General features: G+C 65.3%; 42 protein-coding genes (1 of these 42 running past the window's edge). 21 read left to right on the top strand and 21 right to left on the bottom strand.

Annotated features, from left to right (window positions below):
• From CBW50_RS21365 to CBW50_RS21335, 7 genes are all read right to left on the bottom strand, one after another.
• A protein-coding gene (locus CBW50_RS21365) for a universal stress protein (protein WP_086147410.1) crosses the window boundary here: on the bottom strand, positions 1 to 112 show its start. The gene continues 731 nt to the left of window position 1, outside the view; 112 of the gene's 843 nt are visible here — the first part of the coding sequence; the start codon lies at positions 110 to 112; its stop codon lies off the left edge, out of view.
• A 31-nt stretch (positions 113 to 143) separates the two neighbouring features.
• Positions 144 to 1,937, bottom strand: coding sequence for an alpha/beta hydrolase (locus CBW50_RS21360; RefSeq protein WP_086147409.1), 1,794 nt, complete (start codon positions 1,935 to 1,937; stop codon positions 144 to 146).
• A gap of 61 nt (positions 1,938 to 1,998) precedes the next feature.
• A complete protein-coding gene (locus CBW50_RS21355) occupies positions 1,999 to 5,547 on the bottom strand; it encodes a response regulator (RefSeq protein ID WP_086147408.1) in 3,549 nt (1,182 codons plus the stop codon).
• Complete coding sequence (locus CBW50_RS21350) at positions 5,544 to 6,689, bottom strand: FIST signal transduction protein (RefSeq protein ID WP_086147407.1); 1,146 nt, start codon at positions 6,687 to 6,689, stop codon at positions 5,544 to 5,546. Before CBW50_RS21350 ends, CBW50_RS21355 begins: the two co-directional genes overlap by 4 nt.
• Positions 6,690 to 6,703: 14 nt before the next feature.
• Positions 6,704 to 7,762: an HD domain-containing phosphohydrolase gene (locus CBW50_RS21345; protein WP_086147406.1), complete on the bottom strand. Its 1,059-nt coding sequence runs from the start codon at positions 7,760 to 7,762 to the stop codon at positions 6,704 to 6,706.
• A gap of 50 nt (positions 7,763 to 7,812) precedes the next feature.
• Entirely contained in the window at positions 7,813 to 8,316 is a 504-nt protein-coding gene (locus CBW50_RS21340; RefSeq protein WP_086147405.1) for a chemotaxis protein CheW, read from the bottom strand.
• Between the two features lie 57 nt (positions 8,317 to 8,373).
• A complete protein-coding gene (locus CBW50_RS21335; protein ID WP_086147404.1) occupies positions 8,374 to 9,276 on the bottom strand; it encodes a sensor domain-containing diguanylate cyclase in 903 nt (300 codons plus the stop codon).
• A gap of 456 nt (positions 9,277 to 9,732) precedes the next feature.
• On the opposite strand from CBW50_RS21335, the gene CBW50_RS21330 reads away from it, so the two are divergent.
• Entirely contained in the window at positions 9,733 to 11,391 is a 1,659-nt protein-coding gene (locus CBW50_RS21330) for a PAS domain-containing methyl-accepting chemotaxis protein (RefSeq protein WP_086147403.1), read from the top strand.
• A gap of 175 nt (positions 11,392 to 11,566) precedes the next feature.
• Here the strand turns inward: CBW50_RS21330 and CBW50_RS21325 are convergent, their stop codons facing one another.
• From CBW50_RS21325 to CBW50_RS21295, 7 genes are all read right to left on the bottom strand, one after another.
• On the bottom strand, positions 11,567 to 12,964 hold the full coding sequence (locus CBW50_RS21325) for an amino acid permease (RefSeq protein WP_086147402.1): 1,398 nt from the start codon (positions 12,962 to 12,964) through the stop codon (positions 11,567 to 11,569).
• A gap of 202 nt (positions 12,965 to 13,166) precedes the next feature.
• Positions 13,167 to 14,954, bottom strand: a complete 1,788-nt coding sequence (locus CBW50_RS21320) for an MFS transporter (RefSeq protein ID WP_086147401.1) — start codon at positions 14,952 to 14,954, stop codon at positions 13,167 to 13,169.
• A gap of 38 nt (positions 14,955 to 14,992) precedes the next feature.
• Positions 14,993 to 16,087: an amidohydrolase family protein gene (locus CBW50_RS21315; protein ID WP_086147400.1), complete on the bottom strand. Its 1,095-nt coding sequence runs from the start codon at positions 16,085 to 16,087 to the stop codon at positions 14,993 to 14,995.
• Positions 16,088 to 16,090: 3 nt separating this feature from the next.
• Positions 16,091 to 16,858, bottom strand: coding sequence for a DeoR family transcriptional regulator (locus tag CBW50_RS21310; protein WP_070223655.1), 768 nt, complete (start codon positions 16,856 to 16,858; stop codon positions 16,091 to 16,093).
• A gap of 34 nt (positions 16,859 to 16,892) precedes the next feature.
• A complete protein-coding gene (locus CBW50_RS21305; RefSeq protein WP_216356390.1) occupies positions 16,893 to 18,236 on the bottom strand; it encodes a D-tagatose-bisphosphate aldolase, class II, non-catalytic subunit in 1,344 nt (447 codons plus the stop codon).
• Positions 18,236 to 19,189 (bottom strand): ROK family protein, encoded by a 954-nt coding sequence (locus tag CBW50_RS21300; protein WP_216356389.1) that lies wholly within the window; start codon positions 19,187 to 19,189, stop codon positions 18,236 to 18,238. Before CBW50_RS21300 ends, CBW50_RS21305 begins: the two co-directional genes overlap by 1 nt.
• Positions 19,176 to 20,324: an SIS domain-containing protein gene (locus tag CBW50_RS21295; protein WP_086147399.1), complete on the bottom strand. Its 1,149-nt coding sequence runs from the start codon at positions 20,322 to 20,324 to the stop codon at positions 19,176 to 19,178. The genes CBW50_RS21300 and CBW50_RS21295 overlap by 14 nt, the downstream gene beginning before the upstream one ends.
• 348 nt (positions 20,325 to 20,672) lie before the next feature.
• Between CBW50_RS21295 and CBW50_RS21290 the strand changes: the two genes are divergently transcribed.
• The 5 genes from CBW50_RS21290 (at position 20,673) to CBW50_RS21270 (ending at position 33,500) form a co-directional block, all read left to right on the top strand.
• On the top strand, positions 20,673 to 24,023 hold the full coding sequence (locus CBW50_RS21290; protein WP_226935617.1) for a TIM-barrel domain-containing protein: 3,351 nt from the start codon (positions 20,673 to 20,675) through the stop codon (positions 24,021 to 24,023).
• Positions 24,024 to 24,121: 98 nt separating this feature from the next.
• Positions 24,122 to 27,067 carry a TonB-dependent siderophore receptor gene (locus CBW50_RS21285; RefSeq protein ID WP_086147422.1) on the top strand — a complete coding sequence of 982 codons (2,946 nt, stop codon included), beginning with the start codon at positions 24,122 to 24,124 and terminating at the stop codon, positions 27,065 to 27,067.
• Positions 27,068 to 27,557: 490 nt separating this feature from the next.
• Positions 27,558 to 30,605, top strand: a complete 3,048-nt coding sequence (locus CBW50_RS21280; protein ID WP_086147398.1) for a TonB-dependent receptor — start codon at positions 27,558 to 27,560, stop codon at positions 30,603 to 30,605.
• Between the two features lie 66 nt (positions 30,606 to 30,671).
• Positions 30,672 to 32,063, top strand: a complete 1,392-nt coding sequence (locus tag CBW50_RS21275) for a Gfo/Idh/MocA family protein (protein ID WP_216356388.1) — start codon at positions 30,672 to 30,674, stop codon at positions 32,061 to 32,063.
• A gap of 129 nt (positions 32,064 to 32,192) precedes the next feature.
• On the top strand, positions 32,193 to 33,500 hold the full coding sequence (locus CBW50_RS21270) for a DUF3472 domain-containing protein (RefSeq protein WP_226935619.1): 1,308 nt from the start codon (positions 32,193 to 32,195) through the stop codon (positions 33,498 to 33,500).
• Between the two features lie 10 nt (positions 33,501 to 33,510).
• Here the strand turns inward: CBW50_RS21270 and CBW50_RS21265 are convergent, their stop codons facing one another.
• Positions 33,511 to 34,023, bottom strand: coding sequence for a hypothetical protein (locus tag CBW50_RS21265; RefSeq protein WP_086147396.1), 513 nt, complete (start codon positions 34,021 to 34,023; stop codon positions 33,511 to 33,513).
• A 250-nt stretch (positions 34,024 to 34,273) separates the two neighbouring features.
• Between CBW50_RS21265 and CBW50_RS21260 the strand changes: the two genes are divergently transcribed.
• The 3 genes from CBW50_RS21260 to CBW50_RS21250 all read left to right on the top strand — a co-directional run bounded on the left by CBW50_RS21260 (position 34,274) and on the right by CBW50_RS21250 (position 38,307).
• A complete protein-coding gene (locus tag CBW50_RS21260; protein WP_086147395.1) occupies positions 34,274 to 34,786 on the top strand; it encodes a sigma-70 family RNA polymerase sigma factor in 513 nt (170 codons plus the stop codon).
• Entirely contained in the window at positions 34,786 to 35,760 is a 975-nt protein-coding gene (locus CBW50_RS21255) for a FecR domain-containing protein (protein WP_086147394.1), read from the top strand. The genes CBW50_RS21260 and CBW50_RS21255 overlap by 1 nt, the downstream gene beginning before the upstream one ends.
• An 84-nt stretch (positions 35,761 to 35,844) precedes the next feature.
• The gene (locus tag CBW50_RS21250) at positions 35,845 to 38,307 is read left to right on the top strand and encodes a TonB-dependent receptor (protein WP_086147393.1); all 2,463 of its coding nucleotides are present in this window, start codon (positions 35,845 to 35,847) and stop codon (positions 38,305 to 38,307) included.
• Between the two features lie 15 nt (positions 38,308 to 38,322).
• Here the strand turns inward: CBW50_RS21250 and CBW50_RS21245 are convergent, their stop codons facing one another.
• A complete protein-coding gene (locus CBW50_RS21245) occupies positions 38,323 to 38,700 on the bottom strand; it encodes a SirB2 family protein (protein WP_086147392.1) in 378 nt (125 codons plus the stop codon).
• Between the two features lie 87 nt (positions 38,701 to 38,787).
• Complete coding sequence (locus tag CBW50_RS21240; RefSeq protein ID WP_086147391.1) at positions 38,788 to 39,234, bottom strand: N-acetyltransferase; 447 nt, start codon at positions 39,232 to 39,234, stop codon at positions 38,788 to 38,790.
• A 282-nt stretch (positions 39,235 to 39,516) separates the two neighbouring features.
• Here CBW50_RS21240 and CBW50_RS21235 point away from each other — a divergent pair, with 282 nt between their 5' ends.
• The 3 genes from CBW50_RS21235 to CBW50_RS21225 all read left to right on the top strand — a co-directional run bounded on the left by CBW50_RS21235 (position 39,517) and on the right by CBW50_RS21225 (position 42,915).
• On the top strand, positions 39,517 to 40,761 hold the full coding sequence (locus CBW50_RS21235; RefSeq protein ID WP_086147390.1) for a nitrate/nitrite transporter: 1,245 nt from the start codon (positions 39,517 to 39,519) through the stop codon (positions 40,759 to 40,761).
• Complete coding sequence (locus CBW50_RS21230; protein ID WP_086147389.1) at positions 40,758 to 42,155, top strand: NarK family nitrate/nitrite MFS transporter; 1,398 nt, start codon at positions 40,758 to 40,760, stop codon at positions 42,153 to 42,155. Before CBW50_RS21235 ends, CBW50_RS21230 begins: the two co-directional genes overlap by 4 nt.
• Positions 42,156 to 42,216: 61 nt before the next feature.
• On the top strand, positions 42,217 to 42,915 hold the full coding sequence (locus CBW50_RS21225; RefSeq protein WP_086147388.1) for a carbonic anhydrase: 699 nt from the start codon (positions 42,217 to 42,219) through the stop codon (positions 42,913 to 42,915).
• Here the strand turns inward: CBW50_RS21225 and CBW50_RS21220 are convergent.
• Positions 42,898 to 43,269 carry a ribonucleotide reductase subunit alpha gene (locus tag CBW50_RS21220; RefSeq protein WP_086147387.1) on the bottom strand — a complete coding sequence of 124 codons (372 nt, stop codon included), beginning with the start codon at positions 43,267 to 43,269 and terminating at the stop codon, positions 42,898 to 42,900. The genes CBW50_RS21225 and CBW50_RS21220 overlap by 18 nt on opposite strands.
• A gap of 252 nt (positions 43,270 to 43,521) precedes the next feature.
• On the opposite strand from CBW50_RS21220, the gene CBW50_RS21215 reads away from it, so the two are divergent.
• From CBW50_RS21215 to CBW50_RS21175, 9 genes are all read left to right on the top strand, one after another.
• Positions 43,522 to 47,220 carry a nitrate reductase subunit alpha gene (locus CBW50_RS21215; protein ID WP_086147386.1) on the top strand — a complete coding sequence of 1,233 codons (3,699 nt, stop codon included), beginning with the start codon at positions 43,522 to 43,524 and terminating at the stop codon, positions 47,218 to 47,220.
• Between the two features lies 1 nt (position 47,221).
• Entirely contained in the window at positions 47,222 to 48,772 is a 1,551-nt protein-coding gene (gene narH, locus CBW50_RS21210) for a nitrate reductase subunit beta (RefSeq protein ID WP_086147385.1), read from the top strand.
• 9 nt (positions 48,773 to 48,781) lie between these two features.
• Positions 48,782 to 49,450: a nitrate reductase molybdenum cofactor assembly chaperone gene (narJ, locus tag CBW50_RS21205; protein WP_226935621.1), complete on the top strand. Its 669-nt coding sequence runs from the start codon at positions 48,782 to 48,784 to the stop codon at positions 49,448 to 49,450.
• 34 nt (positions 49,451 to 49,484) lie between these two features.
• Positions 49,485 to 50,171, top strand: a complete 687-nt coding sequence (gene narI, locus CBW50_RS21200; protein WP_086147383.1) for a respiratory nitrate reductase subunit gamma — start codon at positions 49,485 to 49,487, stop codon at positions 50,169 to 50,171.
• 139 nt (positions 50,172 to 50,310) lie between these two features.
• A complete protein-coding gene (locus tag CBW50_RS21195) occupies positions 50,311 to 51,072 on the top strand; it encodes a peptidylprolyl isomerase (protein WP_086147382.1) in 762 nt (253 codons plus the stop codon).
• Positions 51,073 to 51,160: 88 nt separating this feature from the next.
• Entirely contained in the window at positions 51,161 to 52,147 is a 987-nt protein-coding gene (gene moaA, locus CBW50_RS21190; protein ID WP_086147381.1) for a GTP 3',8-cyclase MoaA, read from the top strand.
• A 162-nt stretch (positions 52,148 to 52,309) separates the two neighbouring features.
• Positions 52,310 to 54,211 carry a type IV pili methyl-accepting chemotaxis transducer N-terminal domain-containing protein gene (locus CBW50_RS21185; protein ID WP_086147380.1) on the top strand — a complete coding sequence of 634 codons (1,902 nt, stop codon included), beginning with the start codon at positions 52,310 to 52,312 and terminating at the stop codon, positions 54,209 to 54,211.
• A 22-nt stretch (positions 54,212 to 54,233) separates the two neighbouring features.
• Complete coding sequence (locus CBW50_RS21180) at positions 54,234 to 54,896, top strand: response regulator (protein ID WP_086147379.1); 663 nt, start codon at positions 54,234 to 54,236, stop codon at positions 54,894 to 54,896.
• A gap of 125 nt (positions 54,897 to 55,021) precedes the next feature.
• The gene (locus tag CBW50_RS21175; protein ID WP_086147378.1) at positions 55,022 to 56,233 is read left to right on the top strand and encodes an NnrS family protein; all 1,212 of its coding nucleotides are present in this window, start codon (positions 55,022 to 55,024) and stop codon (positions 56,231 to 56,233) included.
• Positions 56,234 to 56,240: 7 nt separating this feature from the next.
• Here the strand turns inward: CBW50_RS21175 and CBW50_RS30235 are convergent, their stop codons facing one another.
• The 3 genes from CBW50_RS30235 to CBW50_RS29470 all read right to left on the bottom strand — a co-directional run.
• Positions 56,241 to 56,366 (bottom strand): hypothetical protein, encoded by a 126-nt coding sequence (locus CBW50_RS30235; RefSeq protein WP_264296471.1) that lies wholly within the window; start codon positions 56,364 to 56,366, stop codon positions 56,241 to 56,243.
• 79 nt (positions 56,367 to 56,445) lie between these two features.
• Positions 56,446 to 57,438, bottom strand: coding sequence for an HD domain-containing phosphohydrolase (locus CBW50_RS21170; protein WP_086147377.1), 993 nt, complete (start codon positions 57,436 to 57,438; stop codon positions 56,446 to 56,448).
• On the bottom strand, positions 57,435 to 57,671 hold a 237-nt coding region (locus tag CBW50_RS29470; RefSeq protein WP_172404845.1), incomplete at its 5' end, for a hypothetical protein. The genes CBW50_RS21170 and CBW50_RS29470, both read right to left, overlap by 4 nt.

Genomic DNA, 57,671 nt, shown 5'->3' with positions numbered 1-57,671 from the left:
CCGAGCCGATCAGGTGCGCGCCTTCGGCGACGGCCAGGCGCACGGCCAGGCGGACGCGCTGCGCGCAGTGGCGTGAATTGTCTACATGGACCAGCAGGGTAGTGTAGGGCATGGCGTTTTCCTCGGTTGTCGGGTCTCGGTTGTCAAGGTTGCAGCACGTAGCTGCCGGGAGCGTCGCCCAGGTCGGGGCCCATGGCCGGCGGCGCCACCTGCGCGCCGGAGCGCTGCGCCAGCCACGCCTGCCAGGCGGGCCACCAGGAACCCTGCTGGCGCGGCACGTCGTGCTGCCAGCTGTCGGCGTCGATGTAGGGCTCGTCGTGGCGGTGCGTGGCCAGCTGGTAGCTGCGGCGCGGCTGGCCCGGCGGCGAGACGACGCCCGCGTTGTGGCCGCCCGAGGTGAGCAGGAAGGTGACGTCCGTGTCGGTAAGCAGCTGCAGCTTGTAGACGGAGCGCCACGGCGCCACGTGGTCCGTCAGGGTGCCCACGGCGAAGATGGGCGCATGGATGTCCGGCAGGGCGATGTGGCGGCCCGCCGTGCGGTAGCGGCCCTCGGCCAGGTCGTTGTGCAGGAACAGCTGGCGCAGGTATTCCGAGTGCATGCGGCAGGGCATGCGCGTGGCGTCCGCATTCCAGGCCATCAGGTCGCTGTCCTGTTCATCGAGTCCCAGCAGGTAATGGCGCAGGCGGCGCGACCAGATCAGGTCGTTCGAGCGCAGCAGCTGGAAGGCACCGGCCATCTGCCGCGTATCGAGGTAGCCCTGCTTCCACATGGCCGCCTCCAGGAAGCTCACCTGGCTGTCGTCGATGAACAGCGACAGCTCGCCCGGTTCCTTGAAGTCCACCTGCGAGGCCAGCATGGTGATGCTGGCCAGGCGCGCGTCGCCGTCGCGCGCCATCGTGGCGGCGGCAATCGCCAGCAGGGTGCCGCCCAGGCAGTAGCCGGCCGCGTGTACCTGGGGCGCGCCGGTGATGCGGGCGACGGCGTCGAGCGCGTCCATCACGCCCAGCTGGCGGTAGTCTTCCAGCGACAGCTCGCGGTCCGCCTCCAGCGGATTTTTCCAGGAAATCATGAAGACCGTGTGGCCCTGTGCGACCAGGTAGCGCACCAGCGAATTATGCGGCGACAGGTCGAGGATGTAGTACTTCATGATCCAGGCCGGCACGAACAGCAGCGGCGTCGCATGCACGCTTGCCGTGGCCGGCGCGTACTGCAGCAGTTCGATCAGGTCGTTGCGGTAGACCACCTTGCCCGGCGTGACGGCCACGTCGGCGCCGACCCGGAATGCTGCCTCGCCGGGCGCGGCGGGACCCATGGCGGCGCGGCGCCAGTCCTCGGCCAGGTGCCGCATGCCGCGCGCCAGGTTGGCGCCGCCGCTGTGCAGTGTTGCTTCCTGCACCACGGGATTGGTCAGCATGAAGTTCGACGGCGCCAGCATGTCGAGCCACTGGCGCACCGTAAAGGTGACGACGTCCTCGTGATGCGGCGAGACGCCGCGCACGCCCGTGGTGGCGCGGTGCCACCATTGCTGCTGCAGCAAGAAGCCCTGGTAGATGAGGTTGTACGGCCAGCGCTGCCAGGCCGGGTCCTCGAAGCGCCGGTCCTGCGGCAGCGGCGCGATGCACGGCTGCTCGAACGTGGTGCCGGGCTGCGCCGACTGCAGCGCGTACTGCTGCCAGCGCGCGAGCTTCTTCCACGCTTCCTGCAGCAATGTTTGCTGCTTCGACGGCGCCAGCGCCAGGTGGCTGAGCCAGTCGGCATAGGCATTGCCCAGCGCGGCGGGGGAGATGCCGCCCGTGAACTTGCCCAGCCAGGCGTTCAGGAACAGGTCCAGGGTGGCGCCTGAGGGCGCGTTTTCCGGGTAGCACGGCGCGGGCACGCCTTGCCAGGCGCTGCCCAGGCGTTCGTTGTCTTGTGTAGCGTGCTGCGTGATGCTCATAGGGGCTCCGGCTATTTTTTTACAGGATAGCAAGAGCTTGTTCAAAAAATTATGATCTACATCAAGTTTGCCCGGATGCGTGCAGCAGGCGCGGCGTCTCCTTGATGGCCGCTCCCGCTTCCTCCGCAAACAGCCGCAGCTGGGCTTCCAGCGCATCGACGCTTGCCAGCAGCGCCGCCGGCCCGGCGGACGCCGCTTCGCCTTCGATGGCCGTGGCGATGGCGATGGCGGGGACGGCATGGAAGTTGCCCAGCAAGCCGGCCAGGGTATGCGCCTGGCGGCTGACGGTGGCCCGGTCGTCCGCCTGCAGGGCCGCGCGCAGGGTCGCCAGCTGCGCCGGCAAGCCGGCCAGGAAGGACGCGCCGATGATGGCGATCACGTCGGCGTCGGCATTGGCCAGCGCGGCGCCATAGTGAAAGTCGGGTGCGCTGTGCGTCGCCGGCGGCGCCGCGTCAGGCGGCATGGCGGGGCGCGGCGCATGTTTTCTTATTTGCAACACGTGCTGCCGGATCAGGCTCTGGAAGGCGGCCGTGCGGAACGGTTTGGACAGATAGTCATCCATGCCGCCGGCGATGCAGCGTTCGCGGTCGCCTTCGAAGGCGCTGGCCGTCATGGCGATGATGATGCTTTTCGGCACGCCCTGCGCTTCGCGCTGGCGGATTTGCGCCGTCGCTTCGAAACCGCCCATTTCCGGCATTTGCAGATCCATCAGGATCAGGTCGAAGCGGCCGGCCGCATGGCGTTCGAGCGCTTCGCGGCCATGCGCCGCATGCGCGACCCTGTGCCCCGCATTCGTCAGCAGCACGGTGGCCAGTTCGCGGTTCATGGCATTGTCTTCGACCAGCAGGATGTCCAGGCCGGGCATGCTGTCCCGGTCGCAGTGGCGCGTGGCCGCGGGCGCGGCGCCGGGCGTGCCGCGGCACGTGCCCAGCACGCTCAGGGTGATGCTCAGCAGTTCCTCGGCGCTGGCGGGCTTGAGCAGGTAGCCCTGGATGCCCAGTTCGCGGCAGCGCGCCGCGTCGCCCAGGCTGCCGCTCGATGACAGCATGACGATGGGCACCTGGCTCCAGTGGGGCAGGGCGGCCAGGGCCGTGGCCGTGTCGAAGCCGTTCATGCCGGGCATGGCGCAGTCCATGATGATGCAGTCCGTCGGCAGGCTGGCGCGGCAGCTGTCCAGCGCCGCCTCGCCGGACTCGCAGGCGGCGACCGTGGCGCCGCAGTGCTCGAAGATCCTGCGCAGGATGGCCAGGCTGCTGGGATTGTCGTCGACCAGCGTGATGCTGCGTCCCGCCAGCGAGGCGCCGGGCGGCGGCGGAGGCAGGCGGTTGCCGCTGACGGGCAGGGCCAGGTCCACGCTGAAGGTGCTTCCCTTGCCCAGTTCGCTCGACAGGCGGATCTCGCCTTTCATCATCGTCACCAGGCGCCGCGTGATCGACAGGCCCAGTCCCGTGCCGCCGAAGCGCCGCGTGGTCGAGCCGTCTTCCTGCTGGAAGGCGTCAAAGACGGCCTCCTGCATGTCGGCGGCGATGCCGATGCCGGTATCGCGCACGCCCAGCTGCAGTTGCGCCATGCCGTCGCCGCTGGCGCGCAGCCGGGCGCTGACGATCACTTCGCCATGCGGCGTGAACTTGATGGCGTTGCCCGTCAGGTTGGTCAGCACCTGGCGCAGGCGGCCAGGGTCGCCCAGCACGGTCTGCGGCAGCGCGGGATCGAGGTCGAGCACCAGCTCCAGGCCGCTGGCCTGCGCGCGCATGGCGTGGGCGCGCATGGTTTCCTGCATCAGCTGGCGCAGGTCGAAGGGGATGCTTTCCAGCGTCAGCATGCCCGCCTCGATCTTCGAGAAGTCGAGGATGTCGTTGATGATGCACAGCAGCGCGTCGGCCGATGCCTTGACGATTTCCAGGTACTTGCGCTGGTGGGCATCGAGCTGGGAGTCGAGCACCAGGTCCGTCATGCCGAGGATGCCGTTCATCGGCGTGCGGATCTCGTGGCTCATGTTGGCCAGGAACTCGCTCTTCGAGCGGCTGGCCGATTCGGCCACTTCCTTGGCCAGCAGCAGCGCGCGTTCGGCCGCCTTTTGGCTGGAAATGTCGACCAGGGTGCCCACCAGGCCGCTCAAGCCGCCGTCCGACTTCAGCAGGGCCGCCTTGCTGAACAGCACATCGACCTGGCGCGCGCCGACGGTCAGCCGGTCTTCATACGTCTGCTTGCCCTTGTCGAGCATCAGGCGCACATCCTGCCGCGCCACCTGCTGCGCCTCCTGCTGCGGCAGCAGGTCGGCCGCCGTCCGCCCCAGGATGTCCGGCTGGGCGCGCTGGAAGAAGGCGCAGAAGGCGCGGTTGGCGCGCAGGTAGCGGCCCTGCACGTCCTTCAGGTACAGGGGAATCGGGATGGTCTCGATCAGCGCGTCGACGAAATTGAGGTTGTGGCGCAGCTCGCGCGCCGCCAGGCGGCGCTCCGTGATGTCGGTCAGGCTGCCCGTGATGCCGGCCAGCCGCCCGTGGCCGTCGTGTTCGGCGCGCGCGCACACGTCGATCCAGCGCACGTTGCCGTCGCGGGTGACATAGCGCGCTTCATGGCGCATGCTGTCCACCTGGCCCGATTGCAGCTGGGCCAGGCCGGCGGCGGCGCGGTCGCGGTCGCGTGCGTCGATAAAGTGCAGCACGTTGCGGCCCAGGCTGTCGGCGATGGCAAAACCGGTGATGGTATGCCAGGCCGGATTGAGGAAGGTCCAGGCGCCCTGCAGGTCCGTGCGGAACACCACTTCATTGAGGCTGTTGACGACATTGCGGTATTCGCGCTCGCTTTTCGCGATGGTCTCGGCCATGCGCTTGCTTTCGCTGATTTCCGTGCGGATGGCGATGTACTGATAGGGCTTGCCGGCCGCGTCGAGGAAGGGCACGATGGTGGCGTCCACCCAGTATTGTCCGCCGTTCTTGGCGTGGTTGCAGATTTCGCCGTGCCATACCTGGCCCGTGGTGATGGTTTGCCACATCTGCGCGAAAAAGGCGTCCGGGTGCGCGTGAGAATTGATCAGGCGGTGCGTCTGGCCGATCAGCTCTTCGCGCGCGTAGCCGCTGATGGCGCAGAACTTGTCGTTGACGTAGATGATGACGCCGGCCGTGTCGGTGATGCTGACGATGGCGTGTTGATCCATCGCAAAGCGCTGGTTCAGCAGCTCGATGCGGCGCAGTTCCTGCTGCGCCACCAGGTCGGCCAGCAGCACCGACAGGCCCTCGACATCGCCTTCCTGTGGCAGGTGCAGGCCGGAATCGTTGGTGTCGAGCAGGCGCGCGGCCGCCACGCGCAGCGATTGCAGGACGCGGTTGCGGCTGGCCAGTTCCGTGCGCAGCAGGTCATTGGTCAGGCTCAGTTCCGTGGAACTGAGCTCCAGGCTGCGCGTTCGCAAGTCCAGGTCGCGCTCGGACTGGTCGTAGGCGCTGTCGATGCGCTGCAGCAGGGCCGGCAGGCCGGCCAGGAAGCCAGCCAGTTCGGGCGGCGTGCCGGGCAGCGCGCCCGCCGCCTGCGCCTGCGCCAGCAGGGCGTCGCGGGCGCCCTCCGAGTCGATGTTGCAGACCCGGCTCAATTGGCGTGCGAGGGTGCGGTTCATGTTTCGCTCAGCACGGTCACGGTCATCGTCTGGTTATGCAGCTGGCACGCGCCCTGCGGCTGGGCGATGCCGATTTCGCCATTCGAGTAGAACCCGGCGATGCAGGTCGCGCCGCCGCCGAGCAGGTCGGCCACGGCCTCGACTTCTTCATCGACCCGGTCGCCCATGACCAGCTTGCGCCCCACGCAGCTGACCAGCAGGGCCAGCTGCTCACCCACGGCGTCGGGCTGCGGCGCGACGCCGCGGGCGGCCGTTTCCGCGCCGTCGATCAGTTTATTGGTGCTCGAATGCATCAATTTCAGATAGCCGTCGGCGAGGATGTCGCCGGCCAGGGTCAGCGAGCCCTGTTCCTCGTCGACGGCCAGGATGGTGCGGAAGACATTGCTTTTCTCATGCGCGGCCGACAGCATTTCAAAGGGGAACAGCAGGCCCGAGCCGGGCAGGTCGCGCGCATAGTCGCCCAGGTACAGCTTGTAGATGTCGAGCGCGCGCGCGCCGTCGAGGCCATACAGCACGTTGCCGACGCAGCGCGTCACCTTGCGCGCAGGGCCGAACGCTTCCCAGCCCGCATGGCTGCCGTAGCCGAGGCGGATGCGCTTGCCGTACAGGCCGACGGCAACGACGGTATTGTCGGCCGCGCCGCGCGGACCCAGGGTCCACGTCTGGCGGAAGGCGCCGCCATCGGCCGCCAGCCCGCCGGACACCGTCACGCCGGGCGGCAGGTTCGCCTGCAGGCCGGCGATCAGGGCGCTGCCGTTGATGGCCACGCCCGTGCCCAGCATGAAGACGGCCGCCAGGCCCTCCTGCGGCAGCGCCTGCGCCAGGCGCTCGCCCGTATCGTGCGAATCGGCCATGTCGCAGATGATGGCGTCGGCGATGGCCACCGTCGTATGGGCAAAGCGGATGGCGGTGATGACGCAGCTGTCGTCGTAGACGCGCTTGCCGGCGATTTCGCCGGCGGTGGAGCAGCCGGCGATGACGGCCCCCGGCAGGCGGCGCCGCAGCGCCGCGCTCAGTTCGGGCGCGGCAAAGTAGGCGCAGGCGCCGAAGACCAGCACCAGGTGCGGCTGCATCAGCGCCAGCGGCGCCAGGGCCGCGTCGAAGTCGGCATGATTGTTCAGGATCAGTTGTTGCAGGCGCATGGCAGGCTCCTCGCTTAGAGTGGGTGGGCGTGGGGATGGACGGGGTCGGGCAGGCTGTCGCGGATGGCCAGCACCTCGTCCCAGGCGCCCAGGAAGGCGTCGATGCAGCGCGGGCAGAAATGGCTGCCCTTGTTCTGCTGCAGGAACAGGCGCGCCTGCTCCAAAGGCCAGGCCGGCTTGTACGGGCGCTCCGAACTGAGGGCGTCGAAGACGTCGGCCACGGCCACGATGCGCGCCGATAAAGGTATCTGCTCGCCCGCCAGGCCGCGCGGATAGCCGCTGCCGTCGTATTTTTCATGGTGGCCGCTGGCGATTTCCTCGGCCAGGCGGATCAGCGGCGAATCGCTGCCGGCGAGGATCTGGCCGCCGATTTCCGCATGCTGGCGCATGATGGCCATTTCATCGGGGTCCAGCCGGCCCGGCTTGAGCAGGATGTGGTCGGGCGTGGCCAGCTTGCCCACGTCGTGCATGGGCGCCGCCTTGAGCAGCAGCTCCTGCCATTCCGGCGTCAGTCCCAGGTTGCTGGCGATCAGCGCCGAGTAGCGGGCCATGCGCATGATGTGGCCGCCCGTTTCGGGGTCGCGGAATTCGGCCGCCCGCGCCAGGCGCGTGACCAGCTCCATTTCGCGCGCCGTAACGTCGGCGATGGCCTGGCGCACCTCGTGCTCGAGCAGCTTGGCGCGGTCGGCCAGCATGGTTTGCGCCGTGCGCAGGGCCAGCAGGTTGCGTACGCGCAAACTGAACTCGACGGTGTCGACGGGTTTGGTGAGAAATTCCGTCACGCCCAGAGAAAACGCCTGGTTGCGCACGGCGCGGTCGTTTTCCGTGGTCACCATGATGATGGGGATATCGGCCATGTGCGGCATCTTGCGGAAGATGCTGAGAAATTCATTGCCCGACAGGCTGGGCATCCGGTAGTCGAGCAAGACCAGGTCCGGCACGTGCGATTCGCACCAGTACAGGGCATCGATGGGATCGTTCATGCAGACGGGATCGATGGCGCTGGCCTTGTGGGCCAAACTCGAAAGCAGGTGCAGGTTGGTGTCGTTGTCGTCGACGATCAGGATGCTCATGGTGTCTCCGGCGGGGCGGGTTCGTATGCTGGAAGGGGCTGGCGGCTGTCTCAGGCCGCCAGTTTTCCGCCGGCGTGCATGCCCATGCCCGCCAGCAGGCTATCCATGTCGAGCACGATCAGCATGCGTTCGTCCAGGGCGCCGATGGCCGTCACGTGGCCGGCCATCGCCGAGCCGTGCAGCTGCGGCGGCGGCTTGATCTGCGCCGGCGCCAGCGGCACCACGTCGGCCACGCGGTCGACCACGATGCCGGTGGCGCCATGCGCGAAGATCAGGATGATCACCACGGTCGAGGCGTCGTAGGCGGGGTCGGCCTGGCCCAGCGAGATGCGCAGGTCGACCAGCGGCACGATGCTGCCGCGCAGGTGGATGAAGCCCTTGAGGAAGGCGGGGGCGTTGGCGATGCGGGTGACGGCGCCGTAGCCGCGGATTTCCTGCACCAGGCCGATGTCGATCGCATATTCCTCCTTGCCGAGTCCGAAGACCAGCAATTCCCGGGCGTCCGCTTGCGCCAGCTGGCTCGCTGCTGCGGCGTGTGTCGTGGTGGTTTCCATGTGCTTGCTCCTGTCAGGTGCTGCGTGGTGAATGAAAAGCCGGATGTGGCCGGGTACTCAGGCTTGCTCGATGCGGTTGCGGCCATTGTTCTTGGCCTGGTACAGCGCGGCGTCGGCGCGCATGAAGCCCTCCTTCCAGTCGCCGCTGTCTGGCAGCGGCGCCAGGCCGATACTGATCGTCACGGGAATGTGCAGCTTGCCGAACTCGAAACGCGTCTCTTCCACGGCGCAGCGTATGCGCTCGGCCACCTGGCAGGCCTTGGCCATGTCCGTATGCGGGAACAGGAAGCCGAATTCCTCGCCGCCCACGCGGGCGACGACGTCCGAGGCCCGCGCCTGGAACTGGAACACGGCGGCGACGGCTTGCAGGACGGCGTCGCCGGCGGCATGGCCATGCTGGTCGTTGACGTGCTTGAAGAAATCGATGTCGGCGATGCCGATGGCCAGGGAGCTGCGCGCGCGCCTGGCCCGCGCGGCCGAGCGCACGGCTTCGACCTCGAAGGCGCGGCGGTTGGGCAGGTGGGTCAGCGGGTCGCTCAGGGCGATGCGCTGCAGTTGCTGCCAGCGGGCCGCATTCTGCTGCTCGATGGCGCGCTCGCGGCGCTGGTCGATGAAAAAGGCGCCCATGTAGTTGTCGTCGCCGAGCTTGCCCAGGTCCATGGCCTTGAGCACGATGGGCAGCATCGAGCCGTCGTGGTGGCGAATGGCGAAATGGCGCTTGTGCCCGAGAACCCTGGATTTCTTTTCGCCGGCCAGATAGGCGCTGATCTGCGCGCCGTGCTGCTCGCGCACGGCGTCCGGCAGCAGCGCCTCGATTTGCTGTCCCGCGAGGCTGCCCGGCGTATAGCCGCTCAGCGCATACATGGCGTCGTTTGCATACTGGATGCGTGAAGCGGCGTCGATGATGACGGCAGCGTCTTCTGCGGCGTCGAGCAGGCGCAAGGCCAGGACTTTGTTCATGCGTATCTCCCCTACATAGGTGCGGATTTCCGAAGGCGAAGCCACGATGTCTTCGCATCGGTTTTATTTCCCCATGTCAATCATCATACCTCAAATAAAATAGAATGCAATGAATTTCATGATTTTAATGATTTGTATTCATGGCGCAACTGTGGTTTTTTTGCTTGATATACGCCTGGTAGCGTGTTTTTCACTGTGGCGGCGCGGGAATCTATCCCTTTGTCACCATTTCAAAAATGACAAATTCGTTTAAATTTTTAATTTAAATGTTGTAATTGGTAAATTTATGTAGCAAAATAAATTTGATCTAAATCAAAAAGTAGTGAATGAGCGGCAGGATGAGGAGTTGTTGCAACGATGCTCCTCCCGCTCCTTCGGGATCCAGGCAGCAGCCAGTAGTGAATGGCGCTCAAGCGGACGGTGCAAGCCAGGTCAATGTAGATAGAGGAGACAGACATGCGTACAAATATGCCGGTAACGAACAGGGAATATGTGCTTCACGATGGTCAGACGGTGGTATCGAAGACTGACCTGAAGGGCAACATCACCTATGTCAACCAGGATTTCATCGACATCAGCGGCTTTTCGGCCGAGGAGCTGATCGGCGCGCCGCAAAACATCGTGCGCCATCCGGACATGCCGGTCGAGGCCTTCGCCGACTTCTGGCGCACCATCAAGAGCGGCAAGGCGTGGACGGGCATGGTCAAGAACCGCTGCAAGAATGGCGATTACTACTGGGTGGAAGCGAATGCCGCGCCGATGCTGGAAAACGGCCAGATGGTGGGCTACACCTCGATCCGCGTGAAACCCAGCCGGGAACAGGTGGCCGCCGCCGAGCGCGCATACCAGGCCATCAAGCAAGGCAGCACGACGCTCGAAGTGCGCGAAGGCGCCGCCGTGCCCCGCTCGGCCCTGCGGCGCCTGAAGCTGATGGCGCAGCTGTCGCTGCGCGCCAGGATGGGCCTCGTCTTCGGCACCCTGGCGCTGCTGTTTGTCGCCGCGCCGGCCATTTCCTACGTGGCGGCGGGACACGCCGGCATGCCGATGCTGTTCAGTACCCTGTGCGGCGTGGTGTCGTGCGCGGCGGGCGGCTACACCTTGCAGCGCTCGGCCGTGGCGCCGCTGGAGCGCATGCGCAGCGATATCGAGCGCATGAGCGCCGGTGATTTATCGGGCAGCATCAGCGCCAGCGGCAACGACGAACTGACGGCGGTAGTGCAGGCGCTGCGCGTGCTGCAGACGAACGTCAAGCTGCTGGTCGGGCAAATCAAGGAATCGACGGGGGTGGTGGGCCGCGGCGCCGAGGAAATCGCCGCAGGCAATGCGAACCTGTCGCGGCGCACGGAGTCGCAGGCCAGCACGCTGGAGGAGACGGCGTCGTCGATGGAAGAGCTGACGGGCACGGTCAGGCAGAATGCCGACAATGCGCGCGAGGCGAACCGCCTCGTCAGCACCGCATCGGAGACCGCGCACAGGGGCGAGCAAGCCATGTCGCAGGTGATCGCCACCATGGGCACGATCCAGGACAGCTCGCGCAAGATCGTCGACATCATCGGCGTGATCGACGGCATCGCCTTCCAGACGAATATCCTGGCCCTGAATGCGGCCGTGGAAGCGGCGCGGGCCGGGGAACAGGGGCGCGGCTTTGCCGTGGTGGCGTCCGAGGTACGCAGCCTGGCGCACCGCTCGGCCCAGGCGGCCAAGGAAATCAAGGTGCTGATCAGCGATTCGGTCGACAAGGTGGACGTGGGCAGCAGGCTGGTGCAGGACGCCGGCAGGACGATGGCCGATATCGAGCAGTCGGTGCGCCAGGTGGCCGGCTACATGGCCGACATCACGGCCGCCAGCCAGGAGCAGAGCGAGGGCATCGAGCAGGTCAACCATGCCATCACGCAGATGGATGACGTGACGCAGCAAAATGCGGCCCTGGTCGAGCAGGCCGCCGCCGCGGCGGCCGACATGCAGCAGCAGGCCGTGCAACTGGCAACGCTGGTCGATTCCTTCCAGCTGGTGCGCAGTGTGGCGGCCGGCGCCCCGTCACGGCCGCCCGCCCGGGCCGCCGCAGCGCGCAAGCTGTTGTCCGTGCCGGGGCCGGCGCGGCCGCTGCCGGCGTGAGGGCGGCAGCGGTGCGCGGGCCGGTCAGGCTGGCGGGTGGCGGAGCGAACGCCGGCGCGCGTAGGCGAAGTAGATGGGCAGGCCGATACCCACCCCGATGGGAAAAGGCAACCNGTCCGTGCCGGGGCCGGCGCGGCCGCTGCCGGCGTGAGGGCGGCAGCGGTGCGCGGGCCGGTCAGGCTGGCGGGTGCAGCAGCGAACGCCGGCGCGCGTAGCCGAAGTAGATGGCCAGGCCGATCACCAGCCAGATGGAAAAGGCCATCCAGGTGACCCAGCTGAGGAAGCTCATCAGGCCCACGCACAGGATCACGGCCAGCGCCGGCACGTACGGCACGCCGGGGCAGCGGAAGGCGCGCGGCAGGTCGGGACGCTTCTTGCGCAGCACCACGACAGCGACGGAGACCATGGTGAAGGCGGCCAGCGTGCCTATGTTGATCAGCTCGGCGAGGATGTTGAGCGGGATCGTGGCGGCGATCAGGCCGAAGACGATGCCGACCAGCCAGGTGGCGAAGAACGGCGTGTGGAAGCGCGGGTGCACGGTCGACAGGCGCTTGGGCAGCAGGCCGTCGCGCGACATGGCGAAGATGATGCGCGTCTGGCCGAAGGCCATCACGAGGATCACCGTGGTCATGCCGAGGATGGCGCCCAGGTCGACGAAGCCGGCGATCCAGTTTTCGCCCGCATACTGCAGGGCCAGCGAGACGGGATGGTCGACGCCGAGGAATTTTTGATATGGCACGATGCCCGTCATGATGGCCGAGACCACCACGTACAGCACGGCGCACACGGCCAGCGAGCCGATAATGCCGATCGGCAGGTCGCGCGACGGCTTCTTGACTTCCTCGGCGGCCGAAGTGACGGCGTCAAAGCCGATGAAGGCGAAGAAGACGAGGGCGGCGGCGCTCAGCATGCCGTGGTAGCCGAACGGCATGTAGGGCTGCCAGTTGGCCGGCTGCACGTGACGCGCGCCGAAGATGATGAACAGCAGCACCACGCCCACCTTGATGGCCACCATGATGTTGTTCAGGCGCGCCGATTCGCGCACGCCCCAGCCCAGCATGGCCGTCAGCAGCAGCATGATGACGAGGGCCGGCAGGTTGATGAAGGTGGTCACGCCGGGCAGCGCGCCCGGTGCGGCCGTCAGGGCCACGGGCAGGGTGACGCCAAAGCCGGACAGCAGCGACTGGAAGTAGCCGGACCAGCCGACGGAGACGGCGGCCGCGGCCAGACCGTACTCGAGCAGCAAGTCCCAGCCTATCATCCAGGCGGCCAGCTCACCGAGGGTGGCATAGCTGTAGGTGTAGATGGAGCCGGCCACCGGCACGGTGGAGGCGAATTCCGCATAGCAGAGAGCGGCGAAGCAGCAGGCGACGGCCGCCACGACGAAGGACAGCGACAGGGCCGGGCCGGCCGTCAGGGCGCCTGTGCCGGTGAGCACGAAAATACCGGTGCCGACGATGGCGCCTATGCCCATGAGCACCAGGTCGAAGGGCCCCAGCACCTTGGCCAGTCCTCCCGGCTTCTTGCTGTGGGCAATCATATCATCCAAATTCTTGGTTCTAAATAAGCTCACTGTGTCTCCTGGTGGTTTTTTGTCATGGCGCCATTGCCGCCTCGTGAGTAGCACGACGCAGCCAGATTCTAGCCCACGCGCCCATGATTCCAGAAGGAAAACCGTACGGTGCCGTGCGCACCAGCGTTGTAAACTTGCCTGACAGGCAAAAAAACAGCCCCGGATGGTGGTCCGGGGCTGGAAAGGAGAGTGCTACAGTTGGTTACCTGGAAAAGTGCGCTTCGATCTCTTCCAGGGTCTTGCCCTTCGTTTCGGGGAGCAAAATTGCTGCGGCCAGGAAATACAGCACGGTGCAGCCGGCGCCGAAGAAGAACAGGGTCGAATAGCCATGCAAGCCCACGGTGGGCAGGAAGATGGCGGCGATCACCGTCGAGACGAACTGGTTCACCAGCAGGGCGATGCTCATGCCGTTCGAACGGATACGCGTCGGCATCAGCTCCGACAGGGCCAGCCACACGCACACGCCCGGTCCCACGGCAAAGCTGGAGACGAACACGCAGATGGCGACGGCCACCAGCCAGCCATGCGTGGCAGAAGGCACGGGACCCAGGCTGGCCTTCTCGATGCGCAGCGGCGCCTCGCGCCCGGCGGCCGGGTCGGCGAACGGGTTCAGGTGCAGCTTGCGGAAGAATACGCCGATCACGCTGTCGGCCTGCACGGCGTCTTCGCGGGCGATCGTCACCTGGCGCAGCACGGGATCGTCGCTGCGCAGGCTTTTTACGTTGGTGAAGGGGCCGTAGGCGTAGGCGATGGTCAGCTGCTGCGGCGTGCCGTCGGCGGCCGCGCCCAGGGCCTGCAGGGCCGGTGCATCGAGGTGGACGGCCAGGCCGTCGTTGTGCGCCTGGGCGGCGATGGCGGGGCGCACGTCGGCCAGGTGGGCTTCCGCGCCGCGGAACAGCAGGCCGGCCGCCAGCAGCGAGACGATGATGCCGCCCGTGCCCAGCATCAGCAGGAACTTGCGGCCCTTGCGGTCGACCAGCAGCACGGCCACCACCGTCATCACGGCGTTAAGTACCTTTAAAAGTACATCTGCCATATTCGCCGAGGCGCCCGACAGGCCCGCCTGGTTCAAGATATTGACGACATAGGCGAGGATGGAATTGATGCCCGTCGCCTGGGTGCAGGCGAGGATCAGGCACGCAAGCAGGAAGGGCAGCACGTAGCGGCGGCTCAGCAGCGGGTCTTTCGCCTTGCCGCTGGCCTTGGCCGCGTTCTCGGGCGTATCGAGCATTTCGCGCAGCTCCAGCTCGGCGGCGGCGGGCAGGCGCGTGCGCAGCAGCGACTGGCGCGCCTGTTCGATGCGGCCGCGGCGGACCAGCCAGCGCGGCGATTCGGCCAGCAGCAGGGCGCCGATGGTAAATACGAGGCCTGGCGTCAGGCAGACCCAGAAGATGCTGCGCCAGGCGTGATCCTTGGCCGTGAAGATGGCGGCGATGCGGTCTGCTTCCGGCAGCGCTTGCGCCGCCTGCGTGGCCGTTTCCACCGTCTGCGCCTGCAGCAGGCCGATCAGGGCGGCCGCCACCAGGCCGATGGTCAGCAGCAGCTGGAACAGGGCGGCACCGCGTCCTCGCTGCTGCGCGGGCAGACATTCGGCCAGGTACAGGGGCACGACGACGCCGATCAGGCCGCCGCTGATGCCTTGCAGCAGGCGTCCCAGCAGCAGCGGCGTGTAGCCGTCGGCCAGCGCGATCAGCGGGATGCTGGCGCTGAACAGGGCGCCGGCCAGGAACATCAGCCAGCGCCGGCCCAGCAGGTCGGCCAGGGCACCGGCGAACAGCGACGAGAGTACCGAGCCCAGCAGCACGGCGGCGACGATGAAGCTCAGCTGCTGGGCCGTCAGTTTCCACGCCACCGAGGCCGTCGATTCCAGGTAGGGCAGGGCGCCGGCGATGATGCCGATGTCTATGCCATACAGCAATCCCCCCATGCCGGCAATAAATAGCAGGTAGCGCATGGCCCACACGGGGGCCTTGTGTGACGTGTCGTGCATGGTAACTCCGGGACGGGGTTGAGGTGGGTGGTAGGGGTCTAGCGGGTGGAAAGATCGATGGCCGCGCCTTCGACGAAGACGGACACCGGCTGTAACCGGGAATCGAGGACGACGATATCGGCCCAGGCGCCGGGTGCCAGGCGGCCCCGTTCGAATTCGCCCAGGTAATCGGCGGGGTACAGCGAGAGGCGGTTCGAGGCGTCGGCCAGGTCCAGGCCCAGGTCGACGAAATTGCGCAGCGCCTGGTCCATGGTCAGCACGCTGCCGGCCAGCGAGCCCGTGGCCAGGCGCACGCAGCCCATGCATTTGTAGACGCGCTGCGTGCCCAGGCCGTATTCGCCATCTGGCATGCCGGTGGCCGAGGTGGCGTCCGTCACGCCGTACAGGCGGGGGATGGCGCGCAGGGCCGCGCGCAGGGCGCCCTTGGCCACATGCTGCAGGTCGGGGATGATTTCCGCGTATTCGGCATGCGCCAGCGCCGCGCCCACCATGCCGGGGTCGTAGTGCGTCATGCCCGTCATGCCGTTGTACAGGTGGGTAAAGCCCGAGACGCCGGCCTGCAGCGCCGCCACGCCTTCGTCATACGTGCCGGCGCTGTGGCCGATCTGCACGCGGATGCCCATGGCCGCCAGTTGCGGGATCAGTTCCAGGTGGCCGGCGATTTCCGGCGCCATGGTCAGCACCTTGATGGGCGCGATGGCGTGGAAGCGCTGCACCAGCGCCAGGCTGGCCTGCACCACGTCGGGCGGCTGCGCGCCCAGGCGGTGCAAATTTAAAAACGGCCCTTCCAGGTGCACGCCCAGCATGCGCGCGCCGTTGGACGGGCGTTCGGCGATGACGCCGGCCAGGCCTTGCAGGGCGCGCACGATCGACGGTTCCTTGGCCGTCAGGGTGGTGCCCAGCAGGGCCGTGGTGCCGTGGCGCGCATGCACCTGCGCCACGCTGGCGCCCGCGTTTGCGCCTTCCATGATATCGACGCCGGCCGCGCCGTGCACGTGCAGGTCGATGAAGCCGGGCAGGATGGTCAGCGCGCTGTCGGCGGCGGGGTCTTCCTGTATCTGGACGATGCGCTGGTCAAAAGTGATGGTGCCCGTAATCCAGCCAGATGGGGTAAGGATTCTGCCGCTCAGCATGTGTTATTCCGCTATAAAAAGTTCGATGCCCAGCTTGTGCAGCCCTTCGCGGTACTCCTGGCTGATGCTGGCATCGGTGATGACGGTATCGACGCGGTCCAGCTGCACGATGCGGTGCAGGCTGACGCGGCCGAACTTGGAGGCGTCCGTGAGGACGATGATTTTCTTCGCCCGTTCCACCATCTTGTGGTTCAGGCTCGCTTCCGCTTCATGGTGGGTAGTGACGCCAAACTGCAGGTCGAAGCCGTCCACGCCCAGAAACAGCTTGTCGAAACTGTAGGCCTGCAAGCAGGTTTCGGCCTGGCTGCCCTGGATCGACAGCGACTGCTTGCGCAGCAGGCCGCCCGTGAGGATCAGGTCCACGCCGGGCGCGTCGGCCAGCTCCCAGGCGATGTTGAGGCCATTCGTGGCCACCGTCACGCCGGTCGCGTCGCGCAGATGGCGCGCCAGCGAGATGGTGGTGGTGCCCGAGTCGATGATGATGTTGTCGCCCGGTTCCACCAGCCGCGCCGCATAGGCGCCGATGCGCTCCTTCTGCTCGTGGTTGATGGCGTCCTTCTGGCGTATCGTGTGCTCGGGCGGCGGCGTGCGCGTCAGGGTCGCGCCGCCGTGGCTGCGCGTGGCCATGCCTTGCGCTTCCAGCGCATTCAAGTCGCTGCGGATGGTGACCGCGGACACGCCGAGCTTTTCCACCAGATCGGTCACTTGCACCGAGCCCTGCTGGGCAAGCATTTGGAGGATGGATTCACGGCGTTGGCTGGTATTTCGCATGGTGGCGGGCTCGGTAAAAGTGAAAATACCGAGCTTAACAGATTGCCGCTTCGGCAATGACGGGCAGCGCCGCATTGCGGTTGCAGGCGCGCGCATATTGCGCCAGCAGGCTGCCGATCTTGTGCTCGATCAAGGCCGGCGCCTGCGCCGGCAGCCCGCCCTGCACCACGGCCAGGTACTGTTCCGGCAAGTGCTGGCTCAGCAGCGGCAGCGGAATCGCCACGGCGTCGAGGTTGGCCAGCAGCTTGCCGACGGCGGCCGCCACTTCCGGCTCGCCCCAGTAGTAGCGGCAGCGGTCGCTCAAGCCGTAGCGGCGCATCAATCGCTGTTCTTGCGGCGTGCCCAGGTAATGCTTGATCCAGTTCTTCGGCTTGGCCACCATCACGTCGTCGAGCACCTGCATCAGCTGCGAGGTGGCGTGCGCCGGCAGCAGCTCCTGCTCGATCTGGCACAGCGCATACAGCGCTTCGCGCAAGGCGAAGGTGGCGGCCGGACCCACTTTCAGGATGGCGAAATGGTCGCGCACCATGGCGTGCAGGGCCGATTCGCGCTGGTAGTCGGTGGAATGGGCTTCGAACACGAGGCCGGGCTGCTCGGCGACAAAGGCCGACAGCTCGGCGGCGGCCTGCGCATCGTAATGCTGGATGCTGCTCTGGTCGAAATCGACGCCAGGCTGCACCACCATGGCGATGACGCGGCGCCAGGCGCCGTGCAGCTCGTTGTCCAGGAAGGCGCGGCGGTGCACGTCCAGCGTGCGGCGCGCGGCCTGCGGGCTGGTGACGGCGCCGGCCTGCGCCAGCGACGCTTCGCCGCCGGGAATCGGCACTTCCGTGCCGATCACGTAGACGGGCGGCGCGAAGCCGGCGGCGGCGGCCGCCGCTTCGGCGACGATGCACAGGCGCGCCGAACGGGCGGCCACGGTTTCATCGTCGAGCTGCAAGGGGTCGTCGGCACAGCGCATGCTGCAATCGAGGTGGATTTTATGGAAGCCGGCCGACGCATACGCGGCGATCAGCGTTTCGGCGTGGTCCATGGCGGTGGCCGCATCGAGGTGCTGCCAGGCGTTCGGACCCAGGTGGTCGCCGCCCAGCACCAGGCGGCTGGCGGGGAAACCCTGTTCGCGGGCCAGTGCCAGCATGGTGTCGCGGAAAACGTTTGGTGTCATGCCCGTGTAGCCGCCGAACTGGTCGACCTGGTTCGAGGTCGCCTCGACCAGCAGCACGGTGTCGTATTCGCTGGCCACGCGCATGGCGGCGCGCAGCACGCTCGGGTGGCTGCAGCAGACGGCGTACAGTCCCACGCGCTCGCCGCGGCGGTGCGCCTTGATCACTTGCTGGATGGGCGACAGGGTAAAAGTCGGGTTTTCCGCTTGCGTCATCATGATGATGCCTTTGTATGTTGTCGTATCAAAAGGGCCGCGCCGCGCGCGCCGCCGGCGTCGCCAAAGAGCGGCGGCAGGATGGGCGGCACGTGCACGCCGGGGAACAGGTGGCGCTTGACGGCGGCCGGCAGCTTGTCGTACAGGTGCGGCAGCTTGGACAGGCCGCCGCCGAGCACGATGACGTGCGGGTCGTAGGCCAGCACCAGGCCGGCCAGCGCGTGGCCCAGCACGTCGAGGTGCACGGCCACCGTGCGCTGGGCCACGGCGTCGCCCATATTGGCGCGCGCCACGATGGCCAGCGGCTCGGCGCCGTCGCCGCCGAAATGCGCGTGCAGCTTGCGCATGGCGGGACCGGAGACGTAGCGCTCCAGGCAGCCCGCCTTGCCGCACGGGCAGGGGTATTCGGCCAGACCGTGCTGCGCCAGCAGGGTGGCGGGCAGACTCCAGTGGCCCCATTCGCCGGCCACGCCGTTAAAGCCGCGCAGCAGCTGGCCGCCCACGCAGTAGCCGCCGCCGGCGCCCGTGCCAAGGATGGCGCCGAACATGCTGGCGGCATTCTCGGCCGCGCCGCCCTGCGCTTCGGACAGGGCGAAGCACTGGCAATCGTTGCCGATGGCGACGGGGCGCTGCAAGGTTTGCTGCAGCGTCTGCGCCACCAGGCGGCCGTTCAGCGCCGGCACATTGGAACTGAGCTGCCGGCCCGTGGCGCTGTCGATCACGCCAGGCAAGCCGATGCCGACGGGCGCCGTCGTGCCGAGGGCGGCATCGCCATGGGCCACCAGGTCGACGATAGCCTGCACGAAGGCGCTAAAATCGTCGCCCGGCGTGGCCACGCGCTCGCGGAACACCTCGGTCAATGCGCCGTCGCGGTCGGCAAAGGCGACCAGCTCCATCTTGCTGCCGCCGATGTCGATGCCGTGAAAGCCCTGGATGGAATTAGAATTGGTCATGGCCATAGATGGTGACGCCCTGCACGACACGGTTGACGATGCCGCCGGCGAATGGATTGTCGGGGCGCAGTTGCAGCAGCGCGGACTGGTGCAGCGCATATTGCTGCGCCATCAGCAGCCACAGCGGGGCCAGCCAGGCGTCGGGCCAGGCCGGCGCGTCGGCCGCCAAGTTGGCAGATAAGTCGCCGCCGATGCCCACCGTCAGGCAGCGCTGCGCCACGCTGTCGCGCTGCAGTTCTTTTAAGAGATCGTCTTCGTACTGGCGCGCCAGCGGCTTGCTGCTGCGCAGCAGGACCACCAGCGACTCCGTGGTGACGGCCGATTTCGGGCCGTGGCGGAAGCCCAGCGCGGTATTGGCCATCGCCATCACGCGGCCGCCCGTCAATTCGAGGATCTTCAATGCCGCTTCCTTGGCCAGCGCTTCCAGCGGGCCGCTGCCCAGGTAGACGACGCGCTGTACCGGCTGCGAGCCCAGTTCCGCCACGGGGGCCGACCAGTCGCGCAAGGCTTGTTCGCCCAGCTGCGCCAGGGTGTCCAGGCGCGTCAGATCCGACTCCTTGCCCAGTACCGACAGGGCCGCCAGCAGCATGCTGCTAAAGCTGCTGGTCATGGCGAAGCCCCGGTCACAGCTGCCTTCCGGCATCAGCAGGTTATAGGTATTGCTGTCGTTGGCGCCCTGGCGCGCCAGCTTGCCGTCGGCGTTGCAGGTGATATTCAGGAAGCGCGCGCCGGGCACGACCTGGCGCAGCAGTTCGACGGCCGCCAGGCTTTCCGGGCTGTCGCCGCTGCGGGCAAACGAGACGAGCAGGGTGGGCGCGTCCGCCTCCAGGTACAGCTCATGGTGGGTCAGCAAAGTCGTGGTGGCGATGGCGCGGATCTGCGCGGGCCAGGCCGCGTTCAGGGTGTCGACGACGATTTCGCCCACATACGCCGAGCTGCCGGCGCCCGTCAGGATGACGCGCTGCTGCGGATGGGACAGCGCGTCGCCGAGGAAGGCGGCCAGGCTGGCTTGCTCCTTGCGCAAAATGCCGGCCAGTGCGCGCCAGATGGCCGGCTGGTGGGCGATTTCCTCGGCCGTGTGCAGGCCGCCGATGTCGCGCCAGGTTTGAATGTCACGCTGAAGAAGGGTAGTCATGTGAGGTCAGTAAAGTGTTTGTTGTGGTAAAGCATAAATACTAAATTTCGAAAAGTCAAATACGAAAGCAAAACGAAAGTAAATTGTCTGGTCGCTTGCGAAACAATGCCGCTTTATGGTGCTTGCACCATGCTGCGCTGCCGCATGAACGGGCTGGCGCTGCGGCCTGTCGCTGAAATGCCACGATAACGAAAGTGTGTTTTGTGGGATTTTGGCAAAACGTAAGAAAAATGTGCCAATTTTGGGCATTTTATTAATAAATTGACGTCATAACTTTCTTTTGATTGACGATATTTATTTTTCTTCTTAAAGTATTTCCATCGCATCGACTTTTTTGAAAGCCATCAGATGAAACCTCTCCCGCTTCCCCGCCGCGTGCTTGCCGCCTGTGTCCTCGCCGCCCTCGGCACCCTGGTCGCGCCGGGCCTGCAAGCCGCGCCTATCGGCAATTTGCAGACTCTCTCCGCCGTGCACGCGGCCGATGTGGCCAAGGGCGAGGCGCTGGGCTGGGATGTGCGCAGCGATACGGGCATGCAGCTGCGTATCAGCCTGCCCCAGGCGGACGTGCTGCGCATCCAGGCGGGCGGCAAGGGCGGCTTGACGGGCCCGGGCGACAAGGCCGCGCCCATCGTCGTCGGCCAGCCTGCCGCGCAGGTGGCGTACCAGATCGATGAGCAGCCCGGCCATATCGTGATCAGCACCGAAGCCCTGAGCCTGCGCATCGACCGCAAACCCTTGCGCTTTACCCTGTTCCGCAAGGGGGACACGGCGCCCCTGTGGCGCGAAGTGCAGCCGCTGTCGCTCGACGACAAGCAGGGCGTGCAGGTGCTTTCCAGTTTGCCGGGCGAGCGCTATTTCGGCGGCGGCCAGCAGAATGGGCGCTTCGAATTCAGGGGCAAGCAGGTGCCCGTGTCGTATTCGGGTGGCTGGGAAGAAGGCGACCGCCCGAATCCCGCGCCATTTTTGATGAGTTCACGGGGCTGGGGCATGCTGCGCAATACCTGGTCCGATGGTAATTACGACTTGCGCGACAGCCAGCAGATCTCGCTGCAGCACGCGGAAGGGCGCTTCGACGCGTATTTCTTCGTCGGCAAGGACCTGCGCGACGTCGTCGCCCGCTATACGGACTTGACGGGCCGCGCGCGCATGCTGCCGCGCTGGGCGCTGGAATACGGCGACGCCGATTGCTACAACGATGGCGACAACGTGAAGAAACCCGGCTCCGTGCCGAAGGGCTGGACGGACGGCCCCACGGGCAAGACGCCGGACGTGGTGCAAAGCGTGGCGCGCCAGTACCGCGAACACGACATGCCGGGCGGCTGGATCCTGCCCAACGACGGCTACGGCTGCGGCTACACGAATTTGCCGGAAACGGTGAAGGGGCTGGCAGGCTACGGCTTCCGCACGGGCCTGTGGACGGAAAACGGCGTCGACAAGATCGCCTGGGAAGTGGGCCAGGCGGGCAGCCGCGTGCAAAAGCTGGACGTGGCGTGGACGGGCAAGGGCTATCAGTTTGCCATGGACGCGAACAAGTCGGCCTATGACGGCATCCTGAACAACTCCGACAGCCGCCCCTTCCTGTGGACGGTGATGGGCTGGGCCGGCATCCAGCGCTACGCCGTGGCGTGGACGGGCGACCAGAGCGCCAGCTGGGACTACATCCGCTGGCACATTCCGACCCTGATCGGCTCGGGCCTGTCCGGCCAGGCGTATGCGTCCGGCGACGTGGACGCCATCTTCGGCGGCAGCCCGGAAACCTATCTGCGCGACTTGCAGTGGAAAAGCTTTACGCCCGTCCTGATGGGCATGTCCGGCTGGGCCGCGGCCGAGCGCAAGCACCCGTGGTGGTTCGATGAGCCATACCGCGACATCAACCGCCGCTATTTGAAACTCAAGATGCGTTTGACGCCGTATATGTATACGCTGGTGCGCGAAGCGGAGCAATCGGGCGCGCCGCTGGTGCGCGGCTTGATGTGGGATTACCCGCAAGACCCGGTCGCCTATACGGAAGCCTACAAATACCAGTTCCTGCTGGGTCGCGACGTGCTGGTGGCGCCCGTCTACCGCAGCCAGGCCGTCAGCGGCGGCTGGCGCAAGGGCATCCACCTGCCGCAGGGCACGTGGTACGACTACTGGGATGGCCGTCAGGCCACGGCGGACGCGAAGGGACGCGACCTCGATCTGCAGGTCACCCTGGACAAGCTGCCCGTGTTCGTGCGCGCCGGTGCCATCCTGCCCATGTATCCGGAAATGCTGTACGACGGCCAGAAGCCGAAGGACCAGCTCACGCTCGACATCTACCCGCACGGCGAGTCTGAATATACCTTGTATGAAGACGATGGCAACACGCGCCAGTACCAGGGCGGCGCCTTCAGCCAGCAAGTCATCCGCATGCGCCAGGCGGGCGGCGACGTGCGCGTGGACATCGGTGCCGTCGATGGCAACTACCAGGGCCAGGAAGCGCGCCGCGGCTATGCTCTGCGCATGCTGGCGGGCCAGCGCCCGGCCGCCGTCAAGGCGGGCGAGCGCGTGATCGCGGCCTCCTCCGACCGCGCCGCCTACGACAAGGCGTTTGATGCCTGGTATTTCGACGCGGCAGACAGGCAAGGCACGCTGCACGTGAAAGTGGCGGCGCAGGATATCCGCCAGCCCTTGACCTTGCAGGTGGCCGGCGCGCTGGCCGTGGCGCGTATCGATGCCGACTTCCCCGCCGCCCCCGTGCCGGGCCGCGCCTTGCCGGCCGACGCCATGCAGGTGGTGGCGCGTCCTGCGGAAGAAAGCGGCTACCCGCTGGAAAACGCCTTCGATGGCAAGCCGGAGACGTGGTTCCGCACCGTGCGCAGCCCGTCCGTGAAAAGCGGGCCGCACGAATGGGTGATCGGCTTTACGGAGCGGCGCCTGGTCGATGGCATCGAACTGGCGCCGCGCAACGATCAGCACTGGAAGCATGGCCAGGTGCGAGACTACGAAATCTACATCGGCGACAACAACGGCGACTGGGGCGCGGCGCTTGCGCGCGGCACCCTCAAGCTGGAACAGGGCGTACAGACGATCAATTTCCCCGCCACGGCCGGGCGCTTGCTGCGCTTCCGCGTCATGAGCACGCAAAATCCGGAAGGCGACGGCGCCGCGTCCACCGATCCGATGGTCACGGCGGCGCAGGCCGGGCCTGTGGCGCGCGCGTTCGACGCGGCGCTGGCGACCGACGTGGCGCCCGTCACCTTGTCCGCATTCCGCGTGCTTGAGCACCGCGTGGCCGATGGCGAGGAGGTACAGCGCTATCTGTCGGACCTGGCGCTGCCGAAGGCTGTCGCGAAAGACCGGCCGGCCGGCAAGGCCGCCGAGATGCGCATGAACGGGCTGTGGTTCCGCAAGGGCCTCGGCGTGGGGCCAGCCAGCCGCATCGACCTGCAGCTGGCGGGCAACTGGAATCTGCTGCGCGCCGACCTGGGCGTGGACGACAGCTGCCGCGGCGCGGGCGGCTTGCAATTCCAGGTCTGGAGCGGCGAGCGGCTGCTGTACGACAGCGGGCTGGTCACGGCTCCCGGGGTGGTCAAGCCCGAAATTGACGTGCGCGGCCTGAGCCAGCTCAGTTTGCGCACCCTGGGCGCGCGCGGCGCCCGACCGGCCCAGGTGTGCGGCAACTGGGCCAACGCCATCTTGACCGGCACGCAAGGCGCGACTGTCAAGCCGCGCTAACTACTTCAATCATTTCACTAACAAGGAGCCCCTCTTCGGACCGGGGAGGGGCTCTTGCAGCCTGACGAAAACAAATCACTTATAAAAGGGAGATGGGAATGCACTTGAAAAAACTGATGGCCGCCATGGTGGCGGTAGGGCTGGCGTCGACGGCGCTGGCAGCGGAAGAGGACAAACTGGCGCGCGTCGAAGTGACGGGTTCCAGCCTGAAGCGCATCAACGCGGAAACGGCGTCGCCCGTGCAGGTGATCAACGCCAAGCAGATCGAAAACATGGGCGCGCTCACCTTGCTGCAGGTGCTCGACAACCTGCCTGCGGCCCGTCCGGCGCAGCAGGATTTCCGCTCGATGTTCACGGGGTCGGACGGCGGTTCGCAGGCGAACCTGCGCGGCATGGGTGCGCAGGGCACCCTGGTGCTGCTCAATGGCCGCCGCCTGTCGTTCTACGGCGCGCCGGCCGGTTTCCAGACCATGTTCGTCAATATCGACGCCATCCCGGCCGCCGCCATCGAGCGCATGGAAATCCTGACGGACGGCGCGTCGGCCGTGTATGGCTCCGATGCCGTGGCCGGCGTCATCAACGTGATCACCAAGAAGTCGTATCAAGGGCTGGAGGCGCGCGCCAACGGCGAGTTTTCGCCCAGCGTGAAAGCCTATGGCGAACGCCAGGCCAGCGTGCTGTATGGCGTCGGCGACATGGCCAGCGACGGCTACAACATCTATGGTTCCGTCAACGTCTACCAGCGCGACCGCATCGCGCTGGCCGATACCTGGCAGAAGCGCCCATCATATTTTTATGTGAATAATCCGAATTTCATCCCCAACATGCGCGTGGGCGTGGGCAGCGAGCCGGGCGTAATGAACCCGGGGACCTTCTTTGTCTTCGACAAGGCCAACAACAATGCGCGCACCCAGCGCGCCGCGCCAGGCTGCAACACCAGCATCAGCGAGGCGTCGGGCACGCGCTGCGTGTGGAATGCGCTGCCCAACCAGCTCGACACGGGCCCCACCTCGGAGCGCGCCACGGCTTACCTGAGCGGCCGGCTGAAGCTGGGCGGCGACATGGAAGCGTTCGCGGAAGGCGCCTACACCCACATCAAGATGCGCGGCGAGAATGGCCCCTCCAGCTTCAACAGCGGCAGCACGAACAACTGGTTTGCGCGCAACACGGGCACCACCCTGAACACCTTCGCCACGCCTTTCCTGAGCCCGAACAACGTCTACCTGAAAGGCAAGCTCGATGCCGACATGGTGGCCAAGATGGGCGGCGCGGCGGGCCTGAACTACCTGCTGCAGGATGCCACGGGCCATTTCGGCCAGAAGAACGTCGATGAAAACTACCGCGCGCTCGTCGGCCTGCGCGGCGGCATCGGCGGCGGCTGGGATTTTGAAACGGCGCTCAGCGTGGCGGGCAGCCATTCCACCCTGTTCCAGACGGCCAACCTGAACATCAATGGCTTCAAGCAGGCGTTCGGCCCGTTCACGAAAGATCCCGTCAGCGGCCGCACGTATATCGCGGACAATCCCGCCTACAAGTTCGGCGAAATCAGCGAGGCCAATGCGGCGCTGCTGCGCGCCGCCTACCCGACCTTCGCCATTGAATCGTGGACCAAGCTGATGACGTGGGACGCCAAGCTGGAAGGCACGCTGTTCAAGCTGGGCGAGCGCGAAGTGCGCGCCGCCGTGGGCACCAACGTCATGCGCGAGAGTTTTCTCACGCCCGGCAACGCGGATGCGGCCAATGGCCTGATCACGCAGCAGGGCGGTTCCTGGTTCGATGGCAAGCGCACCATCGCGGCCGTGTTTGGCGAAGTGGTGCTGCCGCTCAGCGACACCCTGGAAGTCAATGCGGCCGCGCGCCTGGACAAATACCCGCATTTTTCGGCCAACCTGGCGCCCAAGCTGGGCGTGATCTGGCGCGCGCGGCCCGACCTGATGCTGCGCGGGACGTATTCGGAAGGCTTCCGCGCGCCGAACCTGGCTGAATCGGGTTCGGGCGGCGTGTTTGCGCAGGTGGGCGGCATCCGCGACACGGTGCGCTGCGATGAAACGAATGCCATGGCGCGCGCCCTGATGAAGTCCAAAGTGGCGACGGATGCGGACCTGGGCAAGAGCCTGCTCAATTCGAACTGCTCCACGACTGTGGGCGGCCTGACGCCGCCGAACCAGAACCTGCGCCCGGAAAAGGCCAAGATTTCGACCGTGGGCCTGGTGCTGCAGCCGGCCAAGGACGTGAGCATCTCGATCGACTACTGGTTCATCAACCGCCGCGACGAAATCGTGCGCCAGGACTTCAACGAGCTGTTTACGGAACTGGTGGGCAAATACGGCCCGACCCTGGCCGGCACGTCGAGCGCCATCCGCAACGACTTGACGGACACGGACCGGGGCAATATGGCGGCGGTGGCTGCCATGTGCGCCAATCCAGCCAACGCGGGCGTGTGCGCGGGCGGCGTGCCGGGCTACTCGGTGGGCAACCTGGGCGGCTTGATCAACTCGTACTCGAACCGCGGCCGCACTCTGATGGACGGCGTGGACATCGACGCGCGCACGCGCTTTTCGCTCGGCGACTGGGGCAAGCTGAGTACCGGCATCGCCGCCACCATCCGCAAGCGCGACACCCATGACAGCGAAGACGGCAGCGATATCAAGGGCAATACCGTCGGCTACTACGATTCGCCGCGCTACCGCGCGACAGTCAACGCCGACTGGAGCTACCGCAACTTCGTCAGCAGCGTGTTCATCAACTATTCGGGCAAGACGCGCTGGGCCTACGGTCCGTGGGACAAGGACAACACGCCGGAAAACTGCACCGCCGCTTCCGTGTCCCTGCCAGCGGGGCAGTGCAAGGGTGCGCCGTCGTACACGACGGTCAACCTGGCCTTCAGCTGGAAGCCGTTCAAGAACCTCGACGTGGGCCTGAACGTGAAGAACGCGTTCAACAAGCAGCCGTACTACGACCCGAACGGCTGGGAAGGCTACAACCATAGCCAGGACCTGTTCGGCCGCCAGTTTGCCCTGTCGGCCAGCTACAAGTTCTTTTAAGGCGTGACGCTACCCCGGCCTGCCTGCGGGCCGGGGTATTGCGATGAAAAGAAAAAGACAACATTCCGAAATGCGCAATACGAAAGATAAACGTAAGTTATGGGCGATTGTCCTGTCGTCTTTCGCGTTTTTCTCTCCCCGTCACTGCGCGATTTGTGCCTTCCCGACGGTCTCCTTGTGTGCGCGTGTATCTGCCACACCACGATAGCGAAAGTTATCTGCGGAGAAACTCATTAAAACGAAAGATAAATCGCATTTATTTGCTCATTTTAGAGATAAATTTGCGTTATTACTTTCTTTTCATTGACGGTAGTTATTTTTCTTTTTAAAGTATTTCCAAGAAAACGAAAATCAGCCGATACGGACTGGTTTCCCGGAAGGTGCAACTGCCTGGCTCCGCCTTCCGACGATCACCATAAAAATGGCGCCCCACGGCTTCGTCACGGAGCGAGGGAAGGCGCCGATAACCCTCGAATAGATGGAGACACCCATGCATAGCACACGACTCAAATTGCGCGACATCAGCCGCGCCGCCGCCATCGTCATCGCCCTGGCGGCCGGCGTGCCAGGCCAGGCCTGGGCACAGTCGAACGCCACCAGTACCATTTTCGGCGAAGTGAGCGCGCCGGCCGGCGCCACCGTGGTGCTGGAAAACCTGGCGACGGGCGTGCAGCGCACCCTGACGCCCGATGCGTCGGGCCGCTACGTGGCCAACTCCATGCCGCCGGGCCGCTACGCGGTGCGCGTGCTGCGCGCCGGTGCGGTCGAAGCGACGCAGGAAGTCGAGGCCCTGATCGGCGCGGGCGCCGAAGCCAACTTCGGCCCGGCCAGCGCGCCCGGCCCCGTGGGCCAGGAACAGACCGTCGTGGTGAAGGCGTCGCGCAATCCGATCGACGTGTCGAACACCAACAATGGCGTGATCTTCACGGCCAAGGAGCTCAAGGCGTTACCAGTCGGTAACGATGTCGCCTCCATCGTGCAGCTGACGCCGGGCGTTTCGCGCGGCACCAACAGCGTGTATGGCAATGCACCATCGATCGGCGGCTCGGGCCAGTCCGAAAATGCGTTCTACGTCAACGGCTTCCCCATCACTAACCTCCTGACCCAGGTGGGCGCGTCGGAGCTGCCGTTCGGCGCGATCTCCAACCTGCAGGTGCTGTCGGGCGGCTATGGTTCGGAATTCGGCCGCTCCACGGGCGGCGTGATCAATATCACCACCAAGAGCGGCGGCAACAAGGTCGAATTCGGCGGCAAGGTCTCCATCATCCCCCGCTCGCTGAAGGGCACGACGGAAAACCGGTATTACCCGAACACGGGCGCCAATCCGAAGACGGATGGCACCTTGAAGTACTGGAACCGCGATAACGGCAGCACCAGCAAGGTCGTCGGCCTGTACGGCAGCGGACCGCTGATCAAGAACAAGCTGTTCGCCTTCGTGGCGCTGGAACAGACGCGCACGGACGGCGGTGCCGTCGCCGGTGCGCGCGACGACCTGGTCGACAAGGTGCTGCCGAACGGCTGGCGCGAGAGCAAGAGCAAGGTTGACCGCATGATGGCCAAGCTGGACTACAACCTGACGGACGACCATCACTTTGAATATACCAAGCTGTATGACCGCACGACGACGGACAGCCAGAGCTATGGTTTCGACTATACCACCTTGAAACGCAACAACGTGCCTGGCGGCGGGAGCGAGACCACCTTCAACTGCTGCGGCTCGTCGGCCGCGCCGGGCGCGAATGTCGACATCTTCAAGTACACGGGCTACCTGACGGATAACCTGACGGTGACGGCGATGATGGGGCAGTCGCGCACTTCGCACCGCCGTACCCCGGAAGGCTACAATCCGCTGCTGGCGCAAACGTCGTCGAATGAATCGACCCAGGTGCCTGGCCTGACGTACGCCAATCCGCAAACGGTGACCGGTACTCTGGTCGACCCGTCGTCGGAAGACCGCCAGAAGGCCAAGCGCCTGGACCTGGAATACAAGCTGGGCAAGCATTCGCTGCGCGGCGGCATCGACCGCATCGACGTGGAATCGAAAGTGGGCCTGAGCCTGGCCGGCGGCTACCGCTGGAGATACGAGAAGGTCAAGGATCCGACGCTCCTGATCAACGGCGCCTTTGAAACGCCGGCACAGGGCAACGGCTACGGCAAGGATGGCTATTACGTCAGCAAGGAATTGAACGCCAACCTGGCGCGTCCGACCAGCGTGCAATCGGCGCAGTACATTCAGGATCACTACCAGGTCACGGAACGGGTGCTGCTGGACCTGGGCCTGCGCCGCGAACAGTTCACCAACTACAGCACCGATGGCGTGGCCTTCATTTCACAGCGCAACATGATCGCTCCCCGCGTGGGCGCCACCTGGGATTACCTGGGCGACGGCACCCTGAAATTCTTCGCCAATGGCGGCCGTTACCACTTGCCGGTGCCGTCGAATTTGTCGAGCAACATGGCCAGCCCCTTCCTGGCCACCAGCGAGATGTTCACCTACACGGGCGTCGATCCCGTCACGGGCGCGCCGACGGGCCTGCACGCCATCAGCAAGCCGTATTCGGCCAACAACGCGTATGGACAGAGCCGCGATGCGCGCGAAGTGACGGCCGTCGGCCTCAAGCCGCTGTCGCAGGATGAATTCTCGCTGGGCTTCGAACGCGCCCTGAGCAAGAAGCTGGTGGTGGGCGCCAGCTTCCTGTACCGCAAGCTGAACGACACCAACGACGACACCTGCGACGAGCGTCCGCTGCAAGCCTGGGCCACGCGCAACGGCGTCGATACGGGCAACTGGAGCGGCTTCCAGTGCGCCATCATCAACCCGGGCCGCGACAACAGCCTGATGGTGGACTTTGACGATGGCAAGGGCCTGCGCCGAGTGGATATTTCGGCGGCGGAGTGGGGCAACCCGCTGCCATCGCGCACCTACCGCGCCTTGAACATGTTCATCGAGCACCCGTACACGGATGGCTGGTACGGCAAGCTGACCTACACCTTGTCCGGCCTGAAGGGCAATATGGAAGGCCAGACGGACAGCATCGGCGGCGGCGACGTGGGCCTGACGGTGAGCGACGACCACAAGGAATTGATGTACAACGCGTATGGCTACCTGCCGGGCGACCACCGCCACGCCTTCAAGGCCTACGGCTTCATGCAGCTCATCCCGGACGTGATGGTGGGCGCCAACCTGTCGCTGATCTCGGGTGCGCCGCGCAACTGCATCGGCGCGCTGCCCGATAACCTGAAGTTCGAGAACAATTACGGCGATTCCTACTTCTATTGCAATGGCAAGCCGGCGCCGCGCGGCAGCCAGGGCCGCCTGCCATGGCAAGCCCAGCTGGACATGAATGTGGCCTATACTCCCAGCGCCGTCAAAGGCCTGAGCCTGAAAGTGGACGTGTTCAATGTGTTCAACAGCCAGACCGTGACCCGTTACACCGAAACGCGCGAAGACCATGGCGCCATCTCCCGCAATTACCTGCAGGTCGATGGACGCACGGCGCCGCGTTCCGTGCGCTTTACGGCTGAATACACCTATTAAACTGCAGCCGGCCCGCCGTGCGGCGGGCCGGTGACGATCATTACCAACGGAAGCGAGTAGAGACCAATGACAACACAAATCAATCGACGCAATTTCCTCTCCGCCAGCGCCGCGCTGGCCGGTGGCGCCATGGCCGGCAGCGCACTGCTGCCCGGCGACGCCAACGCCGCCCCTGTGGCCGGCCGCGACAAGGTCCGCCTGGGCGTGATCGGCACGGGCATGCGCGGCCAGGTGCTGCTGGCCGAACTGGTGCGCCGCGACGACGTGGAAGTGGTGGCCCTGTGCGATATCGAACCGATCATGCTGAAACACGCGCTGGGCCAGGTGGCAAAAGCCGGCAAGCCGCGTCCGCGCACGTATGGCGAAGACCGCGACCAGAAAGCCTACAAGCGCATGCTGGACGCGGGCGGCCTCGATGGCGTGATCATCGCCACGCCGTGGGAATTCCACGCACCGATGGCGATTGCCGCCATGCAGGCGAAAATCGCCGTCGGCTGCGAAGTGGTGGCCGGCATCACCCTGCAAGACCACTGGGATGTCCTGAATACCCAGTTGAAGACCGGTACGCCGTACATGTTGCTGGAAAACGTGTGCTACCGCCGCGACGTGATGGCGGCGCTGCAGATGGTGCGCGCCGGCCTGTTCGGCGAACTGCTGCACCTGCAGGGCGGCTATCAGCACGATCTGCGCGCCGTCAAATTCAACAGCGGCAATCCCGCCAAGCCGTACGGCGGCGGCGTGGAATTCGGAGAGAAGGGCTGGTCGGAAGCCCATTGGCGCACGCAGCACTCGGTCGAGCGCAACGGCGAACTGTATCCGAGCCACGGCATCGGCCCGTGCGCCATGTACACCAACATCAACCGCGGCAACCGCTTTACGCGCATCAACGCCTTCGCCAGCAAGGCGCGCGGCTTGCACGACTACATCGTCAAGCAGCCGGGCGGCGCGCAGCATGCGAACGCCAAGGTGAAATTCAAGCTGGGCGATATCGTCACCACCACCCTGGCCTGCGAGAACGGCGAAACCATCATCCTGCAGCACGATACCAGCCTGCCGCGCCCGTACTCGCTGGGCTTCCGCGTGCAAGGCACGGACGGCCTGTGGATGGACCTGAATAATTCCATCCACATCGAAGGCGTCAGCAAGCCGCACCAGTGGGACGATTTCAAACTCTACCAGGACAAGTATGACCACCCCGTTTGGCGCAAGTACGCGGCGCAGGCCGAAGGCGCGGGCCACGGCGGCATGGACTTCTTCGTCATCCACGCCTTTGTCGAAGCATTGAAGGCCAACGCGCCGATGCCGATCGATATCTACGACGCCGTGACGTGGAGCGCCATCACGCCCCTGTCCGAGCAGTCGATCGCCGCCAACTTCCAGACCCTGGATTTCCCGGACTTCACGGGCGGGCAGTGGAAATCGCGCAAGCCGATCTTCGCCCTCGACGGCAAGTACTAAGCCTTAACGACCCGCTACCGCACCAGTTGCCGTAGCGGGTTTTTTCTATCCCCATGCGTTTTTCAACCGCGGCGCAGGTGCGCAGGCCAGTGTTCGCCCGTCGCAAAGCTTCACCACCAGGAGACGTCGATGAAACACAGAAGTGCATTATTCCATGCCATCCTTCCCGTCATGCCCTTGCTGCTGGCGGCCTGCGGCGGCGCCACCGCCACGGGCAACGGCAATACGGCCTTGCTGGCCGCCAGCGTGGCCGCGCCCGCCACGTCCGCCACCGTGGAACTGGCTGGCAACGCCTTCATCACGAGCGGGAATGAGGGCGCCGTCATCAGCGAGCGCGGCCTGTCCGGCTGGAGCAATCCCGCTGCCGTCGCCAGCACCTACTTCCGCGTGGCCGGGGCGGGCCCCGTGCAGGTGGCGCTCGACGCCAGCCTGGCCGACGGCGGCAACAGCACCATCCGCGTGAAGATCAACGGCACGCCGTTCGACGTCAAGCTGGCCGGCAAGGAGCGCAAGACCTATGCCGTGGGCACGGTGAACGTGGCGGCGGCCGGCTATGTGAAGGTGGACTTGCAGGGACTGTCGCGCGCAAAGGCCACGTTTGGCGACGTTGCGGCGCTGAAGGTGACGGCGAACGCCGCGCTCAATTACGCCAACGATCCCGCCAATTACTACTGGTCGCGGCGCGGCCCGTCCGTGCACATGGGCTACGCGGTACCGGCCAATACCGAGTATTTTTATAACGAGATGACGATCCCCGTGGGCCAGGACGCTGTCGGCTCCTACTTCATGGCCAACGGCTTTGGCCAGGGCTACATGGGCATCCAGGTGAAATCGCCCGGCGAGCGCTGGATACTGTTCTCCGTGTGGGACGCCGACAATGGCGCGAAGACCACCCTGGTCAGCAAGGGCGCCGGCGTGGTCGACAATGCGTTCGGCGGCGAGGGCACGGGCGGGCAGACCTATCTGTCGTATAACTGGGCTGCCGGCACGACGTACCGTTTCATCACGCGCGCGCGGCCCGACGGCAATGGCGGCAGCGATTACTCGGCCTGGTTCTTCGCGCCCGAGACGGGCAAGTGGCGCTATATCGCCACCTGGAAGCGGCCGGCGATTTCCACCTATTTGACGGGCGTGCATTCCTTCCTCGAGAATTTCATCGACACCCTGGGCCACACGGAGCGCCGCGTCCAGTTCGGCAACCAGTGGGCAAGGAGTGCATCGGGCACCTGGTCGGAAGTGACGGCGGGGCGCTTCACGGGCGACGCCACGGCCACCAATGCGCAGCGCATGGATTACGCGGGCGGCGTGGAAAACGGCAGGTTCTACCTGCATAACGGCGGCTTCTTTGCCGACTACGTGAAGACCAGCCAGAACTTCACGCGCCCGGCCACGGGCCTGCCGCCCGCCGTCGATGTGAGCGCCTTGCCGGTGCAATAGGCGTGGTCTCTCAGAACGGCCGCTTGCCCACCGTCGCTTCAATGCCGCGATAGTAAGTGAGCGGCCGGACTATCGTCACTCCCATCAATGCCGCCGCCTGGATGATGTCGTCTGTATCGCGCCGGTACACCACCAGCGCATCCATTTCGTCGGAGCCGTTGCCGTCGATCTGGATCAGCTCATAGCCGCCGTCGTCCACGGCGCGCTGCGCCAGTTCCGTGTCCAGCCATTCGAAATAGGGCAGCGCGCTGCCGCCGCTGTCCTCGAGCATCTCGTACGGGAAGTCGGGGAATTCGTCGAACATGTCCTGTATCTGTTCGTGCAGTTCATCGAGCTTGTCGCTCGACGCCGTATAGCAGGCCAGGTGCAAGAGGATCGCGTCCGTGTAGGCTTGCGCATCGCTGTCGACCCACTCGTTGCGTGGCGCGGAGGGCGCAGCAGTGATGGCGGTGACGGCTTCGTCCAGTTCCTCGCCTTCCAGGTCGCCGCAGGTGAGCTTGGTCAGCAGTTCAGATAGCAGCATGGTTGCCTTTCAATAGTGTGGATGCATGGCCAGGGAGGCCTGCGTGTTGAAGTGTTGCCAATACTATCATTGCCGCGTATCTGGGCGCGCTCTGCAGAACTTGCAACGTGCGCTACGCCGGCGGACGCGATCATCATGGCAGCGTTTGCAAGCAGCGCGTCAGGCAGGCATTTGCCGGGCGCTTGCGCCGCAGCACCGCATAGATATAGAATGCGAATCATTATTATTTGCGAACCAGGGAGTATGCGACGTGTCGGCTGCCCAACCCGGCGTTCACCAGGAGGTGGGCAGCCTGTATCACGATCACCACCGCTGGCTGCAAGGCTGGCTCAGGCACAAGCTGGGCAACGCCTTTGATGCGGCCGACGTGGCGCACGACACCTTCATGCGCCTGCTCAATCGCGAGGAAAGCATCGCCGCACGCGAGCCGCGCGCCTTCCTGACGACGGTGGCCAAGGGGGTGCTGGGCAATCTGTACCGCCGGCGCGACCTGGAGGCGGCCTACCTGGAAACGCTGGCCAGCCTGCCGGCGCAGCACGCGCCCGATCCCGAGGCGCAGGCGATCCTGCTCGAAGCCCTGTTCGACATCGACCGCCGCCTCGATGGCCTGGCGCCTGCCGTGCGCCGCGCCTTTCTGCTGGCGCAGCTCGATGGCATGCCGCAGGCGGCCATCGCGCTGGAACTGAATGTCTCGCTGGCCACCGTGCAGCGCTACCTGGTCAAAGCCATGCACCGGTGTTTCTTTGCGCATCCGGCATCGTGATGGGCGCCTTCACGCCGGAAGCGGCCAGCCTGCAAGCGGTGGAATGGCTGGTCCGCCTGCAGGCCAACGACGCGACGGCGGAAGTGGAGCACGCGTGGCGCGCCTGGCGCGACAGCGACCCCGAATATGAGCAAGCCTGGCAGCATGTGGAAGGCTGCATGGCGCGCATGCGTGCCTTGCCCGCGCCGCTGGCGCATGGCACGCTGGCGCGCAAACCCGCGCATGCGCAGGCGAATGCGGCGCGCCGGCAGTCGCTCAAGCTGCTGGCGTTGCTGGCCGTGGGCGGCGGCGCCTGGCTGGCGGGCGGCGATGAACAGGCGCGTTTCTGGTTCGCGGATTACCGTACCGGCACGGGAGAATTACGCCACGTGGTGCTGGATGACGGCACGCGCATCGCGCTCAATACGGCGTCCGGCATCGACGTGCGCTATGACGCGGGCCAGCGCCTGGTGACGCTGCTGAAGGGCGAAATCATGGTCACTACGGCGCGCGACCCGGCCGGCCGGCCATTTTTCGTGCAAACGGCGCAAGGCCGCTTGCAACCGGTGGGCACGCGCTTTGCCGTCCGCATGGAAGGCGACCGCACGCAGCTGGGGGTGTTCGCCGGTGCCGTCGACATTCAACTGGAACATGCGCCCGATGCGGCGGGCAGGCTGCAGGCGGGCCGGCAAACCAGCTTTACGGCGGCGCAGATCGGCGCGATTCGGACCTTGCCCGCCGGCGCAGACGCGTGGACGGCCGGCATGCTGGTGGCGCACGACATGCCGCTGGCGGAGTTTATCGGCGAGCTGGCGCGCTACCGCCCTGGGCGCCTGGCTTGCGATCCGGCCATCGCCCACTTGCGCGTGTCAGGCATCTACCCGCTGGCCGATACGGGGCAGGTGCTCGACATGCTGACGCGCACCTTGCCCGTCGACGTGCGCCAGAGCACGCGCTTCTGGGTGAGCGTGACGCCGCATCGGCAGCATGCATGAATATTTTCTGAAAAGTGAGGGGTTTGCGATTTTCGCGTGACATAGCAAGTGAACCCTTCATTCACTTTCAGGAAAACAGTCCGCATGCCCAGCACAACACTTATTCACGTTTCTTCCGCTTCCAGTACCTGCCGCCGCAGCGTGGCGGCGCTGGCCGTCAGCCACGCCCTGTGGCTGCTCGCCGCCAGCGGCGCTTTCATCTCGGCTCCAGCGGCCCAGGCCGCGAACGCGGCGCGCATCGCGCTGGAGATACCGGCCGGCACCCTGGAACAGGTGCTGGTGCGCTTCGGCCAGCAGACGGGCACCATGATTTCCTATCAGGCCGCGGCGCTGGCGGGCAAGCGCAGCGCCGGCCTGGCGGGCAGCTACAGCGTGCCAGAAGCGCTGGGCGCCATCGTCGCCGGCTCGGGCCTGCGCGCCGTGCCGCAGGCCAATGGCGGTTATGTGCTCGACGCGGCAGCGGCCGATGGCGGCCAGACCATGCCCGAGATGAAGGTCAGCGCCCGCTTTGATGCGAACGGCGCGACGGAAGGCAGCGGCGCGTACACGACGCAGAGCATGCGCTCGGCCACGCGCCTGGGCCTGTCCGTGCGCGAGACGCCGCAGGCCGTCAGCGTGGTCACGCGCCAGCAGATGGATGACCAGAACCTGCAAACGGTGGAAGAGGTGCTGCAAAACGCGGCCGGCATCGCCATCAACCGTTACGACAGCGACCGCACTTCGTTCTTCGCGCGCGGTTTTTCCATCGCCAGCTACCAGTATGACGGCATACCCACCACGGTCGACAATGCATTCAACGTGGGCGACAGCACCCTGGACATGACGGCCTACGACAGGGTCGAGATCGTGCGCGGCGCCACGGGCCTGCTGACGGGCGCGGGCGAGCCGTCCGCCACCATCAACCTGGTGCGCAAGCGCGCGTCATCGAGGCAGCTGGCCGGGAATGCGGCCCTGAGCCTGGGTTCCTGGAACAATGCGCGCGCCAGCGCCGACCTGTCCACGCCCCTGAGTGCCGACGGCAAGGTGCGCGCAAGAGTCGTGGCCAGCTACCAGGACAGCGAATCGTATGTGAATCTGTATCATGGCAAGAAGGCCATGGCGTATGCCACCGTCGAGGCGGATCTGGCGCCCGGCAGCGTGCTGATCGCCGGCTATGAATACCAGGATAACCGCCCGCGCGGCGGCATGTACGGCGGCCTGCCGCTGTGGTACGCGGATGGCGAACGGGCCACGTTTTCCCGCTCCACCACCACGGCGACCGCCTGGAGCCGCTGGTTCAGCACCAGCCAGACGGCTTTCCTGCGCCTGGAGCAGGAGCTGGGCAAGGGCTGGAACCTGACGGCCATGCTGAATCACGGCTGGGGCAATTACTCGGCGGCCGAACTCTTCGCCAATACCTGGCCGGACAAGGCCACGGGCCAGGGCGTGACGGGCTATGCCGGCTTTTACTCGGGCACGCGGCGCCAGGACAGCGTCGACGCCTATGTGCAGGGGCCGCTGCAGCTGCTGGGCCGCACGCACGACCTGGCGTTCGGCGTCTCGGGCAGCAACCAGTTCGCCAGCAACCCCGGCATTGCCGGTGGCAGCGTCGACTACGGCAATTTCCATCAATGGCAGGGCGTGACGCCGGAGCCGGACTGGAACGACCCGAATTTCTCGCGCTGGAAGCTGCTCGACACGGTGCAGCAGCGCGGCATCTATGGCACGGCGCGCTTTTCGCTGGCCGACCCCTTGAAGCTGATCGTCGGCGCGCGCTACAGCCGCTACAAGGCTGATCATATCGATGACTGGGGTGGCGGCTACGCCTACGCCAAGCACGCCGTCACACCGTACGCGGGGCTGGTATGGGATATCGATGCGCAGCACGCGCTGTACACCAGCTACAGCAAGATCTTCAAGCCGCAGGGCTACCAGGACCGGTTCGGCCGCTATCTCGACCCCGTGCAGGGCAAGAATGCGGAGGCGGGCGTGAAGGGCGAGTATTTCGGCGGCAAACTCAATGCGGCGCTGGCCGTGTTCCGCATCGCGCAGGATGGCCTGGCGCAGGAAGACACGGGCCATGTTGTCGGCAACTCCCTGACGCAGGCGTACTACGCGGCTTCGGGCACCACCAGCAAGGGCGTGGAACTGGACATGTCGGGCGAGCTGGCCAAGGGCTGGAACGTCTCGGCCAGCGTGTCGCACGCGGCGGCCGGGGACAACACGGGCGCGCGCCTGAACAGCTATGTGCCGCAGACCCTGGCGCGCGTGTTTTCCACCTGGCAGTTGCCTGGCGGCTGGCGCGCCTTGTCGCTGGGCGGCGGCGTGAACTGGCAGAGCGGCGCTTACCGCGATGCCACGGGACCGAACGGTGTCGAGCGCGTGGAGCAGGGCGGTTATGCGGTGGCCGGCCTGATGGTGAAATATGCGCTGTCGCGTCAGCTGTCGCTGCAGGCGAACGTCAACAATCTGTTCGACAAGCATTACTACAGCCAGCTTGGCATGTACAACCAGGGCTACTGGGGCGCGCCGCGCAATGCCAGCGTCACCCTGCGCTACCTCTTCTGATGCGCTTACCTGGTGCTACAGCGGCCATGCCTGTTTGGTAACGGCCACGGCGACGATGTAGGCGAATACCAGCACGGCTGCCGCGAAGGCGGCGCCGCGCACGGCCGGCGTCTTGCCCCGCTTCAGGGCGATGGTGCCCAGCACGATGTAGGCCAGCAGCGCGCACAGCTTGGCGGCCAGCCACGGCTGGCTGCCCGGCGACTGGCCGCTCCACACGGCCAGGCCGATGGCGCTGGCCAGCAGGGCCGTGTCGATCAGGTGCGGCAGGATTTTTACCCAGCGCTGCTGCAAGGCGGGCGAGGCGCGCAGCATCCAGGCGCCGCGCAAGAGGAACAGCGCTCCGCTGGCGGCGGCGCAGCCCATGTGAAAATGCTTGAGGCTCAGATAATCCATGCGTGATGTGGTGGGCGTTGATTGATCGTGGCGACAGCATAGCCGCCTTTGGCCTTCCGCACCATACGCCGTCGGGATGAGACGGGACTAAGGCAGGAATTTGACGTACACCAGCTCAGGGTCGCCCTCGTCGAGATGGTCGATCCGGCCGCTGCGCACGAAGCCCGCGCTGGCGAACAGCCCTTGCGCGGCGCCGTTGGACTGGTTCGTCGACGTAAACAGTTTGGCCGTCGTGCACGCGTGCGCGGCGGCCGCCAGCAGGCGCAATCCCACGCCGCGGCGCTGGTGCGCGGGCGCGACCACCACCAGCGAGACAAAATCGTGGCCGAAGAAGTCGTCGTGCAGGAGCGCATAGCCGGCCATCTGTCCGGCCCGGATGGCCACCTGGCACTGCCCCTTGCCGACGGCGGCGCGCACGGCCTCGCCGCGCTCCGGGTGCGCCTGGGCATAGGCATCGCAAGCCAGCATGGCTGCCACATCGCCAGCCTGGGCCGCGCGGGTGATGATCTCGTCTGCTTCGTGCCTATTCTGCATGCCGTTCCTTTTCTCCAGGCGCCGAGTGTGCCAAAAATGCGCCGGTTTGTAAAACACCCGCCATCCAGGCTAGGCCCGCACCGCGCCATCTAGTCACTTTTGCCGATGCGGCTATCCAGATTGCCTTCCCAGAATCACCCTGTGGCCGATAGTGCCTTTCGCCTCTGCCACGTAAGCTGGTCGGGACGGCTGGCCAGACGGCCAGTGCATTCATGGAGAAACATCGTGGCTACCCTAGATGGCACTAAGAACAACAGTATTAACAAGGCAGTCGAACCGGGCATGCGGCGCAAGCAGGCATCCGTATTGATCAGCAGTACCTTCGCATTTACCATCTGCTTTGCGGTTTGGATGATGTTTGCCGTGCTCGGCATCCCCATCAAGACCAGCCTGGGCTTGACTGAAACACAATTCGGCCTGCTGGCCGCCATGCCCGTGCTGACGGGCTCCCTCGTGCGCGTTCCCTTGGGCATCTGGACGGACAAATACGGCGGACGCCGCGTCTTCTTCCTGCTGATGCTGGCCAGCGTGGTGCCGATCTACCTGATCTCCTACGCCACCGCCTACTGGCATTTCCTCGTGCTGGGCATGTTCGTGGGCCTGGCGGGCGGTTCCTTTTCCGTCGGCACGCCCTACGTGGCGCGCTGGTACGAGAAGGAGCGCCGCGGCCTGGCGATGGGCATCTTCGGCGCCGGCAACTCCGGTTCCGCGCTGACCAAGTTCGTCGCTCCCGGCATCGTCGCCGCCTTCGGCTGGCAGATGCTGCCCAAGGTGTATGCGGTGGCCATGCTGGCCACGGCCATCATCTTCTGGCTGTTTTCGTTCACGGACAAATCGCACCTGGCCCCATCGGGCGAGAGCTTTTCCGCGCAAATGAAGGTGCTGAAAGACCCGCGCGTATGGCGCTACTGCCAGTACTACTCGGTGGTGTTCGGCGGCTACGTGGCGCTGGCCCTGTGGATGACGAAGTACTACGTGGCCGAATACGGTTTCGACCTGAAGCACGCGGCGCTGCTGGCGGCCTGCTTCTCGCTGCCGGGCGGCGTGCTGCGCGCCGTGGGCGGCTGGATCTCGGACAAATACGGCGCCGCCAAGGTGACGTGGGCCGTGATGTGGGTGTGCTGGGTGTGTTTCTTCCTGCTGTCGTATCCGCAAACGCAGATGGTCGTGGAAACCGTCACCGGGCCGCTGGCCTTCCATATCGGCCTGTCGCCGCTGTGGTTCACCGTGCTGCTGTTCATCGTCGGCATTGCCATGGCCGTGGGCAAGGCGTCCGTCTTCAAGTTCATCGGCGATGACTTTTCCGACAACATCGGCGCCGTCTCGGGCGTAGTCGGCCTGGCCGGCGGCCTGGGCGGCTTCATCCTGCCCGTGATGTTCGGCGCCCTGGTGGACTTCACCGGCGTGCGTTCGAGCTCCTTCATGCTCCTGTACGGCACCGTTTGCGTTTCCCTCGTCTGGATGCATTTCTCGTTCAAGCCGCTGCGCGCGGCGCCCATCAATCAACCCGCAGGAGTACAAGCATGAGCCGCTACATGATCAATACGTGGGAGCCGGAAACGCCGAGCTTCTGGCAAAGCACGGGCAAGGCCACGGCCGCGCGCAATCTGTGGATTTCGATTCCCGCATTGCTGCTGGCGTTCGCCGTGTGGATGGTGTGGAGCGTGGTGGTGGTCAACCTGCCCAACATCGGTTTTACCTACAGTAACAACCAGCTGTTCTGGCTGACGGCCTTGCCGGGCCTGTCCGGCGCCACCTTGCGCATCTTTTATTCGTTCATGGTGCCGATTTTCGGTGGCCGCCGCTGGACGGCCATTTCCACGGGTTCGCTGCTGATCCCCGCCATCGGCATCGGCCTGGCCGTGCAGGATGTGAACACCGGTTATCCGACCATGCTGATCCTGGCGCTGCTGTGCGGCTTCGGCGGCGGCAATTTCGCCTCGTCGATGGCCAACATCAGCTTTTTCTATCCGAAGGCGAGCAAGGGCTTCGCGCTGGGCATGAATGCGGGCCTGGGCAACCTGGGCGTGTCGGTGGTGCAGTTCGTCGTGCCGCTGGTGATCACGTTCGCCGTCTTCGGCGCCTGGGGCGGCGATTCGCTCACCTGGGTGAAGAATGGCGTGAGCAAGGACATGTGGCTGCAAAACGCGGGCTTCATCTGGGTGCCGTTCATCGCCTTGAGCACCTTGCTGGCCTGGTTCGGCATGAATGACCTGGCGTCGGCCAAGGCCTCGTTTTCCGAGCAGGCCGTGATCTTCAAGCGCAAGCACAACTGGCTCATGTGCTGGCTGTACACGGGCACCTTCGGCTCCTTCATCGGTTACTCGGCCGCGTTCCCGCTGCTGATCAAGATCCAGTTCCCTGACGTCAATCCGCTCGATTACGCCTTCCTGGGACCGTTGGTCGGCGCCCTGGCGCGCGTGGCCGGCGGCGTGATTTCCGACAAACTGGGCGGCGCCCGCGTCACCCTGTGGTCGTTCCTGCTGATGATAGGCGCCGTGCTGGGCGTGCTGTACTTCATGCCGCAAGGCGGCGCAGGTGTGCACGCTGCGGGCAGCTTCAACGGCTTCTTCTGGATGTTCATGCTGCTGTTCGCCGGCACGGGTATCGGCAATGCCTCGACCTTCCGCATGATCCCCGTGATCTTCCTGACGGAGCACCAGCGCGCGGCGGCCGGCAAGGGCAAGGCGGCGCAGGAGCAGGCCATCGTCGACGCCAACAAGGAAGGCGCGGCCGTGCTGGGCTTCACGTCGGCCGTGGCGGCCTACGGCGCCTTCTTCATCCCGAAAAGCTATGGCACCTCGATTGCGCTGACGGGCAGCCCCGACGCGGCCCTGTGGTGCTTCATCGGCTTTTATGTGAGCTGCATCGCGATTACCTGGTGGTGCTACGCCCGTAAAAATGCGCCGATGCCTTGTTAATTGAGCAAAACGCCTGGCAGGTCGCACTTGTCAGGCGTTGTTTACAGTATCAGAGGTAGTCATGGAAGAACTGGAAAAATTCGTCAACGGCTTCAGCCTGTTTCAGCAGCAGTATTTCAGCGAGCCGCAGACCTTGTACGACAGCCTGCGCGACGGGCAGCGGCCTTCGACCTTGCTGATCGGCTGCTGCGATTCAAGGGTCGACCCCATGCTGCTGACGGGCAGCGACCCGGGCGACATGTTTGTTGTGCGCAATATCGCCAACCTGGTGCCGCCGTGCACGCCCGAGGCGCCGCCCGGCGTCAGCTCGGCCATCGAGTTCGCCGTGTGCAAGCTGGAAGTGGCCAGGGTCATCGTGCTCGGGCATGCGCGCTGCGGCGGCATCCGCGCGCTGCTGCAGCCGCAGCCGCGCTCCGAAGAGCAGGAAACGGACTTCGTGGGACAGTGGATGCGCATTGCCGAGCCGGTGGCGCAACGCGTGCGGCGCGACCTGGCGCACCGCTCGTCGGAAGAGCAGCACCACGCGTGCGAACTGGCCAGCATCCTGCAGTCGCTGGACAACCTGCTGACCTACCCGTGGCTCAAGCGCCGGGTGGAGCAGGGCTTGCTGAAACTGCATGGCTGGTATTTTGATATCGACAGCGGGGCGCTGATGGCGTATTCGGCGCGCCAGCAGCAGTTTTTGCCGCTGGTCTGCCCTATAGAACGGGCGCGTCATTTGCATGAACGCCCGTGGCCGGATTCAGCTAAAACGCAATAAATCCCCGCTGCGGTCAAACGCCAGCAGGCTGTCGATGCGGCCTTGCTCGATGGCTGTCACCATGGCGCGCAGCGGCGCTTCGCAATCCTCCGGGGCGGGCGGCAAGCCTGCGCGCCCCGCCAGTCCGGCCACGAAGACCACGTCCCAGTGCGTCTGCATCTGTTTCGATTCCTCCTCCAACGCTTCAAAGCTGCCCAGTTCATCGGGCAGCTTGTCGGCGCACATCACGGGCGTCAGCGAGCGGCCCTGGCCGCCGGGCTGGGCCTGCGCCTGGGTAAAGGTGAACAGCAGGCGTTGCGGCTGCTCCTGGCTGCGGGCGCTGCGCAGCAGGCTGGCGTAATCGGTAATGGACATGGTTTTTCTCCTGGTTGAATGATAGTGGCAGCGATGGTGACAGATATACCGCAGCGTGGACTTGCCGCCCATAGGCAATAGTGACTATCCGGGTGACTACGCGCCTATGCATTCCTGGTGCCGGAAACCGACTTCTTGCCAATACCGCCGGGCACGGCGCATCGATAGACTGCTTGTATCGACGCTTGAGCCATCCTGCTTGCAGCGTTTTTATGACCTGGCGCCGCTCCTGCGGCGCAATGTGGAGGTAGCATGAGTCACTTTCTGGACCGTCTTAAATTTTTTAGCAAGCCCGCCGAGCCGTTTTCAAACGGCCATGGCACCGTGGTCGATGAAGACCGCACCTGGGAAAACGCCTACCGCCAGCGCTGGCAGCACGACAAGATCGTGCGTTCCACGCATGGCGTGAACTGCACCGGCTCGTGCAGCTGGAAGGKGTATGTCAAGAATGGCCTGATCACCTGGGAAACCCAGCAAACCGATTACCCGCGCACGCGGCCCGACCTGCCCAACCACGAACCGCGCGGCTGCCCGCGCGGCGCCAGCTATTCCTGGTATGTGTATTCGGCCCAGCGCGTGAAATATCCGATGGTGCGCGGCCGCCTGATGGAAATGTGGCGCGAAGCGCGCAAGACCATGGACCCCGTCACGGCCTGGGACTGGATCAGCCAGGATCCCGTGCGTTCGCAGCAGTACAAATCCATCCGCGGCCTGGGCGGCTTCGTGCGCGCCACGTGGGAAGAATCGAATGAAATCATCGCCGCCGCGAATGCGCTGACGATCAAGAAATACGGCCCGGACCGCATTATCGGCTTCTCGCCGATTCCCGCCATGTCCATGGTCAGCTATGCCTCCGGCACGCGCTATCTGTCGCTGATCGGCGGCGTGGCCCTGAGTTTTTATGACTGGTACTGCGACTTGCCGCCAGCCAGCCCGCAAGTGTGGGGCGAGCAGACGGACGTGCCGGAATCGGCCGACTGGTACAACTCGACCTACCTGATGGTGTGGGGCTCGAACGTGCCGATGACACGCACTCCCGACGCCCACTTCTACACGGAAGTGCGCTACAAGGGCACGAAAACCGTGGCCATCTCGCCCGACTACGGCGAAATGGTGAAGTTCGGCGACATCTGGCTGGCGCCCAAGCAGGGTACCGACGCCGCGCTGGCGCTGGCCATGGGCCACGTGATCCTCAAGGAATTCCACTCGGAAGGGCAGAGCGCCTACTTCCGCGACTATGCGCGCCAGTACACGGACTTCCCCATGCTGGTGCTGCTCAAGGAGCATAACGGCACCCTGGTGCCCGATTACTTCCTGCGCGCTTCGCACCTGGACAACAATCTCGACGAAACCAACAATCCGGAATGGAAAACCCTCGTCATCGATGAAACCACGGGCGCCATCACGGCGCCGGCCGGCTCCATCGGCTTTCGCTGGGGCGAGTCGGGCAAGTGGAACCTGGAGCAGAAGGCGGGCGGCAGCGGCGCACCCATCGTGCCGATGCTCTCCATGATCAATGACAGCGACGCCGTCACGGAAGTGGGTTTTGCCTACTTCGGCGGCAAGGACGCGTCCGACATGCTGCTGCGCAAGGTGCCGGTGAAAACCATCCGCCTGGCCGACGGCACGACGGGCCTCGTCACCACCGTGTTCGACCTGACCCTGGCCAACTACGGCATCGACCGTGGCCTCGGCGGTGCCAATGTCGCGGAAAGCTATGACGACGACGTGCCGTACACCCCCGCGTGGCAGGAAAAGCACACGGGCGTGAAACGCGCCGACGTCATCACCGTGGCGCGCCAGTTCGCGGAAAACGCCGACCAGACGCGCGGCAAGAGCATGGTCATCGTGGGCGCCGGCCTGAATCACTGGTACCACATGGACATGACGTACCGCGGCATCATCAACATGCTGATGATGTGCGGCTGTATCGGCCAGTCGGGCGGCGGCTGGGCCCATTACGTGGGCCAGGAAAAGCTGCGTCCGCAAACGGGCTGGACGCCTTTGGCCTTCGCCCAGGACTGGGTGCGTCCGATGCGCCAGATGAACGGCACCTCGTTCTTCTATGCCCACACGAGCCAGTGGCGCCACGAAAAGCTGGAAACGGGCGACATCGCCTCGCCATCGGCGGCCGGCGGCACGGGCGACCTGACCCTGCTCGATTACAACGCCAAGGCCGAGCGCATGGGCTGGCTGCCATCGGCGCCGCAGCTGCAGACCAATCCGCTGGAAGTGGCCAAGGCCGCCAAGGCGGCAGGGCAGGCGCCGGCCGCGTATGCGCTCGACCAGATCAAGGCGGGCCAGCTGCAGTTCTCGTGCGACGACCCGGACAATCCGGCCAACTTCCCGCGCAATATGTTCGTCTGGCGCTCGAATATCCTGGGCAGCTCGGGCAAGGGCCATGAATACTTCCTGAAATACCTGCTCGGCACGCAGAACGGCTTGCTCAGCGATGAAGACGACTGCATCACGCCGAAGCAGGTGAAGGTGCGCCCGGCCGCCGAAGGCAAGCTCGATCTGCTGGTGGTGCTGGATTTCCGCATGTCGACCACCTGCCTGTATGGCGACGTGGTGCTGCCGACGGCCACCTGGTACGAAAAGGATGACTTGAACACCTCGGACATGCATCCGTTCATCCATCCGCTGTCCGAAGCCGTGCAGCCGCTGTGGCAATCGAAGTCGGACTGGGAAATCTACAAGGGGCTGGCCGAGAAATTCTCGGAAATCGGCGGCGATTTGCTGGGCACCCAGCAAGACATCATCCTTACCCCGCTGATGCACGATACGCCGGGCGAACTGGGCCAGCCTTTCGATCCCAAGGACTGGCGCGCCGGCGAATGCGATGCCATCCCCGGCAAGACCATGCCGAACATGACGGTGGTCGAGCGCAATTACCGCGACGTCTACAAGAAGTTCACCTCGATCGGACCGCTGCTGGAAACCATCGGCAATGGCGGCAAGGGCATTTCCTGGAAGACGGGCCATGAAGTCGAGGTACTGCGCGGCATCAACCGCACGGTGCTCGATGAAGGCGTGTCGCAGGGCCAGCCGCGCCTCGATACGGCCATCGATGCGGCCGAGATGATCCTGTCGCTGGCGCCGGAAACGAATGGCCACGTGGCCGTCAAGGCCTGGGCCGCGCTGTCCGCCATCACGGGACGCGAGCATACGCACCTGGCGCTGCCGCGCGAACATGACAGCATCCGCTTCCGCGACGTGCAGGCGCAGCCGCGCAAGATCATTTCGTCGCCCACCTGGTCGGGCCTGGAAAGCGAAGAAGTCAGCTACACGGCCGGCTATACCAACGTGCATGAACTGATTCCTTGGCGCACCCTGACGGGCCGCCAGCAGTTCTACCAGGATCATTTGTGGATGCGCGACTTCGGCGAGGGACTGTGCGTGTACAAGCCGGCCATCAACACGAAGACGACGGAGGCGCTGCTGGGCACCCGCCCGAACGGCAACAAGGAACTGGCGCTGAACTTTTTGACGCCGCACCAGAAGTGGGGCATCCACTCCACGTATTCGGACAACCTGCGCATGCTGACCCTGTCGCGCGGCGGACCGCACGTGTGGCTGTCGGAGACCGACGCGAAGGCGGCCGGCATCGTCGACAACGACTGGATCGAAGTGTTCAACGTGAACGGCACCCTGACGGCGCGCGCCATCGTCAGCCAGCGCATCCCGGCCGGCATGACGATGATGTACCACGCCCAGGAAAAGATCATCAACGTGCCTGGCGCCGAGATGACGGGCAAGCGGGGCGGCATCCATAACTCGGTGACGCGCGCCGTGCCCAAGCCGACGCACATGATAGGCGGCTACGCCCAGCTGGCCTACGGCTTCAATTACTACGGCACGGTGGGCTCCAACCGCGATGAATTCGTATTGGTGCGCAAGATGAACAAGGTTGACTGGCTCGAAGGCCCGTTGCAGGAACAAGGAGCATAGTATGAAAATCAGAGCGCAAATCGGCATGGTGCTGAACCTGGACAAGTGCATCGGCTGCCACACCTGTTCCGTCACCTGCAAGAACGTGTGGACCAGCCGCGACGGCGTCGAGTACGCATGGTTCAACAACGTCGAAACCAAGCCCGGCATCGGCTATCCGAAGCAGTGGGAAAACCAGGATAAGTGGAATGGCGGCTGGCGCCGCACGGACGCGGGCAAGATCGAGCCGCGCCAGGGCAGCCGTTTGAAGATCCTGGCCAATATCTTCGCCAATCCGAACCTGCCCGCCATCGACGAGTACTACGAGCCGTTCACCTACGACTACGAGCACCTGCAAAGCGCGCCGCTGTCGCAGACGCCGCCGACGGCCCGTCCCATCTCCGTGCTGACGGGGAAAAAGATGGAGAAAATCGAGTGGGGTCCGAACTGGGAAGATGACCTGGGCGGCGAGTTTGCCCAGCGCAGCAAGGACAAGCTGTTCGACAACATGCAGAAGGAGATGTACGGCACGTTCGAAAACACCTTCATGATGTACTTGCCGCGCCTGTGCGAGCATTGCCTCAATCCGACGTGCGTGGCGTCCTGCCCGTCCGGCTCCGTGTACAAGCGCGAAGACGACGGCATCGTGCTGATCGACCAGGACAAGTGCCGCGGCTGGCGCATGTGCATCTCCGGCTGCCCGTACAAGAAGATCTACTACAACTGGTCGTCCGGCAAGGCGGAAAAATGCACCTTCTGCTTCCCCCGCATCGAAGCGGGCCAGCCTACCGTGTGCTCGGAAACGTGCGTGGGCCGCATCCGCTACCTTGGTGTGCTGCTGTACGACGCCGACAAGATCGAGGCTGCCGCCTCCGTGCCGCAGGAGCAGGACCTGTACCAGGCGCAGCTGGACCTGTTCCTCGATCCGCACGACCCGGCCATTATCGCCGAGGCGCGCCGCCAGGGCATCCCTGACCTTTGGCTGGAAGCGGCCGTCAAGTCGCCCGTCTACAAGATGGCCGTCGAGTGGAAAGTGGCGTTCCCGCTGCATCCCGAATACCGCACCTTGCCGATGGTGTGGTACGTGCCGCCGCTGTCGCCGATCCAGGCGGCCGCCGAATCGGGCAAGCTGGGCGTGAACGGCATGCTGCCGGACACGCAAAGCCTGCGCATTCCCGTGCAGTACCTGGCCAATTTGCTGACGGCCGGCGACCAGCCGCCCATCGTCTCGGCGCTGGACCGCATGCTGGCCATGCGTGCCTACATGCGCAGCAAGACCGTCGAGAAGGTGGAAAACCTCACGGTTCTCAAGCAAGTGGGATTGACCCAGGCGCAGGTGGAGGACATGTACCACATCATGGCCATCGCCAACTACGAAGACCGCTTCGTCATCCCCAGCAGCCACAAGGAAATGGCCGAGGACAGCTTCAACGAGAAGGGTTCGTGCGGCTTCAGCTTCGGCAACGGCTGCTCGGACGGCAGCAGCGAACCGACCTTGTTCGGCAAGAAAAAACACGGTTCGGCCATCTTCATGCAGATGCCGAAGTCGCGCAAAACGGCGCCAGGCGCTTAAGGAGACGATATGACACACGCTATGCATCACTATCAAGTCCTCTCGCGCCTGCTGTTGTACCCGGAGCCTGAGCTGATCGCGCACCTGCCGCAGCTCGATACGGCACTGGAAGCGACGCCCGAGTGGCAGGCGCTGCTGCGCCCGCTGCTGGCGCATCTGGGAAGCAGCACCCTGATCGACCTGCAGCAGCAGTACGTGGCCACGTTCGACCGCAATCCGTCGCACTCGCTGCACCTGTTCGAGCATATCCACGGCGAATCGCGCGACCGGGGCCAGGCCATGGTCGACCTGATGGAGGAATACAAGCGCCACGGCCTGCAGATGGTGGGCGACGACTTGCCCGACTTCGTGCCCCTGTTCCTGGAGTTTTTGGCGCAGCTCGACGAGGAAGTCTCGGCGCCGCTGCTGGGCGACGCCGTCCACGTGCTGGCGCACATCGGCCGCAAGCTGACGGCCAACGGCAGCCCGTATGCGCCCGTCTTCACCTTGCTCGAACGCCTGAGCCCCGTGGCGGCAGAAATGCTGGCCGAACCGCCGGTGCGCGACATGGATGAAGCGCTGGAAACCTTCGGTCCCGGCGCGGACGGCGTCGAGCCGCTGCTGCGCCAAGGTCTGGGCCAGGTCGCAGGCGGCGTCCATCCCGTGCATTTTCACCCGCAGCCGCGGCGCGCCGCCTAAATGGCCCACTGCGCCCGCATGAGGAGAGTACATCATGAGTAATTATTTGCATCAATTTGTGTATGGCATTTATCCATACATCGCGCTGGCCATCTTTTTCCTGGGCAGCCTGATCCGTTTCGACCGCGAGCAATACACGTGGAAGTCCGATTCCAGCCAGCTGCTGCACCGCGGCAGCCTGCGCCTGGGCAATATCCTGTTCCACATCGGCATCATCGGCCTGCTGTTCGGCCATGCTGCCGGCCTGCTTACCCCCGTCTGGGTGTGGGATACGCTGGGCGTGTCGCATAGCCTGAAGCAGGGCGTGGCCATGGCGGCCGGCGGCGTGATGGGCGGCCTGTGCCTGGCCGGCATCCTGATCCTGCTGGCGCGCCGCTTCGGCAATGCACGGCTGCGCGCCGTCACCACGGCCGGCGACAAGCTGGTGATGGCGTGGATCCTGCTGACCTTGTTGCTGGGCCTGTCGTCGATCTTCGTCTCGGCGTCGCACATGGATGGCCACATGATGGTCTTGCTGATGCACTGGGCGCAGCACATCGTGACCTTGCGCGGCGACGCGGCCAGCTTCATCGTCGACGCGCCGCTGGTGTTCAAGCTGCACCTGTTCATGGGCATGTCGCTGTTCGTCATCTTCCCGTTCACCCGCCTGGTGCACGTGTGGAGCGGCTTCGGCGCCGTCGGATATCTGGGCCGCGCTTATCAGCTGGTGCGCCGCCGCTAAAAAACGCCATGAAAAATCTACTGCGCGTAGCGATTTGCGGCCAGCGATGCTCACTGTGCATCCGCACAGCTGCGCTTCTCAGCCGTAACTCATCTCCGCTCGCTACGATTTTTCAGGCTATTTATGGAAGGAAAGTAAGATGGGAATCTCCGTCAATGGCATCGATATCGACGATGCCGACATCGCGCAGGAACTGCCGCATCACGACGGCGCCGGCAACCCGTTGAAACAGGCCGTGCATGAACTGGTGCTGCGCAGGCTGCTGCTGGACGAGGCCGAACGCCTCGGCGTGCCGGGCGCCAGCGATGACGACCGCATCGAGGCGTTGTTCGCGCAGGAAGTGCGCGTGCCACCCGCCGACGATGCGGCTTGCCGCACCTTTTATGCGCAGCGCCCGCAGCTGTTTCGCAGCGGCGCGCTGGTCGAGGCGCGCCACATCCTGTTCCAGGTGACGCCGGAAGCTCCCCTGGAGCTGCTGCGCACGACGGCGCAAGCCGTGCTCGACGCCTTGAAGCTGGCGCCCGAGCGCTTCGGCGAACTGGCGGCACAGTACTCGAATTGCCCGTCCGGCGCCCTGGGCGGGAGCCTGGGCCAGCTGTCGCCGGGCCAGAGCGTGCCGGAGTTCGACGCGCTCGTGTTCCGCCTGGAAGAGGGCGCGCTGGCCGGCCACTTGCTGGAAACGCGCTTCGGTTACCACATCGTGCAGGTGCAGCGCCGCGTTGAAGGCCAGGCCATTCCCTACGAGGCCGTGCAGGCACAGATCGCCGACCGCCTGTCGCGGGCGGCATGGCAGCGCGCCGTGCACCAGTATCTGCATTTGCTGGTGGGACGCGCAGAGATTGCCGGTATCGAACTGGAAGGTGCCAGCGTCGAAGGCACAGCCAGCCCGCTGGTGCAATAGCTAAAAAGGCGTAGGCCGCTAGGCCTTCTGGGGCACAGCCAGATTCTGCCCCAGCCTTTACAATCAAGGAAGAAACAGGAGTTGTATCATGGGTAGCGTCAAGTTGAAGGACCGTTTTGGCCGATCGATCGACTATGTGCGGCTGTCCGTCACCGACCGTTGCGACTTGCGTTGCAATTATTGCATGCCCAAGGGGTTTCGCGGTTTCGAGGAACCGAAGGACTGGCTGACGTTCAATGAGATCGAGCGCCTGCTGGGCATTTTCGTGCGCCTCGGCACGCGCCGCGTGCGCCTGACGGGCGGCGAGCCCCTGTTGCGGCGCAATCTGCCCGAGCTGGCGCACAGGCTGTCCGCGCTGCCCGGTCTGGACGACCTGTCGCTGTCGACCAACGCCACCCAGCTGGGCAAGCACGCCGTGGCCTTGCGCGCGGCGGGCGTGGACCGCATCAACGTCAGCCTCGATTCGCTGGACCGCGCTTGCATGCAGCAGATCACGGGGCGCGACAGCCTGCAGCCCATTCTAGACGGCCTGATGGCGGGCAAGGCGGCCGGTTTCGACCCGATCAAGATCAATATGGTGGCCATGCGCGGCGTTAATGACGGCCAGATCGAGGCCATGGCGGCCTTCTGCATCGAGCAGCAGTTTATCCTGCGCCTGATCGAAGCCATGCCGATGGGCAGCACGGGGCGCAATGCCAGCTACATGCCGCTGGGCCCCGTGCGCGAGCGCCTGGCGGCCCGTTTCGGCCTGGTGCAGCAGGCGGTGGAACTGGGTGGCGGGCCGGCGCGCTACATGGCGACCCCCGATGGACGCTCGAGCATCGGCTTCATCACGCCCATGTCGCAGCATTTTTGCGCCACCTGCAACCGCGTGCGCCTGTCCGTCGATGGTACCCTGTACCTGTGCCTGGGCCAGGAAGAGAAATTCGCGTTTGGCCCCATGCTGCGCGGCGGGGCCACGGATGCAGAGATCGAGGCGGCGATCCGCGCCGCCATCGAACTCAAGCCGCAGCAGCATGATTTCAATACGCAGCCGGACAAGATTATCCGGTTCATGGCGCAGACGGGCGGCTAGCATGGACAACTGACCAAACCTGCTGCGCGGCGCGCTTTGCGGCCCGCGATGCTCACCGTACTAGAGTACGGTTGCGCTTCCCGGCCACAGATCACTGCCGCTCGCTACGGTTTTGCCAGGTGTCGTGGCGCCAGGGGTGTGCTTGTTAAGGCAAAAGGAACTATGAAATTGAAGGCGATGTTTTCCTCCTGGCAGAAGCTGTCGACCAAGATCGTCGGCGCGCTGCTGCTCATGCTGGTGCTGGCCTTGAGTGCCATCGGCTGCACCCTGTTCTTGTCGTGGCAGCTCGAAGGCAGTTCGGCGGCCATCAACGAGACGGGCCGGCTGCGCATGCAAACCTATCGTTTGACCTTGCTGATCGCCAGCGACGCCGGCCAGCAGGCGCAGCGCCAGGTACTGCTCATCGACGAGACCCTGGCCAAGATCGCCCACGGCGATCCGCAGCGCCCCTTGTTCCTGCCCCCCAGCACCGCCATCAAGGCGGAATTCGAGCGCATCGGCCTGGACTGGCGCGGCAGCCTGCGTCCGGCCGCGCTGGCGGCCGATTCGGCCGCGCGCGCGCGCCAGTTCGAGCACGAAGCCGATACCTTTGTCGGCCGGGTCGACCAACTGGTGCGTCTGATCGAACACGACAGCGAACAGCGCACCTTCTGGCTGCGCGCTTCGCAGCTGATCCTCGTGGGCATGGCCGTCATCGGCACCGTCAGCATGATTTATCTGATGTTCATGCTGATCATCGAACCGGTGACGCGCCTGCGGCTGGGCATGCAACGCATGAAGGAGCGCGATTTCAGCGTGCGCCTGGCCGTCGAGAGCAATGACGAATTCGGCCAGCTGGCCAGCGGCTTCAACCAGATGGCCGACCGCCTGCAGGCGCTGTACGGCAACCTGGAAGAGGGCGTGCGCAGCAAGACGGCCACCCTCGAATACCGCAACCGCGAACTGGCGCTGCTGTATGAAAGCGCGGCCTTTTTGCAGCGCCCGCAGCCCCTGGAAGACATTTGCGGCGGCTTCATGCAGCGCATCGTCGATTATTTCGAAGCCGACGGCTCCACCGTGCGCGTGCTCGACGCCGAGCGGGGCAACCTGCACATGGTGGTGCATACTGGCCTGTCCGAGGAACTGGTGGCGTCCGAGCATTGCCTGAAGGTGGGCGACTGCCTGTGCGGCACGGCCGTCGAGATGAAGGTGGCGAAGGTGCACGACATGCGCCGCATCGACAAGGCGCACGAGCTGCGCTGCCACCGCGAGGGCTTTGCCACCGTCTCCGTCTTCCACATCCACGCGCACGAGCAGCACCTGGGCTTTTTCAACCTGCATTTCCGCCATGCGCGCGTGTTCTCCGCGCGCGAGCTGGCCTTGCTGGAAACCCTGGGCCAGTTGCTGGGCATCGCGCTGGAAAACCTGCGCCTGGCCGCGCGCGAGCGCGAAATGGCCATTTCCGAGGAGCGCAATCTGGTGGCGCAGGGCCTGCACGACAGCATCGCGCAAAGCCTCAATTTCCTCAACCTGCAGGTGCAGATGCTCGACGACTCCGTGCGTAACGCCCGTTTCGACGAGGTGGCGGGCATCGTGCCGGCCCTGCACGCGGGCGTGAAGGAAAGCTACGAGGACGTGCGCGAACTGCTGGCGAACTTCCGCAGCCGCCTGATGGAGGACGACCTGATCGGCTCATTGCGCGCGGCGGTGGACAAATTCCGCCGCCAGACGGGCATCGACGCCGAACTGCTGGCAGATGTCGACGGCGCGCCATTCCCCCGCGAGCAGCAATTGCAGCTATTATTCATCGTGCAGGAAGCGCTGTCGAACATCCGCAAGCATGCCCAGGCCAGCCACGTCGAGGTGCGCCTGGCCGATCACCAGGACTTTACCCTGACGATCAGCGACAATGGCGTCGGCTTCGACGCCGCCGCCGTGCTGGAAAAGGGCGACAGCCATGTCGGCATCCACATCATGCGCGAGCGCGCGCAGCGCATCGAGGCCACGTTCGACGTGCATGCCTGCCCTGGCGGCGGCACCACGGTCGAACTGCATTTGTCGCGCGAGCAGCGCCGCACCGCCTAAGCCACTATCAGAAAGTACAAAAATGGAGACTCCCGATAAACCGATCACCGTCATGCTGGTGGACGACCACGCGCTGTTCCGCAGCGGCATACGCTCGCTGCTGCAGCGCCACACGGAGTTTTCCGTGGTGGGCGAGGCCGCCGATGGCGTCGAAGGCATCAAGCGCGCCATCCAGCTGCAGCCCGACGTCGTGCTGCTGGACCTGAACATGGCCGGCATGTCCGGCGTGGAAGCGCTGCAGCTGATGCAGCACGACTGTCCCGACACGGCCATCGTCATGCTGACCGTGTCCGAAGACGCCGAAGACCTGGCCACGGCCCTGCGCGCGGGCGCTTGCGGCTACCTGATCAAGAACATCGACGCGGACTACCTGGTGCGCGCCATCCGCCGCGCGGCCGCCGGCGAAGTCGTCATCGCCGAAGCGATGACGGGCAAGCTGGTGGCCCAGCTGCAGGCGGGCACGCGGCGCGAGGAGCCCGTGTCGGAGCTCGACAAGCTCACGCCGCGCGAAAAGGAAATCATCGACTGCCTGTCGCGCGGCGAAAGCAACAAGGGCATCGCGCGCACGCTGGACCTGGCCGAAAGCACGGTCAAGATCCACGTGCAGAACGTGCTGAAAAAACTCAACCTCACCAGCCGCGTGCAGGCGGCCGTGTACGCGGTCGAGCACCGCCAGGGCAAGTAGCCGAGTAGATGGGGTCTGACCCGCCGGGCCGGACCCCATGGATATTATCTCTAGTCCTTTATGCCGATGGCGGTGTTCGCGCTTTTAAAGTAGTATATTGAATATATCTTTAGCGCGAGTCCATCATGGCCATCACCCCGATCAGCGAACCATCTTCTTCTCCCGCCGCCACCGGCGCCGCTCCCTGGCACGCCGGCCACGCCGTCTGGCAGCTGGGTTTCCGCCCGTTCTACCTGCTGGCGGCCGTGTTTGCGGCCATCAGCATTCCGCTGTGGCTGGCCAGCTATTCCGGCGTGCCGGCTGGCGGCCTGCAGGTGGGCCTGGGCTGGCACATGCACGAGATGGTATTCGGCTTTGCCGTGGCCGTCGTCGTGGGCTTTTTGTACACGGCGGGGCGCAACTGGACGGGCTTGCCGACGCCGCGCGGGGGGGCGCTGATGGCGCTGGTCGGCCTGTGGCTGGCCGGGCGCGTGGCCATGCTGTGCTTTCCAGGCGTGGCGGCGGCGCTGGTCGACTGGGTGTTCCTGCCGCTGGCCGCCTGGCCCCTGTACCAGGTGCTGCGCCGTTCGGGCAATACGCGCAACCTGTTCCTGGTCGGTTTGCTGGCGTTACTGGCGCTGGCCAACGGCCTGTTCCACGCGGCCGTGCTGGGCTGGCTGCCGCTGTCGCTGTTCATGCCCGTGCAGGCGGCCATCTTCATCATCGTGCTGATCGAATCGGTGATCGGCGCGCGCGTCATCCCCATGTTTACCCGCAATGGCGCACCTGGCAGCACGCCCGTGGCCAGTCCGCAGCGGGCCATGATCGCCGTGGCCTGCATGGCGGCCGCCGCGATTGCCTGGCTGGCCGGTGCGCCGGGCGCGGTGACGGCGCCGCTGGCCTTGTGCGCGGCAGCCGTATCGCTGGCCAATCTGCTGGCCTGGCAGCCGCAGCGCACCGTGCGCGTGCCGCTGCTGTGGATTTTGCACCTGTCGTATGCGTGGATAGGCATCGGTTTTGCGCTGCTGGCGGCCGCCAGCCTGCACCTGCTGCCGGCCAGCGCCGCGTTTCACGCGCTGACGGTGGGATCGATGGCGGGACTGATCATCGGCATGATGACGCGCACCACCCTGGGCCACACGGGGCGGCCCCTGCAGGGCGGCAGGTCAGAGGCGGGCATGTACTGGCTGATCCAGCTGGGCGCGCTGGCGCGCCTGCTGGGCGCCGTCGGCCCCGCTCCGCTGCTCATGCCCGCGCTGCTGGCGGCAGGCCTGTGCTGGACGCTGGCCTTCGTGCTGTATGCCGTCGTGTATGCGCCTTACCTGTGGCGCGCCCGGGTGGATGGGCGCGAAGGTTGAACCGCCGTCAGAAAGGACGCCAGGCCAGCAGCTTCTTGATTTCCGGCGCCCAGTAGGACAGCGATTCGCCCACGACGAACAGCAGCATGCCCAACATGAAGGCCTTCAGCAGCAAATCCCTGCACCAGATCATAGCGTTCCCCAAATTTTCATGTTGGCAAGTTTACCATCGGTGTGCGCATCCATGGTGACTTTCTGGTATGGCGCCGGCGTCATGCGACTGTCTCCACGTCGTCGAACTGCTCCTTGATCGCCAGCAGTTGCGGCATCAGTTCGACGAACAACTGCGCCAGCCAAGGGTCGAAATGGCTGCCGGCGCCCGCTTTCAGGTGGGCGATGATGTCGTCGACGGGCCAGCCCGGCTTGTAGGGGCGGCACATGCTGAGCGCGTCGAAGACGTCGGCCAGGGAGACGATGCGAGCCGATTGCGGTATCTCTTCGCCGCGCAGTCCGTCCGGATAGCCGCTGCCGTCCCATTTCTCGTGGTGGCGCAGCGACACCTCGGCCGCCAGGCGGAAAACGGGTGCCTCGCTGCGCGACAGGATGTCGTAGCCGATTTTCGGATGCGTGCGCATGATGGCCCATTCGGCCTCGTCGAGCGGCCCCGGCTTGCGCAGGATGGCCTGGGGAATGCCCAGCTTGCCCATGTCGTGCATGGCGGCGGCCAGCTTGAGCCGGGCGCAGCGTTCGGCATCCCAGCCGGCGGCGCGGGCCAGGGCTGCCGCATAGGCGGCCATGCGCCAGATATGCTCGCCCGTGTCCGTATCGTTGTAGTGACCCGCATGACCGAGCATCTCGATGGCGTCGCGGTAGCTGCGTTCGAGTGCCGTGGCGCGCACCAGCGACAGGTGGGCCGCCACGCGGGCGCGCACGATGGGCGCGGAAACGGGCTTGACGATGTAGTCGACGGCGCCCGCCTCGAAGCCGGCCGATTCCTGCTGCGTGCCGCCGTATGCCGTGACGAAGATCACCTGCATCGCTTGCGTGGGATCGATCTGGCGCAGCTGGGGGCACAGCGCATAGCCGTCGATGTCCGGCAGGCCCACGTCGAGCAGCACCAGCGCCGGGCGGTGCTTGAGCACGGCCGCCAGCGCATCCCTGCCATTGCAGGCGAAGACCAGGTGGTACGCGTCGGCCAGGATGGAGCGCAGCAGGCTCAGGTTGGTCGGCTCGTCATCGACCACCAGCACGGTCGGCAGCTTCATCCCGGCACTCCCGCCGCCAGGCTGTCGGCCAGCTGGCGCGTGGCCCGCTCGGCGCCGCGAAAATCAAAGTCGGCAAGATGACTGCGCAAGGCGTCGAGGCTGCCCGCTGGCAGCACCTGCCCGAGCTCCTGCAGCAGCGCTTCGGCCGGCGCCGGATCGTCGCGGTCGAGCGCGTCGAGCAGGCGCGCCAGCAGCACGCCGGCCGGCGCGCTGGCGGCCGTGGCAGGCTGGCC

Origin of the sequence: Janthinobacterium sp. GW458P, assembly GCF_002127585.1 — a bacterium.
In the GTDB taxonomy this organism is placed as follows: domain Bacteria; phylum Pseudomonadota; class Gammaproteobacteria; order Burkholderiales; family Burkholderiaceae_D; genus Janthinobacterium.
Note: the sequence above shows the minus strand (reverse complement) of the source record. Positions and strands in the feature narration are given on the sequence as shown.

Bases quoted from the DNA above. Each gene is read 5' to 3' on its own strand.
- CBW50_RS21255 (WP_086147394.1), top strand. From the start codon at position 34,786: ATGGGCGCCTTCACGCCGGAAGCGGCCAGCCTGCAAGCGGTGGAATGG.
- CBW50_RS21230 (WP_086147389.1), top strand. From the start codon at position 40,758: ATGAGCCGCTACATGATCAATACGTGGGAGCCGGAAACGCCGAGCTTC.
- CBW50_RS21195 (WP_086147382.1), top strand. From the start codon at position 50,311: ATGGGAATCTCCGTCAATGGCATCGATATCGACGATGCCGACATCGCG.
- narJ (WP_226935621.1), top strand. From the start codon at position 48,782: ATGACACACGCTATGCATCACTATCAAGTCCTCTCGCGCCTGCTGTTG.
- CBW50_RS21300 (WP_216356389.1), bottom strand. From the start codon at position 19,189: ATGACCAATTCTAATTCCATCCAGGGCTTTCACGGCATCGACATCGGC.
- CBW50_RS21290 (WP_226935617.1), top strand. From the start codon at position 20,673: ATGAAACCTCTCCCGCTTCCCCGCCGCGTGCTTGCCGCCTGTGTCCTC.
- CBW50_RS21270 (WP_226935619.1), top strand. From the start codon at position 32,193: ATGAAACACAGAAGTGCATTATTCCATGCCATCCTTCCCGTCATGCCC.
- CBW50_RS21175 (WP_086147378.1), top strand. From the start codon at position 55,022: ATGGCCATCACCCCGATCAGCGAACCATCTTCTTCTCCCGCCGCCACC.
- moaA (WP_086147381.1), top strand. From the start codon at position 51,161: ATGGGTAGCGTCAAGTTGAAGGACCGTTTTGGCCGATCGATCGACTAT.
- CBW50_RS21285 (WP_086147422.1), top strand. From the start codon at position 24,122: ATGCACTTGAAAAAACTGATGGCCGCCATGGTGGCGGTAGGGCTGGCG.
- CBW50_RS30235 (WP_264296471.1), bottom strand. From the start codon at position 56,366: ATGATCTGGTGCAGGGATTTGCTGCTGAAGGCCTTCATGTTGGGCATG.
- CBW50_RS21360 (WP_086147409.1), bottom strand. From the start codon at position 1,937: ATGAGCATCACGCAGCACGCTACACAAGACAACGAACGCCTGGGCAGC.
- CBW50_RS21265 (WP_086147396.1), bottom strand. From the start codon at position 34,023: ATGCTGCTATCTGAACTGCTGACCAAGCTCACCTGCGGCGACCTGGAA.
- CBW50_RS21355 (WP_086147408.1), bottom strand. From the start codon at position 5,547: ATGAACCGCACCCTCGCACGCCAATTGAGCCGGGTCTGCAACATCGAC.
- CBW50_RS21250 (WP_086147393.1), top strand. From the start codon at position 35,845: ATGCCCAGCACAACACTTATTCACGTTTCTTCCGCTTCCAGTACCTGC.
- CBW50_RS21185 (WP_086147380.1), top strand. From the start codon at position 52,310: ATGAAATTGAAGGCGATGTTTTCCTCCTGGCAGAAGCTGTCGACCAAG.
- CBW50_RS21235 (WP_086147390.1), top strand. From the start codon at position 39,517: ATGCGGCGCAAGCAGGCATCCGTATTGATCAGCAGTACCTTCGCATTT.
- CBW50_RS21350 (WP_086147407.1), bottom strand. From the start codon at position 6,689: ATGCGCCTGCAACAACTGATCCTGAACAATCATGCCGACTTCGACGCG.
- narI (WP_086147383.1), top strand. From the start codon at position 49,485: ATGAGTAATTATTTGCATCAATTTGTGTATGGCATTTATCCATACATC.
- CBW50_RS21245 (WP_086147392.1), bottom strand. From the start codon at position 38,700: ATGGATTATCTGAGCCTCAAGCATTTTCACATGGGCTGCGCCGCCGCC.
- CBW50_RS21310 (WP_070223655.1), bottom strand. From the start codon at position 16,858: ATGCGAAATACCAGCCAACGCCGTGAATCCATCCTCCAAATGCTTGCC.
- CBW50_RS21180 (WP_086147379.1), top strand. From the start codon at position 54,234: ATGGAGACTCCCGATAAACCGATCACCGTCATGCTGGTGGACGACCAC.
- CBW50_RS21335 (WP_086147404.1), bottom strand. From the start codon at position 9,276: ATGAACAAAGTCCTGGCCTTGCGCCTGCTCGACGCCGCAGAAGACGCT.
- CBW50_RS21330 (WP_086147403.1), top strand. From the start codon at position 9,733: ATGCGTACAAATATGCCGGTAACGAACAGGGAATATGTGCTTCACGAT.
- CBW50_RS21240 (WP_086147391.1), bottom strand. From the start codon at position 39,234: ATGCAGAATAGGCACGAAGCAGACGAGATCATCACCCGCGCGGCCCAG.
- CBW50_RS21220 (WP_086147387.1), bottom strand. From the start codon at position 43,269: ATGTCCATTACCGATTACGCCAGCCTGCTGCGCAGCGCCCGCAGCCAG.
- CBW50_RS21225 (WP_086147388.1), top strand. From the start codon at position 42,217: ATGGAAGAACTGGAAAAATTCGTCAACGGCTTCAGCCTGTTTCAGCAG.
- CBW50_RS21315 (WP_086147400.1), bottom strand. From the start codon at position 16,087: ATGCTGAGCGGCAGAATCCTTACCCCATCTGGCTGGATTACGGGCACC.
- narH (WP_086147385.1), top strand. From the start codon at position 47,222: ATGAAAATCAGAGCGCAAATCGGCATGGTGCTGAACCTGGACAAGTGC.
- CBW50_RS21280 (WP_086147398.1), top strand. From the start codon at position 27,558: ATGCATAGCACACGACTCAAATTGCGCGACATCAGCCGCGCCGCCGCC.
- CBW50_RS21275 (WP_216356388.1), top strand. From the start codon at position 30,672: ATGACAACACAAATCAATCGACGCAATTTCCTCTCCGCCAGCGCCGCG.
- CBW50_RS21170 (WP_086147377.1), bottom strand. From the start codon at position 57,438: ATGAAGCTGCCGACCGTGCTGGTGGTCGATGACGAGCCGACCAACCTG.
- CBW50_RS21320 (WP_086147401.1), bottom strand. From the start codon at position 14,954: ATGCACGACACGTCACACAAGGCCCCCGTGTGGGCCATGCGCTACCTG.
- CBW50_RS21305 (WP_216356390.1), bottom strand. From the start codon at position 18,236: ATGACGCAAGCGGAAAACCCGACTTTTACCCTGTCGCCCATCCAGCAA.
- CBW50_RS21345 (WP_086147406.1), bottom strand. From the start codon at position 7,762: ATGAGCATCCTGATCGTCGACGACAACGACACCAACCTGCACCTGCTT.
- CBW50_RS21340 (WP_086147405.1), bottom strand. From the start codon at position 8,316: ATGGAAACCACCACGACACACGCCGCAGCAGCGAGCCAGCTGGCGCAA.
- CBW50_RS21295 (WP_086147399.1), bottom strand. From the start codon at position 20,324: ATGACTACCCTTCTTCAGCGTGACATTCAAACCTGGCGCGACATCGGC.